This window comes from Nostoc sp., assembly GCF_036917515.1.
In the GTDB taxonomy this organism is placed as follows: Bacteria; Cyanobacteriota; Cyanobacteriia; order Cyanobacteriales; family Nostocaceae; genus Nostoc.
In genome coordinates this window covers 1-50,921 of the sequence record NZ_JBALDE010000237.1, presented here as the reverse complement: position 1 = coordinate 50,921, position 50,921 = coordinate 1, and the positions used below count along the sequence as shown (strand labels likewise).

At 42.5% G+C, this 50,921-nt stretch carries 40 protein-coding genes and 1 pseudogene; 27 read left to right on the top strand and 14 right to left on the bottom strand.

Annotated features, from left to right (window positions below; translation table 11 throughout):
* Positions 1-321: 321 nt before the first annotated feature.
* Positions 322-969, bottom strand: coding sequence for a DsbA family protein (locus tag V7K89_RS31015; protein ID WP_335194211.1), 648 nt, complete (start codon positions 967-969; stop codon positions 322-324).
* A gap of 326 nt (positions 970-1,295) precedes the next feature.
* Between V7K89_RS31015 and ffh the strand changes: the two genes are divergently transcribed.
* The 5 genes from ffh to V7K89_RS30990 all read left to right on the top strand — a co-directional run bounded on the left by ffh (position 1,296) and on the right by V7K89_RS30990 (position 5,404).
* Entirely contained in the window at positions 1,296-2,759 is a 1,464-nt protein-coding gene (gene ffh / locus V7K89_RS31010) for a signal recognition particle protein (RefSeq protein WP_335194209.1), read from the top strand.
* Positions 2,760-2,909: 150 nt separating this feature from the next.
* On the top strand, positions 2,910-3,170 hold the full coding sequence (gene rpsP, locus V7K89_RS31005; RefSeq protein ID WP_335194207.1) for a 30S ribosomal protein S16: 261 nt from the start codon (positions 2,910-2,912) through the stop codon (positions 3,168-3,170).
* Entirely contained in the window at positions 3,133-3,567 is a 435-nt protein-coding gene (locus V7K89_RS31000; protein WP_335194205.1) for a KH domain-containing protein, read from the top strand. Before rpsP ends, V7K89_RS31000 begins: the two co-directional genes overlap by 38 nt.
* Positions 3,568-3,974: 407 nt before the next feature.
* Positions 3,975-4,928, top strand: a complete 954-nt coding sequence (locus tag V7K89_RS30995) for a PhoH family protein (RefSeq protein ID WP_335194215.1) — start codon at positions 3,975-3,977, stop codon at positions 4,926-4,928.
* 77 nt (positions 4,929-5,005) lie between these two features.
* The gene (locus V7K89_RS30990) at positions 5,006-5,404 is read left to right on the top strand and encodes a ChuX/HutX family heme-like substrate-binding protein (protein WP_335194204.1); all 399 of its coding nucleotides are present in this window, start codon (positions 5,006-5,008) and stop codon (positions 5,402-5,404) included.
* 70 nt (positions 5,405-5,474) lie between these two features.
* Here V7K89_RS30990 and V7K89_RS30985 read toward each other — a convergent pair whose 3' ends face one another.
* The 4 genes from V7K89_RS30985 to V7K89_RS30970 all read right to left on the bottom strand — a co-directional run bounded on the left by V7K89_RS30985 (position 5,475) and on the right by V7K89_RS30970 (position 7,612).
* Positions 5,475-6,221, bottom strand: coding sequence for a peptidylprolyl isomerase (locus tag V7K89_RS30985; RefSeq protein ID WP_335194202.1), 747 nt, complete (start codon positions 6,219-6,221; stop codon positions 5,475-5,477).
* An 89-nt stretch (positions 6,222-6,310) separates the two neighbouring features.
* The gene (locus V7K89_RS30980) at positions 6,311-6,463 is read right to left on the bottom strand and encodes a hypothetical protein (RefSeq protein WP_335194200.1); all 153 of its coding nucleotides are present in this window, start codon (positions 6,461-6,463) and stop codon (positions 6,311-6,313) included.
* Positions 6,464-6,471: 8 nt separating this feature from the next.
* On the bottom strand, positions 6,472-6,930 hold the full coding sequence (locus V7K89_RS30975) for a hypothetical protein (protein WP_335194198.1): 459 nt from the start codon (positions 6,928-6,930) through the stop codon (positions 6,472-6,474).
* Between the two features lie 79 nt (positions 6,931-7,009).
* Positions 7,010-7,612 (bottom strand): helix-turn-helix domain-containing protein, encoded by a 603-nt coding sequence (locus tag V7K89_RS30970; protein ID WP_442941811.1) that lies wholly within the window; start codon positions 7,610-7,612, stop codon positions 7,010-7,012.
* 416 nt (positions 7,613-8,028) lie between these two features.
* Here V7K89_RS30970 and V7K89_RS30965 point away from each other — a divergent pair, with 416 nt between their 5' ends.
* The 4 genes from V7K89_RS30965 (at position 8,029) to V7K89_RS30950 (ending at position 12,978) form a co-directional block, all read left to right on the top strand.
* Positions 8,029-8,310 carry a hypothetical protein gene (locus V7K89_RS30965; protein WP_335194196.1) on the top strand — a complete coding sequence of 94 codons (282 nt, stop codon included), beginning with the start codon at positions 8,029-8,031 and terminating at the stop codon, positions 8,308-8,310.
* 245 nt (positions 8,311-8,555) lie between these two features.
* Positions 8,556-10,364, top strand: coding sequence for a S8 family serine peptidase (locus V7K89_RS30960; protein ID WP_335194194.1), 1,809 nt, complete (start codon positions 8,556-8,558; stop codon positions 10,362-10,364).
* 266 nt (positions 10,365-10,630) lie between these two features.
* Positions 10,631-12,004: a PAS domain-containing sensor histidine kinase gene (locus V7K89_RS30955; RefSeq protein ID WP_335194192.1), complete on the top strand. Its 1,374-nt coding sequence runs from the start codon at positions 10,631-10,633 to the stop codon at positions 12,002-12,004.
* Between the two features lie 182 nt (positions 12,005-12,186).
* On the top strand, positions 12,187-12,978 hold the full coding sequence (locus tag V7K89_RS30950) for a response regulator transcription factor (protein ID WP_335194191.1): 792 nt from the start codon (positions 12,187-12,189) through the stop codon (positions 12,976-12,978).
* Between the two features lie 149 nt (positions 12,979-13,127).
* On the opposite strand, the gene V7K89_RS30945 is transcribed toward V7K89_RS30950, so the two are convergent.
* Together V7K89_RS30945 and V7K89_RS30940 are read right to left on the bottom strand one after the other, a co-directional pair.
* The gene (locus V7K89_RS30945; protein ID WP_335194190.1) at positions 13,128-14,471 is read right to left on the bottom strand and encodes a S8 family peptidase; all 1,344 of its coding nucleotides are present in this window, start codon (positions 14,469-14,471) and stop codon (positions 13,128-13,130) included.
* Between the two features lie 375 nt (positions 14,472-14,846).
* Positions 14,847-15,218, bottom strand: a complete 372-nt coding sequence (locus V7K89_RS30940) for an NHLP leader peptide family RiPP precursor (protein WP_335194188.1) — start codon at positions 15,216-15,218, stop codon at positions 14,847-14,849.
* A 588-nt stretch (positions 15,219-15,806) separates the two neighbouring features.
* Between V7K89_RS30940 and V7K89_RS30935 the strand changes: the two are divergent.
* From V7K89_RS30935 to V7K89_RS30880, 13 genes and pseudogenes are all read left to right on the top strand, one after another.
* Positions 15,807-19,063, top strand: a pseudogene (locus V7K89_RS30935) (type 2 lanthipeptide synthetase LanM family protein).
* A 346-nt stretch (positions 19,064-19,409) separates the two neighbouring features.
* Entirely contained in the window at positions 19,410-19,715 is a 306-nt protein-coding gene (locus tag V7K89_RS36195; RefSeq protein WP_442941810.1) for a PLDc N-terminal domain-containing protein, read from the top strand.
* A gap of 470 nt (positions 19,716-20,185) precedes the next feature.
* On the top strand, positions 20,186-20,392 hold the full coding sequence (locus V7K89_RS30930) for a hypothetical protein (protein WP_335194186.1): 207 nt from the start codon (positions 20,186-20,188) through the stop codon (positions 20,390-20,392).
* Between the two features lie 483 nt (positions 20,393-20,875).
* Entirely contained in the window at positions 20,876-22,585 is a 1,710-nt protein-coding gene (locus V7K89_RS30925) for a Nif11-like leader peptide family RiPP precursor (protein ID WP_335194184.1), read from the top strand.
* Between the two features lie 75 nt (positions 22,586-22,660).
* On the top strand, positions 22,661-23,473 hold the full coding sequence (locus V7K89_RS30920) for a MinD/ParA family ATP-binding protein (RefSeq protein ID WP_335194182.1): 813 nt from the start codon (positions 22,661-22,663) through the stop codon (positions 23,471-23,473).
* A complete protein-coding gene (locus V7K89_RS30915) occupies positions 23,470-24,684 on the top strand; it encodes a DUF7005 family protein (protein ID WP_335194180.1) in 1,215 nt (404 codons plus the stop codon). Before V7K89_RS30920 ends, V7K89_RS30915 begins: the two co-directional genes overlap by 4 nt.
* Before the next feature lie 3 nt (positions 24,685-24,687).
* Positions 24,688-25,770: a cyclic nucleotide-binding domain-containing protein gene (locus tag V7K89_RS30910; protein WP_335194178.1), complete on the top strand. Its 1,083-nt coding sequence runs from the start codon at positions 24,688-24,690 to the stop codon at positions 25,768-25,770.
* A gap of 869 nt (positions 25,771-26,639) precedes the next feature.
* Positions 26,640-26,936 carry an NHLP leader peptide family RiPP precursor gene (locus V7K89_RS30905; RefSeq protein ID WP_335194176.1) on the top strand — a complete coding sequence of 99 codons (297 nt, stop codon included), beginning with the start codon at positions 26,640-26,642 and terminating at the stop codon, positions 26,934-26,936.
* 225 nt (positions 26,937-27,161) lie between these two features.
* A complete protein-coding gene (locus V7K89_RS30900) occupies positions 27,162-30,461 on the top strand; it encodes a type 2 lanthipeptide synthetase LanM family protein (protein ID WP_335194174.1) in 3,300 nt (1,099 codons plus the stop codon).
* Between the two features lie 61 nt (positions 30,462-30,522).
* A complete protein-coding gene (locus V7K89_RS30895) occupies positions 30,523-32,022 on the top strand; it encodes a radical SAM family RiPP maturation amino acid epimerase (RefSeq protein WP_335194172.1) in 1,500 nt (499 codons plus the stop codon).
* 294 nt (positions 32,023-32,316) lie between these two features.
* Complete coding sequence (locus V7K89_RS30890; RefSeq protein ID WP_335194170.1) at positions 32,317-33,762, top strand: NHLP bacteriocin system secretion protein; 1,446 nt, start codon at positions 32,317-32,319, stop codon at positions 33,760-33,762.
* Entirely contained in the window at positions 33,749-36,019 is a 2,271-nt protein-coding gene (locus V7K89_RS30885) for an NHLP family bacteriocin export ABC transporter peptidase/permease/ATPase subunit (RefSeq protein WP_335194168.1), read from the top strand. The genes V7K89_RS30890 and V7K89_RS30885 overlap by 14 nt, the downstream gene beginning before the upstream one ends.
* Positions 36,020-36,021: 2 nt before the next feature.
* Positions 36,022-38,937, top strand: coding sequence for an NHLP bacteriocin export ABC transporter permease/ATPase subunit (locus V7K89_RS30880; protein WP_335194166.1), 2,916 nt, complete (start codon positions 36,022-36,024; stop codon positions 38,935-38,937).
* A 261-nt stretch (positions 38,938-39,198) separates the two neighbouring features.
* Here the strand turns inward: V7K89_RS30880 and V7K89_RS30875 are convergent, their stop codons facing one another.
* Together V7K89_RS30875 and treS are read right to left on the bottom strand one after the other, a co-directional pair.
* On the bottom strand, positions 39,199-39,399 hold the full coding sequence (locus V7K89_RS30875) for a hypothetical protein (protein ID WP_335194164.1): 201 nt from the start codon (positions 39,397-39,399) through the stop codon (positions 39,199-39,201).
* A gap of 58 nt (positions 39,400-39,457) precedes the next feature.
* The gene (treS, locus tag V7K89_RS30870; RefSeq protein ID WP_335194162.1) at positions 39,458-42,844 is read right to left on the bottom strand and encodes a maltose alpha-D-glucosyltransferase; all 3,387 of its coding nucleotides are present in this window, start codon (positions 42,842-42,844) and stop codon (positions 39,458-39,460) included.
* Between the two features lie 680 nt (positions 42,845-43,524).
* Between treS and V7K89_RS30865 the strand changes: the two genes are divergently transcribed.
* A complete protein-coding gene (locus V7K89_RS30865) occupies positions 43,525-43,857 on the top strand; it encodes a PIN domain-containing protein (protein ID WP_335194160.1) in 333 nt (110 codons plus the stop codon).
* A 14-nt stretch (positions 43,858-43,871) separates the two neighbouring features.
* Here V7K89_RS30865 and aroH read toward each other — a convergent pair whose 3' ends face one another.
* The 3 genes from aroH to V7K89_RS30850 form a co-directional block, all read right to left on the bottom strand.
* Entirely contained in the window at positions 43,872-44,285 is a 414-nt protein-coding gene (aroH, locus tag V7K89_RS30860; RefSeq protein WP_335194158.1) for a chorismate mutase, read from the bottom strand.
* A 128-nt stretch (positions 44,286-44,413) separates the two neighbouring features.
* A complete protein-coding gene (gene sppA / locus V7K89_RS30855) occupies positions 44,414-45,235 on the bottom strand; it encodes a signal peptide peptidase SppA (RefSeq protein WP_335194156.1) in 822 nt (273 codons plus the stop codon).
* A gap of 550 nt (positions 45,236-45,785) precedes the next feature.
* A complete protein-coding gene (locus tag V7K89_RS30850; RefSeq protein WP_335194154.1) occupies positions 45,786-46,082 on the bottom strand; it encodes a hypothetical protein in 297 nt (98 codons plus the stop codon).
* 479 nt (positions 46,083-46,561) lie between these two features.
* Between V7K89_RS30850 and V7K89_RS30845 the strand changes: the two genes are divergently transcribed.
* The 4 genes from V7K89_RS30845 to plsY all read left to right on the top strand — a co-directional run bounded on the left by V7K89_RS30845 (position 46,562) and on the right by plsY (position 49,995).
* Positions 46,562-47,356: an MlaE family lipid ABC transporter permease subunit gene (locus V7K89_RS30845; protein ID WP_335194152.1), complete on the top strand. Its 795-nt coding sequence runs from the start codon at positions 46,562-46,564 to the stop codon at positions 47,354-47,356.
* Between the two features lie 92 nt (positions 47,357-47,448).
* Positions 47,449-47,835 carry a DUF3119 family protein gene (locus V7K89_RS30840; protein ID WP_335194148.1) on the top strand — a complete coding sequence of 129 codons (387 nt, stop codon included), beginning with the start codon at positions 47,449-47,451 and terminating at the stop codon, positions 47,833-47,835.
* Between the two features lie 127 nt (positions 47,836-47,962).
* Complete coding sequence (locus tag V7K89_RS30835) at positions 47,963-49,237, top strand: DUF3086 domain-containing protein (protein ID WP_335194146.1); 1,275 nt, start codon at positions 47,963-47,965, stop codon at positions 49,235-49,237.
* A gap of 77 nt (positions 49,238-49,314) precedes the next feature.
* The gene (gene plsY / locus V7K89_RS30830; RefSeq protein ID WP_335194144.1) at positions 49,315-49,995 is read left to right on the top strand and encodes a glycerol-3-phosphate 1-O-acyltransferase PlsY; all 681 of its coding nucleotides are present in this window, start codon (positions 49,315-49,317) and stop codon (positions 49,993-49,995) included.
* Between the two features lie 81 nt (positions 49,996-50,076).
* On the opposite strand, the gene V7K89_RS30825 is transcribed toward plsY, so the two are convergent.
* Together V7K89_RS30825 and V7K89_RS30820 are read right to left on the bottom strand one after the other, a co-directional pair.
* Positions 50,077-50,343, bottom strand: coding sequence for a hypothetical protein (locus V7K89_RS30825; protein ID WP_335194142.1), 267 nt, complete (start codon positions 50,341-50,343; stop codon positions 50,077-50,079).
* A gap of 63 nt (positions 50,344-50,406) precedes the next feature.
* Positions 50,407-50,646: a hypothetical protein gene (locus V7K89_RS30820; RefSeq protein WP_335194140.1), complete on the bottom strand. Its 240-nt coding sequence runs from the start codon at positions 50,644-50,646 to the stop codon at positions 50,407-50,409.
* Positions 50,647-50,921: the final 275 nt, after the last annotated feature.

The following is a 50,921-nucleotide window of genomic DNA, read 5'->3' as shown; positions in this document are numbered from 1 at the left end:
TAGATCATAACTGTAAGGGTTTGCCATACGAATGCAGAAATCAATCACTTCTCTATATATTCTACGTCCTAACTAAGATGGCGACTGCTATATCAGATAGTCACAGAAAAACATAACGGCAAGATATACTGCCAATCTGAACTTGGCAAAGGTACAGAGTTTGTGATTGAGTTGCCGATTTATCAGGTAACAACTAAAAAACCAGTAGCTAAAGTTAAGGGGCTAGACCAGGAATAAGCAAAGAGACCAAGTGATGATTTATATGCATTCATCTGAAAAATCATCACTTTTTTACTCAGTACTATTTTGGTTACAGCAATATTAGATAATTAATTGTTTTACCTTTTCTATTACCCAATCTACACGATCCTTTCCCCAAAATCTTTCGCCTTCCACTACCCAAGTCGGGACTCCGGGACAGCCAAACTGTTCATATTCTGCCAAAGCTGCTACTGCTGCTTGTTTGGCTGCTTCCCCGTAGATTAACTCAAGAATGCGATCGCCATTCAGCCCAACATCATCTGCAACTTTCTTAATCACAGACTCATCGTTGACATCAAGTAGATCAATGTACGTTGCTCGAAAGAAAGCGGCATCAAGCAGATGCTCCTTCCCAGTTCCACAAGCAGCGTAATATGCCCTTGCGGGAAGTTCTTCACGACCAAACTTCATTTTCTCCCAGCGCTTGACCCACATACCAAATTCTTCAAGTTCTTTGAGCCGAATTTCAATACCGTACTTTTTTGCCCACCGCAGACAATCTTCTTTGTGATAGGACGATAAAAGAGCGCTTTCACTTCGTCCTTGGAGATCAGCTACCTTTATCCCACGCTCCTTCGGTATATAAATTGGTCGTCGTTCAATGTCAACAGGCAATCCGCGCAAAGCTTTTTCTGCAAGAGCAATACCAATATATGAATTTGACGAGTGGTATATCGAGTATGAGTATACTTTGATTCGCTGCGACATCTTGGCTACCGTAGCTACCTAACTAGATAATATTACGAATTAGCAATCGCAGCAGTAGCCAATATTCAATCATCAGAGTCCCCAATTCCCACTATTGAAAAGAGGCAGAGGGGCGGGGTGCTGTTCTTGCTGAGAAAAAAAACTTACTGCAACTTCTCCTCTGCTCCCCAGCTCCCTTACTTCTTCCCCAATCCGTATCTGATTGCTACAGTCGGGGTGAAAAATACTAAGCTGGTAGATAGCACGTTTAAACTTTAGCGGAAATTCCAAATCGCATTCATCCGCGGTTTAGAATTCCCCATTGGCGAACTACCTGTAATTACATTATGTTTGATGCATTATCTGACCGTTTAGAATCCGCCTGGAAAAAACTGCGGGGACAGGACAAAATTTCTCAATCCAACATTCAAGATGCATTGCGCGAAGTGCGCCGCGCCTTGTTGGAGGCAGATGTCAATCTCCAGGTAGTCAAAGATTTTATTAGCGAAGTCGAAGCCAAGGCACAGGGAGCCGAGGTGATTACCGGCGTGCGACCTGACCAACAGTTTATCAAAATTGTTCACGATGAACTGGTGCAGGTGATGGGAGAAGAGAATGTTCCCATAGCAGAAGCCCAAGAACAGCCTACTATTGTGCTAATGGCTGGATTGCAAGGTACTGGTAAAACCACGGCTACCGCTAAGTTAGCCTTACATCTCGGTAAATTAGAGCGTAGCTGCTTGTTAGTGGCGACAGATGTATATCGCCCAGCTGCGATCGACCAGTTGGTGACGTTGGGTAAGCAAATTGACGTACCAGTATTTGAACTAGGAAGCGACGCCGATCCCGTAGAAATCGCAAGGCAAGGTGTAGAACGCGCCAGAGCAGAAGGTGTCAACACAGTAATTATTGATACTGCTGGTCGTCTGCAAATTGACGAAGATATGATGGCGGAATTAGCCCGCATCAAAGCAACTGTCCAACCTGATGAAACTCTGTTGGTGGTGGACGCAATGACTGGTCAAGAGGCAGCTAATCTTACCCGCACCTTCCACGAGCAGATCGGCATTACTGGAGCGATTCTCACCAAGATGGATGGTGATAGCCGTGGTGGTGCAGCGCTTTCGGTGCGAAAAATTTCGGGAGCGCCGATTAAATTTGTGGGTGTAGGTGAGAAAGTCGAGGCACTGCAACCGTTTTATCCAGATCGCATGGCATCGCGGATTCTGGGAATGGGCGATGTATTAACCCTGGTAGAAAAAGCCCAAGAAGAATTTGACTTAGCAGATGCTGAGAAAATGCAGGAGAAAATTCTGTCAGCAAAGTTTGACTTTACTGACTTTCTCAAGCAGTTGCGGATGCTGAAGAACATGGGTTCTCTGGGAGGCTTGATCAAGATGATTCCAGGAATGAACAAGCTCTCAGACGATCAACTCAAACAGGGAGAAACCCAGCTTAAGCGGTGTGAGGCGATGATTAACTCCATGACTCGCCAAGAACGCCACGACCCCGACTTATTAGCCAGTTCTCCCAGTCGGCGGCGGCGGATTGCTGCTGGCTCCGGCTATAGAGAGTCAGATGTCAGCAAACTGGTGGGTGATTTCCAAAAAATGCGATCGCTCATGCAGCAAATGGGTCAAGGTAGCTTCCCTGGAATGCCGGGAATGTTCGGCGGTGGCGGCATGGGCAACGCCTTTGCCGGAGCGGGAAATCGTCCCCCAGCCCCTGGATGGCGAGGTTATGATGGTGCCTCAGCCACGAAAAAGAAAAAACCCAAAGATAAAAAGAAAAAAGGCTTTGGCAATCTTTAGTCATTGGGCATGGGGCATGGGGCATGGGGCATAGGTAGTTTGCTAATGACAAATGACTAATGACTAATGACTAATAGCAGCAAATGCTAGACGAGTGCTAAAATTAGCATTTCGGCATACTTACCAATTAGGAGAATAGATTCTTCAATCATGATCAAACTGCGCCTGAAGCGATTCGGTAAAAAGCGGGAAGCAAGTTACCGCATTGTCGCCATTAACAACCTCGCTCGCCGCGATGGTCGTCCCTTAGAAGAGTTGGGATATTATAACCCCAGAACTGATGAAGTGCGACTAGACGTTCCCGCTATCGTCAAGCGACTACAACAAGGCGCTCAACCTACTGACACCGTTCGTCGCATTCTAGTAAAAGCTAATGTTTTTGAGCAGGTCAGTGCAACAGCCGCATCATAATTTGAAAACAAAACTCCCAACAGCTAGCCCCAACTATGTTGAGCTGGTTCGGTTTTTGGTGCAGCCGTTTTTGGAATCTCCAGAGACATTAAGCGTCGATTGTGAAATTTCTCAGTCCCTGAATCGGGTTTGGGTTCGCATCGCCTTTGAAAGCACAGATAAAGGGAAAGTGTTTGGTCGAGGGGGACGCAATATTCAGGCGATTCGCACAGTAATTGCCGCAGCCGCAGCCGCAGCTGGGCAATCAACATACCTGGATATCTACGGCAGCACCACGCCAGGCCGTGAGGGTATGTCTTTTGATGAAGAGACAGAAGAGCGATCGCCACCACCCACTAGGAGAGAACCGCGTGGAAATGATGGGTCTAAACCCATTGTTAAACCCCGCCTCCGCTAGGTTGAAACTAGAGAGCAAATCTGAGCGGTTGTTGCTACCTCCGCTCAGAATTTTTATAAAGATGGAAACTAGTAAAAAGATTTTTGAATCTTTTTTTGGACTCTTTACCAGTAGGAGCGTACAGCTTTGCATTGGTGTCAACTTCAGATTAAATCTTCTGAGTGCATGAGTTTTGCCTTCACCCCCAGTTCTTCTCCCATATTGGCAGAGGGGAGTAAATTCTCCAGTTCCCCTTCTCCCAATATGGGAGAAGGGGTTAGGGGATGAAGGCAAGCTGTACGCCCCTACAACCGATTAATTTATGACAAAAATTTTTCCACAATGTAAGTAATAAAAGCGTAATTTCGCCGTTAGCGAGAAAAGATTAACCTTTGTCAAACACAGATCCTCACCAATTACGAAATACTATGGCAGGTGCTTTAACAATTCAGCTGCCGAATATTCCCAGTGCGATCGCTCTTAGCGGAGATGGAGAAGAAAATCTCAAAATCTTATCTCGGCAAACAGGAGCCGCTTTAGTGCTACGCGGACAGGAATTAGTCATTTCTGGTACCGAAAAGCAAATCGATCTGGCTTCTCGATTAGTGCGATCGCTTGAAGACCTCTGGATTAAAGGCAATACCATTTCCAGTGCCGATATTTTAACAGCTCGTCAAGCCATAGATAGCGATCGGCAAGGGGAACTGCAAGATTTACAGCGAGATGTCCTCGCCAAAAGTCGCCGAGGTGAAGAAGTCCGTGCCAAAACCTTTCGCCAGCGCCAATATATCGACGCACTCCGCAGACGCGATCTTACTTTTGGGATTGGGCCTGCTGGTACCGGCAAGACTTATCTCGCTGTTGTTGTTGCTGTCCAAGCACTCCTTGCCAATCAGTTTGAAAAGCTAATTTTAACTCGCCCTGCCGTCGAAGCCGGCGAAAAACTCGGTTTTTTACCTGGAGACTTACAGCAGAAAGTTAATCCCTATCTTCGCCCACTTTACGATGCTATTTATGAATTCATCGACCCAGAAAAAGTACCCAGTTTAATGGAACGCGGTGTGATTGAAGTCGCACCACTCGCCTATATGCGGGGACGCACCCTCAATAACGCTTTTGTAATTGTCGATGAAGCTCAAAATACTACACCCGCTCAGATGAAAATGGTTTTGACTCGTTTGGGCTTCCGTTCGCGGATGGTGATTACAGGCGACATGACACAAACTGATTTGCCACTTCACCAACAATCAGGTTTAGGAGTAGCTTTACAAATTTTAAAACACGTTGAAGGCATTGCCTTTTGTGAATTTTCCCAAAGAGATGTTGTGCGTCATCCTTTAGTTCAGCGTATTGTCGCTGCTTATGAACAATATGAAAAATAGGGATTGGGAATGGGGCATAAGGCATTGAGCATTAGTTAGAAATCATCGTTTAACCAATGACAAAGGACAAATGACAAATGACCACAACATTAAAAGAATTTTTAGCAGCTTGCGAGACTTTGGGAACTTTGCGTTTAATTGTTACTAGCAGCGCTGCTGTGTTAGAAGCACGAGGCAAAGTAGAAAAGTTATTTTATGCAGAATTGCCCAAAGGTAAATATGCAAATATGCATACTGAAGGCTTTGAGTTTCACTTGAATATGGATAAAATCACTCAGGTGAAATTTGAAACAGGTGAAGCGAAGAGAGGTAACTTTACAACCTATGCCATCCGGTTTTTAGATGATAAACAGGAGCCTGCTTTAAGCCTCTTTTTACAATGGGGTAAACCGGGAGAATATGAACCAGGACAAGTGGAAGCTTGGGAAACTCTAAAAGAGAAGTATGGGGAAGTTTGGGAACCTTTACTAGCATAAATTTAATACAGCTAAACTGATAAGGGTGGAGGAATCGGATCTCCTGTTGCCATATACTGGTATTTTACTATTAATTCTCCATAAAAAGAGCGGAATAACCAGAAATTAGCTCAATTTGTTGCTTTAACCATTCATAAAACAAGTCTGAGATAATTTTTAAGCGCAACATCTCGTCCAATTGTGGCTCAATGAGTTCCTCAACCAAAATCAGATGCGCCCCAATCGATGTCAATATTGGTTTGATAACTTGCGGTGGAGTTGCCGCAAAGACAGCAGCAGAAATTTCTGGTTTCAAATTTGCACGTTTTAATATGCCTCGATATCCTCCTTTTCTACGTAGTTCTGTATCTTGAATATATTGATGAGCAATTTCATGAAAACTCATCTCACCTTCACCCAATGCGTAAAACAGTTCCATAGCTAAATCAAAATCATCTAAAACCACTTCATACATAACTACCTGGACATAATCAATCTGATGTTCTACAAAAAAAGGTTCAACTTTATCTACAAACAGATGTTGAGCTAATTTTGAGGAAATTACTGTGTAATAAACTAATTCTTCAAACTTGTCTAGAGATAAACTGTGTTTTTCTAGCCATGACCAAGTAGCATCAGCGCTAATCAATTTGTTCATCAGACGCAAGCTATCTGCCGCTTGCTGTAGTTCTTCTGGCTCAACTTTAATACCAACCTCTTGTGCCGTATGTGAAATAATCTTGCGAGTAAGAACACCTTCTATCACAGAAGGAATTTGACATGAAAGCTTGATTTGATTGATAATTTCGTCTAGAGAAACGGTTGGTGCTTCTAACATACTAAAACTCCTTAGGGATCAAATTGAAGCTGAATTTAAAAATATTAAAAATGAAATATTAAAACGTAAATTTTTGAAATTTCCTTTTTTTAGAGTTTTAAACCACCTTTTTGCAACTTTTTAAACGGATCTAGCACAAAATCAACAATACGGCGCTGCCGAACAATTACCTCAGCAGTTGCTGTTTGAACAGGCGTTAAAGCAATACGTTTGTTTCCACTTTGAATATAAGTCTGTGGCATTGCAATTTCTAATTCATCGATAACGTTGTACCTTCATGCGCTCTTGCTTGTTGCGCTGCTTCTATTACCTCTTCTAAAGTTGCTTCTGGATAACCTAAACTAATGTTTTCTCGAATCGTACCACCGAACAGAAAAGTATCTTGGTCAACAACACCAATTTGAGAACGGAGCGATCGCAAACAATCTCCCAGAATATAGCAAAATTTGAGGTTTACTGAAGCTTTAGTAGTGTAAGGCTGAAAGCCTTCTTCTGGAAACAGGGTTAGCTCACTAAATGATCGTCCCATTCCCGGTGAAGCGATTAAGTTATCTGTGCTATTGAGCAGTCTGACCTTACCCGTCAGGATGATATAAATACCAACCGTAGCATCTGATGCCTGCCAAAACAATTTACCTGCATTTGATTCTATGATTTCAATTTGTTGAAGGCAATTTGAAAGTTCCTGTTCTAACAGAGGTTGACCCAAAGTTTGGGTGAGTTGTTGACCTAGTTGTTGCTTTGGAAACGTAGATTTAATTCGGAATCATAGCTTTCCAGGTGCGGAATTAATTGTTGGTTTTCATCAAACTGAATTGCCACAATAAACTAGGTTCAGTGTTCGACGGCAAATCGCCAATCTTAATACTGGAGTCTTCTTGAGTTGAGGAATATTTGTCAGTAGTGTGTATGCGCAATCGAGTAGAAAGCCCCATTTCCTTGAGCAAACGGTTAATGTGGCAACTGCTAACCTTAATCCCCAGTTCTTTAGCCAAATGCTTGCTTAACCATTGTCCTGTCCAGCGTTGAAATGGATAGCCATACTCACGTGGACTATGGCTTGCCAGTTCTTGCAAACGAATAAGATATTGCTCATTCACAGCCTTGGGACGACCCATCGGGCGATCGCTCCAATGGTGAGCTTGACCTGTTTGGGCGATCGTCATCCAGTGCCGTGCCGTCTCCTGAGAGCATCTTAATGCTTCACAAATTTGAGTCTGAGATTGGCCTGCATCTGCCAACAATATGATTTCAATGCGACGGCGGTATTCTGGACGTAAATCTGTTTCTAGACTCTTGAGCAAAAGCTTACGCTGAAAACTTGTTAAGTATAGACCTTGCTTGTCCACAGCAATTCCTCCTGGTATAACTTGCAATGCCCAGATAGAAATTAATCTGGATAATTCCTGAGAACCTCTGTTACTTCTCTGAATCAAAACTCCGGGAATTCCACATCTCGTTACAAAGCTTTACAATATTCGGATGAACAGTCAGAAGTTAGGCTTTATAGGCTTTAATGGTGTGACAAACTAAAAACAGCACCATTTACAACAGAAAACATAGCTTCAATTTGAAATTAGATAATTAGCAGTAGTAACGCGCTACTGCACTGTAATTTTTCAGATAAAAGTACTTTTATTTATGAATATTAAATATTTTAATAATTAAAACATAACTCATGTAATTCTGCATAAAGAAGAAGTTTTTAAGTCTTGAAATTATAGATTAAATCTCTAAAGATTGAAATATGATTAGGTAATATACAGCTAATCTAATTACAAACAACTTCGTCTAAGAGGAAAAATCAATGGCTACTATCAATATTTCTGATTTGCGTCCTACTGGTTCCGACCTATTTTTTGATTCTGAAGGCTATCAGGTTGTTGAACTAGACGATAACGAGCTAGACAACATCGTTGGTGGACTTTTTGGTGCTGCTGGTGGTGCTTTTGTTGCCGGGGAAATTGCACGTAGAGATGGGAAATCTCCAAAGAGAGAATATGATGATGCGCTCATTGGAGCAATTGGTGGCTTTGTTGCTGGATTACCTGGAGGTCCGCTTGGCGCTGCTTTATCTACTCCAAATTAGAAGCCAAAAGAAGCTTGATTCCTGACAAATATTTTACATTCCTTAATGCTTCATAGGCTGATATTGAGCGTAGCAAAACCTAACAAAAACAAACTCCCTTTGCTTTTACGAATTCAACCAACCTATACAAGCAAGATTTGTTGGTCAATCAAGTAAAAATTACTCTAGTAGGATTCAAAAATTGATACTATTAGAGTAATTATGCAAACAATTAAGTCTTTATAGTTCACATTACCTTTATCATCATGGTTGGAAAAGTAACAACATTAGGCGATAGAGCGATTAAAGCGAACGTAGCTCGACAGTTTTTTGGCGTAGACGGAAGTGGAATAAAAGTAGGGATTATCTCGACTAGCTTTAATGCTTTATCTGGGTTAGATACAGATATTAAAAGCGGGGATTTACCAGGCAAAGATAATATTCTTGGGTATAATAAACCTGTCAAGATTATTGCAGACAGTAGTAATCCTTTGTATGCTGATGATGAGGGTAGGGCTTTAGGTCAAATAATTCATGATATTGCTCCAGGTGCAGAACTTTTTTTTCATACTGTTTTAGACGATGAAGATGAGGCTATTGTCACTGAGGAAAGTTTTTCTCAAGCTGTTTCTGCACTTGTAGCACAGGGTGTAGATATTATTGTTGAAGATTCTGTTCTAGCATCTCCTCTTCTTCAAGATGGCAAAGCAGCCAAATCTGTAGAATATGCAGTAAATAAAGGTGTAACTTTTATTTCTGCTGCTGGTAATAACGGAGGAATTTCGTATGAAAGAAAATTTCGTGTAGGAGCAGAATTTGAGTTAGGAGGTCTTCAGTTTCAAGCTCATGATTTTGATATCGGAGAGAATATAGATATCTTCCAAAACGTCAATGTATTAGAAGAAAACACGCTAATCAGACCGTTTTTATCGTGGAACGAACCTACTGGAAAAGTAGAATCTAAATATATTCAGTTTTTAGTAAATACACCAGAATTGCCCAGTTTAAATAATATAGTTAGAATCTCAGTTTCACCTAACGAGTCTCTTGTAGACACAGCGCTTGCAGTGCTTTCGTATGCTCCCAATAAAGGTGAAGAATTATACTTCGTTATTGCAAAACTTGCTGATACTGAAAATAGCAAAACTGATTTTTTTAAGTGGATAAGTGGTGCTAACGGGCTGGATCGTAGCACTGATTATGAATATATAGATGAAAGCGCGAATAATCGAACAGTTTATGGTTCTAGCAACGCACCCAACTCTATTACAGTCGGTGCAACAAATATAGATAATCCTACTGAAATTAGGAGTTATTCAAGTCGGGGGGGTTCTCCTATTCTGCTGGACTCGGAAGGAAATAGACTGACTAAACCTATTTTAAGAAATAAGCCAGAAGTCTATGCACCAGATGGAGTTGAAACTGCTTTTGCTCCTGACTCTCGATTTGCTGTTTTTAGAGGAACATCCGCCTCTGCACCTCACGTAGCAGGCTTAGTAGCATTAATGTTAGATCGAGCCGATGGAAATCTAACTCCTGAAGAGATTCGTACTAAAGTCCAAAATACTGCGCTTTCTATAGAAGAAGGTTCAGGGCTTGTACAAGCAGATCGGGCTGTTATAGAAGCATTTGTTTCAGAAAAGATAGGGTCTAACTGTACTGATTTTCTTTACGGGACAGATTCTGCTGACAATCTTTATGGAAACAAAGGCGCTGATATTCTAGTTGGACGGGGAGGGCAAGACTATTTAGTAGGAGGAGACGGGCAAGACATTTTATTAGGAGGTAATGGCAATGATGTCCTCGATGGCGGTAAAGACAACGATATCCTTATTGGTGGTAAAGGAGCTGATCGGTTTGTGCTGCAATCAGGAGGTGGGCAAGACAAAATAATTGATTATCGTGATGGAGAGGACTTTTTCATCTTAGGGAATCTGACATTTGAGCAGATCACAATTACACAAGGCATTTTTAGCACTTCAATTCAGGTTACAGATACACAAGAAAAACTAGCGGAACTTGTTGGAATACAAACTAGCACTATTGGGGTAGAAAACTTTATAGCGTTGGTATAGCAAGAAGGTTAGATTGATTCGCATGATCGGTTAGCTTTGGAGCTTGGACTCGGTGCGAAGAAAATGATGTGGCGATCGCAGGCGTTCAGCAAGGTAAGCTAACGACTGCTGAATTTGAATACCTGAATTGACTTTAAAAAAGATTTTGGAAGCTCGGTATTAATTTGGCTTTATCGATTCAAATTAAAAGTGCAACAGCTTACCAGCAGTTTGAGGATGGAAACTAATCTTCAAAACCTCATTCAGTAATTACCAGGAGTGGAAGTATGTTTTCTAATGACGGTATTTTAGAACAACGCAATTTTCAAGTCACACTACCGCATACTTGGGATCGTGATTTAAGCGATGTCTACGACGAGCTTCGCTTACGCCAGCAGAGTTTTTTGGACTTACAGAGAAGCAATATAGCGTTAGAGTCAAAAGTGCAAGAGCTTTTGACTGACTTAACTGCTGCTTCCGAGCAATTGTGTCGTGATCAAGCTTTGTATCAGCAGACAGAGACAGAACTACAAAAGTCCCTTTCTTTGCTTCAAGCAACTTTAGATTCTACTGCTGACGGTATTATTGCAATCAGCTGTAAGGGAGATATCCTTTGTGCAAATCAGAAATTTTTCCAAATGTGGCAGATTCCAGATTCGCTCATTATTTCACAGAAGCATAACCAATTTTTAACTTTTTATAAAGACCAACTTAAAAATCCAGAAATTTTTTGCAGACGCATTCAAGAACTGGATAATCAATTAGATTTTGAAGATTACGGTATTTTAGAATTCAACGATGGCAGGGTCTTCGAGCCATACAGCCAACCTCTGCGGTTAGGTGAACAAATTATTGGCACTGTATGGAGCTTTCGGGAGATCACTGCACACAAGCAAACAGAAAGAGAAATTCGCTTTGCTCTAGAACAAGAAAAACTTTTCAATGAACACAGAGCGCACTTTTTATCTATGGTTTCTCATGAATTTCGCACTCCCTTGAACGTCATCTCACTCTCTACTAGTTTACTGAAACGTCATCTTCACCGATGGACTGAAGAGAAAAAACTACAGTATTTACAGCGCCTACAAACAGCAGTTGAACAAATTAGCCAATTGACGGATGAAATTTTCATCAATGGTAAAGCGGAAGTAGGAAAGCTAAAGTTTGAGCCAAAACCACTTAACCCGATCCAATTTTGCCGTGACATATTGGCAGAAATGAATTTGAACGAAAGCAACGCCACTTGCTCCAATTTTGGGAAAGTTTGCAACGCAATGGCTCCCCAGCACACAGTCACCTTAGTTAGCCAAGGTGATTGTACAGTCTGCCTGGATAAAAAATTGCTACAGCCTATTCTCAGGAATTTGCTCTCAAATGCGGTCAAGTATTCACCAAGTGATAGCACGATTGATTTAGTAGTTTCTTGCCAGGATGGAGAAGTAATTTTCCAGATTAAGGATCAAGGAATTGGCATTTCGATAGCAGATCAACAACGACTGTTTAAGCCATTTCATCGGGGTGCGAATGTCGCGAAGATCCCAGGTAATGGATTGGGGTTGGCTCTTGTCAAAAAGCTTATAGACCTACATGGTGGTCAAATCACCGTTACCACTGAAGTTGGGGTGGGTACTACGTTCACAATTACGCTGCCCCTGCTATGACAATCTCTGCACAGCACAGCTGGAAAGATGATGAAAATTCATACAGAGGTGTTTCATGCTATTGAAACTCAATCAGGTTATAGTGGCATAATGTCTTGCGCCCCTACAACATGATTTACCCAATTATAAATCGCTGTAATTCGTTATTCACCTGATAAATAACTAAATATCAAGGCGAAACCATGACAAAGATTTTAGTCATTGAAGATGAGCCAGAAAGTCGAGATATATTTTTAGACAGTTTAGAAGCAGAAGGGTTTGAAGCTATCGCTGCTCAAAACGGTCTTGTCGGCATTCAGCAAGCACAAGAACACTTGCCTGATTTAGTGCTTTGCGACATAATGATGCCAGAACTTGATGGTTACGGTGTCCTCACAACCTTACGCCAAAACCCTTTAACAGCAATGATTCCCTTCATTTTTCTTAGTGCGAAAACTACTAAAACTGAGATTCGTCACGGAATGAATTTGGGAGCTGACGATTATCTTACCAAGCCCTCGACAGTAGAGGAATTATTAGGAGCGATCGCAACTCGACTGAAAAAACAAGCAACTATGCAGCAGTGCTATATTGTTCAGTCCCAGCGAGTTCCAGAGCCACAAAGTACTGACACAGCCAAATCCGTAGATCCGCAGTCGCTTTTGCCTACTTGCCCTCAACTGAAAGAGGTTTTTGACTTCATCGAAGCCAATTATTATCAATCGATTACCCTGTCCAACGTAGCCCAAGCAGTTGGTTACTCCGCAGCTTACTTAACCGACCTAGTGCGACGCCAGACGGGAAAACCAGTGAATCATTGGATTGTCGAGCGCCGAATGGCAGCAGTGCGTGCCTTACTTTTAGAAACTAACCAGTCCGCAAATCAGATTGCTGAGGCTGTGGGCTATCAGAATGAGGGTCATTTCTTCCGTCAGTTTCGCCAGTATCACGGGACTACGCCCCAAGTTTGGCGCAAGGCGCAGCATATCCAGTAGTTAAAAACTGAACTAGCGCCTCAGTAATCAAAAAACCCGTTTGCTTCTCAAAGTACACAAACATGGGACTGGGATTAGCTTCTAGAAATACATATTCCCCAGTTAGCTGATGACGCCAATCGATTGCTGTCCACTCCAGCATGAATGCCTTAGCGATCGCTAAACACTACTGTTGAATTGTTTGTGGAGTTAAGTGCGATTGCAGTCCCACCCAAAAACGGCTGCCGTTTGATTGGTCGCTCCTTCAGGCATCGTGCAATGACTCCTCTGGTAATTACATAAGTCCTAATTGAACTTAGGGCAAGACTCTCACTGGGCTTAACTATAGCCTTAGACCTCTGTTGAGTACGTTTTAGACACAGACCAACAATTAGAATACCGACACATAGCAACCCTAGAGTTGCAGAAGGTTCAGGGACTGGTTTGGGTTCCACACCCAATGCTATAACAGCTTCTTCTGCCTGGATCAGACCAAAGCCAAGTCGAGAGTCAAAACCCGACAAAGGGCTGTCAGCCGTATCTCTTAAAGCATCATAGATCCCACTGGGTGTTGCGCTTGAGGCGGCCTCTAGTAAAAGTGCTGCCACTGCGGCTGTGAAAGGAGTCGATGCCGAGGTACCGAAGAAACTGTAGAAGTCGGAGTCGGCATCAACTGGGGAACCTCCACTCAAGTTGAAGGAAATTGCTAGGCCGTCCGGAGCCACAACATCCGGCTTGAGCAAATCTGGGATGCCTTCCGAAGAGAAGGGTTCTAGTTGCCCCTGCTCTACAACAATATCAAACGCATTGTTTGAGTAGGATTTCGCGTTCCCGTAGTACACTGCTCCAGCAGTCAGTGCATTTGGATTATTCCCGTGTCCGTATATTGGTATATCAGGCACTTTGCTATCGGCGGGATTATTACCATCGGGGGGAGAATCTCCATTACCAGCGCTAGTAAAGTAAGAAATCCCCTGGTTGACTACTGTAGTAATTGCTTGGTTGATAGGCCCGTTCGGAGGCTCTATATCTGAAAAGTTTAAAGGTAAATTAGAAGATTGAAGCGGGGGGTATCCATATCTAACATCATCCACGATGATGTCAGCCCCAGCAGTAGCTAGAGCCTGAATGCCTTGACCAAAGGCTCCTGCACCACCCGTGCTTGTGTGGAACACTAATTTAGCCCCCGGAGCCACGGCATGGATGATCTGCAATATGGCGCGACCCTCATCTTTAGCATCAGTCCCAGCATAGTCCTTTAAGACTTTAATGCCAGATGGTAAATAGTTATCAGCGACGTTGCTGGCATAAGTATCCAGGTTACCAGAGGTATTAACGGTCTTTGCTGTAGCAAAGCTATCGGATAACACACCGATGGTAATTCCGGTGCCATCTAGACCGTAGCGATCGCGCAAATTATCAACCCCTGTAGCTTTGGCTGCTGATTCGATTGGCAAAGTGAACGTAGCCGCCTGTACCTTGGCAACGAAGCTTCCGAATGCGGTAGTTGTCACAATTGCCCCTGAAGTGACGATTTTTTGAAGGAGTTTCAAGTCTCTCATAGTATAGTGTTTAAGAATATTCTCAAGATTCACTGGTTTAAAGATAGATTTACTGCTGTTTACTGACAGGCTAAGATTACACTAATCAGAACTGGGGTCTATAGCCTGAGCGATAAATTCTTTCAGAGCTTTATGCAGTGTGGTGTCTCCTAATGAGGATTAACCGAAACCAGACCATCAATTTGAATTCTTTAGGAAAAGATTCAAAAAAATAATATTAATTATGCAAGAAAACCCAATGAGCGCAGCAGAATTCCCTGCTCAAACTCATTGGGTTAATTCTACTTGTGCCGATCATTAATTTGCTAGATCTAACTAGATCTAGATTTATACTAAATCCTGGGCACCTGTAGTATCGCTGTTGTTGATACATTGGTCAATGCTGGTTATGACAAGGCAAACACTAATGCCACCTGCAACTTTTTCTAAATCTTCTTCAGATAACTCTACCCCAGATCCAACTTGAGCAGGGTTTTCCGGAAGAACCAGGTAAACCTTTTTGCTAGTCTCCTGAAGGACTTCAATTTCCACATCTTCTGGAAGTTGTTGTCTTAACTCTCTATTAATAACAGCCTTGGGATTGTTGATTAATTCCTGTTTGAAGGTTTCACTTTCCCAGGCTTGCTCAATGAGCTTTTGTTCTAACTCGGCTCGTGCATTTAAGGACTGAGAAATAAATTTTTTGAGTTCTGCGTGCATTTTCAAATATCCTAAATAGGGTTGACAAAAACTAGAATAGCGATACGAATAATTAACGTCAATCTATTTTTTTTAGGAAGAAGACCGAAAAAAATAGTAGTAACAAACAGTAAAGCTGAAAAATCTAAATTATTTAGATAAATCGAAACAAGTACACAAGCAAGAACAAGATAAGATAACAGATTTGAGGGAATTATCCAAAAATTATCTTTGAATATTAAACACGATCTAAAAAATTGTTAGTCTGATCGAAAGATTTTAGATTGTGATTCTGGGTTTACATCCGCTAAGCTACAAGTATCTAGGTATCACTAAAATAAACATTCTGGGTTCAACTAAAACGGAATGTAAATAACGAGGAAAAAGTAAAGCACTTACATCAATTAAATATGGTGTAGAGGCAAAGCTTAGGGAAAAATATATTCGGTGAAACCCAAGCTTTTGTTTTGGCTAGCAGTTCTGAGCGGGTATACTTTACCCTTCTAGGGAATTATAGACAAACCTTCATAGAATTAATGCAGTTCATCACTTTGGCAAATACCATGAAGGTTTGTTTGTGCAATTTACAGCATTAGGATAGCTATTTAAATGAAAGTTTCACAGCAAGATTTAATCAAAATAGTCGAGCGAGCTAGTACACTCTCTGAAAGACTCAGCGATCGCTTCATCCCTGATAAACAAAATGTCAACGATAAGCAGGTACACTCCCGCTTGGAAGCTTGGTGTCAGGTTGTCGCAAAAGGCAACACAGAAAAATTTGCCAAACGCCTTGCTTGGGATGGTCTAAATACCAATACTGTTGTTGATATTCTCGGCGATGTTCGTCTTGCTGATACAAAACAACTTCCTTCTTGGACAGAGACTTTGTGGGAAGCTCTAGAGGTAGACTTGAACACAGATAATTCAGATGTGGAACGCTGTCTAGATCCCGAAGATCCCATTCCCTTTGAAGAAGTTTATTTACCCTTTGTGCAAGTAGCACGGCAAAAACTTATTGCTCAGGTTGGCGAGAGTTGGCATCTACTAACTGAAGCAGTTCACATTAGCCTTGAGCGCCAGCTGTTAAAAAAGCTAGGGATTTTGTTTGCCAAATCTCTACACATTGAGTTTTCATTATTCAAAGCTCTGAAACAATCCCCATTCACTCTCTTACTCGGACGTCTGCAAAGCAGTAACTCTCGTGAGCAGTATCAAACCTTTATTAACGATCTTAAAGCAGGCAAACTGCTATCCTTCTTCCAGAAGTACAGCGTCTTGGCTCGACTGGTAGCAACACTAATGGATCTTTGGGTTGAGGAAAAAGCCGAATTCTTCCAGCGACTGGCATTAGACTGGCCAACTATTCAGCAGACGTTCCAAGACGACATAGATCAGGTCATTGCCATCCAATTAAACCTTTCAGACCCTCACAATCGACGACGCTCTGTAATGATTCTAACCTTTGCCTCTGGCTTAAAACTGGTATACAAACCTAGAGGCTTAAGCTTGGAGGCAGCGTATTTTCAGTTGCTCAACTGGTGTAATCAGCAGGGAAGTCTACTACCATTCAAGCTACTCAAAGTTATTGACTGCAAAACTCACGGTTGGATGGAGTACGTAGAGCATCTGCCCTGTAAAGATGAAGCAGCAGCACAGCGATACTACCAGCTGGGATGCTTGTATGTCTAATCTACGTGCTGCAAGGAATTGACTTCCATCAGGAAAACTTGGTCGCTAGTGAGGAACACCCAGTACTGGTGGATCTGGAAGCCCTTTTACATCACGATGCTCGTGATATTGACCCTGCTCTAGAAGAAGAAAATGCACAATCCCTCGTGAATCAACAATTTTTTAACTCAGTACTGCGAACCGGACTTTTGCCAAACTGGGCATTTGACCCAAATAGAGAAAAGGCTGAGGACACGACTGGATTAGGAGGAGTTGGTCAGGAAATTTCTGTCAAAACCCAAAAGTGGAAAAACGTCAACAGTGACAACATGGCATTAGGGTACGAGTTTGAGATCATGCCACCCAAAGCAAATGCACTTTCTCTCAATGGCACTACCCTGTTACCCAGTGATTATGTTGATGAACTTGTCGGTGGGTTCGAGCAGATGCATCAGTTCCTGTCAGAACGACGAGAAGTACTTCTAACACAGAATAGTCCCATAGCGGCTCTGGCTCATCAGAAAGTACGGTTTTTGTTTCGTCTTAGCATTGTCTATGCTCAGCTTTTATACAAGGCCATGCAACCAAAATTCCTGCGGCATGGTATGGATCGCAGTATAGAGCTGGATGTGTTAAGCCGAGCATTTTTGAAGGCTGATACGAAACCTGCCATCTGGCCAATGCTGTCGGCAGAACTACAAGCCTCAGAACAAATGGATATTCCTTACTTTGCTACCGACTCAAGCAGTGATGCTCTGATAGTCAACCCTAACCAGATAATTGAGGAATATATTAAAGAACCTAGCTATGACCAAGTAATTTCTCGTATACAGCAGTTAAATCATGCAGATTTAGTCCAACAGATTGCCATTATTAGAGGTTCTTTATACTCGCGGGTCGCTCGTGGAATGACCAGTGTCGCACCCACTGAATATCCTATTACTAGTCTGGATACTGCACCTGACTTGATACCAGCACAGTTGGTGCAGGAAGCAGTAGAGATTGCCAAAGAACTCCAACAACGAGCAATTCAAGCCGCTGACGGTAGTGTTAGCTGGATTGGCTTGGGATACATTCCAGAGGCTCAACGGTTCCAACTTCAGCCGTTGGGCGATGGGTTGTATGACGGTGTTTGCGGAGTCGCTTTATTTTTAGCGGCGTTGGCAAAAATTACTGGTGACACGCGATTTCGAGATTTAGCACTGAGCGCCTTACAATCCCTAAGAAAAACCTTGCAGCAGACAGACCCAAGTTTTCAGCGTCAAATTACCAAACAAAAGGGTATCGGTGGAGGCATTGGATTAGGGTCTATTGTTTATGCTTTGGTACAGATCAGCAAATTTCTGGATGAACCGGAGCTTTTGGATATTGCTAATCTGGCAGCCTCATTAATAACTCAGGAAAGCATCACAAGCGATCGCAAATTTGACATCATAGCTGGGGCAGCAGGGGCAATTCTAGGGTTACTGAGTTTATACCAAGTAAAAGCAGAGCCAGCTATTCTAGATCAAGCTGTTGCCTGTGGTTATCACTTACTGATTAACCGTCTCAAGAGCGATTCTGGATTGAGAGCTTGGCCAACTCTAGAAGGCAAATTAGTGACCGGATTTTCTCATGGTGCAGCGGGCATTGCCTACGCCTTATTACGATTGTACAAAGTTACCCAAGAAACAATTTTTCTAGAAGCAGCAGAGGAAGCGATCGCCTACGAACGGAGTGTCTTTTGCTCCAGTACTGGAAATTGGCCAGACATGAGGTCTTTTAGCCTTGATCAAAAGAAGCTTTTCTTTATGACTAATTGGTGTCATGGTGCTCCTGGTGTTGGTTTAGCCCGTTTAGGGAGTCTTTCAATTCTCGATACACCAGAAATCCGCCAAGAGATTGCAGTGGCATTAAATACGACTCAACGGTTTGGTTTGCAGAACATTGACCATCTCTGCTGTGGCAATTTTGGCAGGATAGAGTTTTTATTGGTAGGAGCTTCCAAGTTGTCACGTCCGGAACTTAGGGATACTGTCGAAAAACAGGCAGCATGGCTTGTCGCCAGAGCGAAGCAAGTTGGTGGTTTTTATATATTTTCCGAACTTCCCAAAGATGTTTACAGCCCTGGTTTCTTTCAAGGTATCACCGGAATCGGGTATGAACTTCTGAGGCTGGCATATCCAGACTTACTTCCTTGCGTGTTGCTGTGGGAGTAACAAGAGGCGACTGGACTCTAAAAAACATGGTTGTAATTACTGAATCAGCAAGTGAAAATAGAAGCGGATAAAAAGAATAAATTGATTCAACTGGTAGTTATCGTAGCGATTTTAGGTGATCGCTGCTTAGTCATTAAACAGCCATAGCTCTGATTAATCTAGCTTTACCTTTTATATCCGCTTGCTTCAGAAACAGCGATCGCAGCAGTCACACAAAAGAGCCACCGAAGGAAAAGCAACTGAACCCAATACCGCTAATAGTAAGCTTACAATCGCTAAGATACTGGGAAAACAACTGTTACCTATTGGTTAAGTTAAGACAAAAACTGATTTTTGATAATTAAAAATGATGAATAAACTGCAAAAAAATACACTTGTTTACGGAGTTTTGGCAATTATTAGCTTTGTTTTTTTCAGCTTTATACTGAGTAACATTTTAAAACTTTCGGCGTTCTACATTATATTATTTACATTTTTGATTGTGGGATTACTATTTTGGTTATGGGTACTCATCGACTGTATTACTAAAGAACCTAAAGATGGAAATAACAGACTTGTTTGGATCCTTGTGATTCTTTTAACAAACAGTATTGGAGCTATAATTTATTTCTTTGTGAGACGACCACAACGGATAAAAGAAGTAGAAAGATAATTCCTGGCTGAAATTTTCCCAGAGGGAATTTGGCTAAAATACCCATATTAGAGGATTTGAGCTTGATGCAAGATATAAGATGAAGTAACTAGCGCTTTGGATAGGTAAAACGAGGAATATCTGTATCAGCAGTTGTATTTAACCTGATCGGGTAACAAAAATAGTTAAGATCCTGACAGAATAAACCTCATAGCCCTCAATCCTCGTAGATAATACTTTTGCTTATACAAAACAAAAAAACAGTTAGTTCCAGACAAAGATTCTGTAACAAAAAAATAGTTAGTCCCACAAAAATATTCTGCATTGTTTCCAGCTATTGTATTTATTAAGCTATTAAATATAAATCTCCACTTCCAGTTTTGTTCAAGGGAAGGTTGATGAATTTAATCAGAGCAAAAGTGATTAATAAGCTTTAGCCATCTCTAGTATTTTGATGAAGTAAACCCAAAAAGCCAAAAGAGAAACATATCATGACAAACAATCCAATTGAACCCCAAAAGAAAATCGATTCCCAACAGCAATCTACTGAGTTATCAGATGAACAGCTTACTTCGGTTTCCGGTGGTATAGAACTAGGCAAAGTAGTAGACGCTGCTAAGGACTTTGTTACCGACGTTTACAAAGAGGGCAAAGATTTAGTTTCTGATATAGGAGAAAAACTTGATAAACATTTATAAACTTATCTAATTAAATGTCTTAAAACTCGATGTCTGAATCTTCATAAACCTGATTGTGAAATAAGGCAGAATAACTTTCAGACATCTTGATTTTGAGGAAAGTTTTTACCAAACTCAAGTTGAGTTAATGGTAATTGGTAACTCAAGCTTCTCTTCTATTGAATGTAGCGATCGTATCCAGTGGTCAGATAGCTGACAGGATGAACCTAAATCTGCTTACGCCCTAGCAAGAGGTGTAATATGAGCCAAACAATTAATTCCCCTACTTTAGAGAAAGAATTGCTTCCCAACAAAGGAACCGACAATTTTGAGTCTTTGAACAGTGTTTTGGATGCTTAGTCTCCTATCTTACCACGTTCTGGTTGGCAAAATCAGCGAGCCTTTTTAAAGGTTCTTGTTAAGGCGAAGCAGTCCCTGGACATGGCAGAGATTACTGCTACTCTCTGGGATTGAGGCAACTCATTTAATAGCCTCTTAAAATGTATGTCTGTTGAAAGCGCACGAGCCTTTTACAAGCGGATAGCCACGGATGAAGTGTTGCAAAAGCAACTGCAAAATGCTGTCAGTGATCAGCAACGCTTAGAAATCGTACTAACTGCTGGCTATAGTTTTACACTGCCAGAATGGAAAACTGCTTTAGCTAAAATCTCAAAGTCAGGTGATAGTATCAGTGATGCAGAGCTAGATGCGATCGCAGGCGGGCTAAAGGTTGTTCCTTACCAGCCTCCCACCACAGTCTGGTCAGGTTTAAAGCAAATCGGCTTTGGTAAACTCTTGCGTCGGTTATTTAACCCCTCTACCTGGTCTATCAGAACGAAACTCTCGGTAGCGCTGCTTGCAGTTGCCCTCATACCGATGAGCTTTACCACCTATCACAACCTCCAAGAGAGCCTCAAAAGTGCAGAGGAGAGCGAATACCGCAAACTGGAACTCTTAGCCACCAGTAACGCTAGTCGCCTTGACCAGCTAATTATCGACATCCAGCGTGTTGCTGTCCAAGTCAGTACTGACAAGGATGTAATGGGTTTTCTGGCTGCTACTAATCCTCAGAAGCAAGCAGCCTTCCGCACCTCGATGCAACGAACGCTAGATAACGTCTTTCGCTCCAACCCCGACTATGATGTTGTCTACATCATAGATACAAAGGGGCGCTGCCTTGCTGCCACCGACCCCACATTCATTGCTCAAAATTACGCTTTTCGTGAATACTTCCGCTTTGGCATTCAAGGTCGTCCTTACGTCTCTGGCATTATACTGGGTACAACAAGTGGACGACCAGGTATCTACTTCTCCAACCCTGTACGGTCTGAGGGCGGCAAGATTGTAGGTGTAGCGGTCTTAAAAATCAAGGGAGAAGACATCTGGGCGATTGTAAATGCGTTGCAGGCTGGTTCTCAAAGCTATGCTTTCTTAGTTGACGAGCATGGGGTGATCATTAGCCACCCTGATAAATCGCTACTTTATCATAGCCTAGTCCGCTTGCCACCTAATAAACAACAGCAGAGCCAAACTGACAGGCTTGATGGTGTCGATCAAATCAAAAGCTTGAACATTCCAGAGTTAGCAGCAGCGATCGTCGGAGCTAAACAGACAAGTCACACCACCTATTATTCCCCACTTGAGCAAACGCAGCAAATGATCGGCTTTGCCCCTTTAAAAGAGCAACCTTGGGTGTTAGGGGTGAACAAAGCTAATGCACAATTTGATGCTCCCTTAAATGAACTCATTTGGCAGAACAGCCGCAGCTTACTAGCAGTAGGAGCGATCGCAGCAATCATTGCCTTGATTTTGGCGCAAAGTATCGCTCAACCGATTCGTGCTCTGACAAAAGCAGCACAATCCCTAGTAGAACAGGATGATTTTGATAATCATCAGTTAGCTAAGGTTTCTTATGCAAATGATGATATTGGTCAACTGGTGCGTGTTTTCCTGCAAATGGCTCAAAAAGTGAAAGCACGAGAGCAAAAGCTCAAACAGCAAGTGATGGAATTAAACGTTGAAATTGACGAAGCGAAAAAGGCACGTCAGGTAGCTGATATCACACAGACAGATTACTTCCAGCAACTGCAACAAAAAGCGCAAAAAATTAAAGCACGAACGGTCAAAGATGATAATACAGAAACTGATTACTTCCAGCAATTACACCAAAAAGCACAAAATCTTAAAGGTCGCGTTGTAAAAGTAGCTGATTGAAGAAAAGCACAATGGTTGAATAAATCCGTAAATAGCAACTATATCAAAGTTCTGACGTAGCTGGGGTATGACATTATGTCCAAAATTGTATCTATTCACTCGTTTCGTGGTGGTACGGGCAAATCAAATTTAACTGCAAACTTAGCCGCTACTATTGCACGTCAAGGAAAACGTGTAGGTATTATTGACACCGATATTCAGTCACCAGGGATTCATATTATTTTCGGTCTAGACGAGGAAAAAATGAACCGCTCCCTCAATGACTACTTGTGGGGACGCTGTATGATTAAAGATGCTGCCTACGATGTCAGTCATACTTTAAATGCTGATGACGAGACATCTGTAACTAATGGCAGGCTCTACCTGATTCCTTCCAGTATTAAGGCAGGGGAAATTTCCCGCATCTTGCGCGAGGGTTATGACGTAGGCAAACTCAACGACGGCTTTGAAGATTTAATCCGCTATCTGAACCTAGACTATTTGTTGATTGATACTCACCCTGGACTAAATGAAGAAACCTTACTGGCGATCGCGATCTCTGATATCTTAGTCGTTATCCTGCGTCCAGACCGCCAAGACTTCCAGGGTACAGCGGTAACGGTGGAGGTGGCGAAAAAATTAAAAGTGGACAAAATGCTGCTGGTAATTAATAAGGTGCTACCCGCAATGAATTTCAACACTCTGCGAGAACAAATGGAGACAATCTACAACACTCCAGTGGCTGGTATTGTACCTCTTTCTGAAGAGATAATTCAGCTAGCCAGCAGTGGTTTGTTTTGCCTGCGTTACGCTGACTATCCGTTTAGCCAGACGGTGCAAGAAATTGCTCAGCAGATTGTGGATCAGGTTGAGTTAAAGAAGGTATTAGTAGGAGGCGATCGCTTTTGAGCAATCAACACCAACTTCGTGCTAGTGTACTTGCTTCCTATGGTGCTACTGCCTTGGAGACAGAGGAATTACTTGCCTACAATCAAAACATCTTTGATCACAGCTTTTTAACACTCAGCGCCAAGTTTCCGCTTGCACCTGAAGCTCATCTACCCGCCTGGGAAGAATACGCTGCTACAGCCAAAGAGGTAGGAGTCTTTCAAACTTTATCAAGCAAGTTGGTACAGTTACAGTTCCCCATACTCGAAGGCATCAGCCAAACAGAGGCATACCGCTTTGCTACTCGTAAGGGTGTTTCAGTGGATGGTATGGTCGAGGCGACTGGTTTGATTTTGCAGCAACCCCAACAACTTCAGTTGATCCTACATCAAAGCTTGGCTGGAGTCATCCCAGTTTTGCTCACCAAAAACCGAGAAGATTTTGTTTCTTTGGTACAGGCAATAACAATGCGGAATGAACCCAAAGCAGTACCTGCTTCTATGGGAGCTTGCATGGTTACTGGTTTCAACAACTGGGATCGAATTCGCCAGTATCGCCAACAATGGTCAGCTAAAAATTTTGGTAACTGCTCCGAAAGTAGTTGGTTAGAGGAATTTGGGCGACTAATCCCGCAAAAGCAGCTCTATCAAGATCGGTTGATTATTTTGAGTGACGGTTTCTATAGCAATGTTTCAGCCAGCGACATCGGACTTTCGGAAGTAGAATGGCGGCGTATCTCCCTGACCATTCGGCTGGAACATGAATGTACTCACTACTTCACACAGCGCTTATTTGGTTCTATGCGAAATAATCTGCTCGACGAACTGATTGCCGACTACAGAGGCATTGTGGCGGCTATAGGACACTATCGGGCTGATTGGTTTTTACGCTTTCTGGGGCTGGAGTCGTTTCCAGATTACCGAGAAGGAGGCAGATTGCAAAATTACCGAGGTCAACCGCCGCTTTCAGAGGACGCATTTAAGATATTGCAAGCATTGGTGAAGTCTGCTGCTGAGAATTTGGAGGACTTTGACGCTGAACATGGAGGCGAGTTAAGAACTCTCAATAGTCAACCGATTATGTTAATAGCTTTGACTTATTTGACATTAGAGGAATTGGCTGACTCTGAGGCGCATTCATATATCCAAAAAATTCTAGACCAATTGCCGACAACTCTCAAGGAGGCAAAGGGGCAAGCGGAGCATCCAAAAACTGAACCAAAATTGATATGAGTTATGACAGAAGTTCTACTTAAAGAGTTGAGTAATAGCGACATCAACTGGATGATTGCTACAGGTCATCAAAAGGAGATACCCGCTGGCACTATCCTTGTGCAGCAAGGAAAAGCTCTCGATACGCTACATATCATACTAGATGGAACATTCACAATTGCTGTTTTGCAAGGTGTAAACAATCCTCTCGATCAAGCTTTTGCAGCTATGGAGAATAGTGAAACATTAGGACGAGAGATTGCTAGCTTATCAAGCGGTGAGATAGTAGGAGAAATCCCCTTTATTAATGTCCGCCCAGCTCCTACCAGTGTTAAAGCAGCTGAAAAGTCGGTGGTAATATCGATTTCTCGGCAGCAATTGACCGCAAAATTGCAGCAGGATGTCGGTTTTGCTTGCCGTTTTTATCGAGCGATCGCTATTTTACTTGCAAATAGAATCACTCAACTTGGTGATAGCAAACTTGTTAAGAGCAAGACGCTCAGAGATATGCTGTTTGTTTTAGGACAATTGCATGATAGTGACATCGATTGGATGATTGCTACAGGTATTAGCCAAAAAATTACCGCTAACACAGTACTTATCCGGGAGGGAGGGCCTGTAGATGCGCTGTATATCCTACTGGATGGAACAATGACAGTTTCTGTTTCTGAGGATGAACGCAATCCTTTAACTCGCGCCTTTGCAGTTTTAGAGGGTGACGAAACTATAAGCCGAGAGATAGCGAGATTATCAAAGGGCGAAATCATGGGAGAAACAGCTTTCATTGATACCCGTTTGCCTTTTGCAACTGTCAGGGCTACTGGAGACTCGCTTGTGTTGTCAATTCCTCGACAACAATTAGCAGCAAAATTACAGCAGGATATAGGTTTTGCGTCTCGATTTTATCGGGTGATTGCTACCCTGCTTGCAAATCGCCTAGAGGAAATGTTCAATCGGCTTGGTTATAGCAGACGCATTTATAGCAAAGGTCAGCCACTGAATGAAAATGTTGAATATGAGGATGAATTGGATTCTCATGTTTTAGATAATATGTCACTGGCTGGAACAAGATTTGATTGGATGTTGAGCCGTTTGAAAGAAAGTTGAATACAACCTGCCCACCATCTTTAAGCTGTTTTGCTTGTTTGAGCAGAAGAATAGGAAATCAGATTGTGACTGCTTCACCTTCCATATTCACTTGCAACATTTATGTTGTGATATCTAAAATTGTAACCATATTTTGGTTACATAAGTTCTAGAATTGTGAAAAAAGTTTAATGACTGTAGTAGTGGGCGAAAATGGCAGTTATTCATGCCGCCAGTTTCACCAAAGTTGAACAAATCCTTAAGCCTGAAAAATCGAATTCAGTTCGACACAAAGCAAAACGAAAAAAATCATAGTCTTAGCGAAAAATTGTGGATTGTTTTCAAAAGTCACTTGGCGGTTTAATTGTAGCAGGATGTTGATTTGCTTCGCTATTTTATCAAGCGATCGCCATTCTGCTTTCAAACAGAATCACTCAACTTCGTCATCGCAAACTTTTTAAGAGCAAGATGCTCAAAGACATGCTGTTTGTTTTGGTAAAATTGAATAATAGTGACATCGATTGGCAAAACGGTATTAGCTTGAAGTTCAGGCAATTAAGCTACAGAAAACAATTTTAGCACTAATCATCATTTTAAAAATTTGTAATTTACCACATAATTCTGCATTGTTTACTAAATTACATGCTGTTAAATTAGTAAGTTTAACAGTGTTTGCAACTTCAGAGCGTTGTTAGATACTACGCTCAATTTTATTTTTGTTAAGCAATTTGGTGTAACTCAACCCCATTAATATTTATCTAAAAAATTGTGAGTTGATCCCAAAAAATATACATTGTTATCAAATAATTCAAACTATAAATTAATAAATGTAGACGCTAATTGCGGCTATATAAAATTCAGAAAATAGCAGATTTTTAGGAGATATAATCATGTCAGATCGCAAACAAACTGAAGCCAAAATCGCTACTAAATCTCTAGAAAATCCAGAGTATCGTAAACAGCTAATCGCCAATCCCAAAGCTGTGCTGTCTCAAGAGTTAGGACAGCAGATTCCAAACAACATCACCGTTGAAGTATTGGAGGAAACTGACAAAAAAATCTACCTGGTACTCCCTCCAGCAGTAGTAGACGAAGAATTGTCCGAAAAGCAATTGGAGGCTGTAGCTGGTGGCTGCTGGGTTTTAGTTAGTCAAAGTGACGATTGTTGGGTTGGGGTTACTGGATAATAATAGTGACAATGCGGTTACAGGGGAAACTTTGTTAGGCTTGAAATCCTAAGAAGACAGCCTTCCTAACAGCCGCGAGGAGGAAGCTTTGTACCGATGAATAATTCATACTCGGAGTAAGCTTCCTCTTGAGCAAAAGATTTCCAAGTACCTACTATAAACCCAGACACAGTTCTCACCATTGTCTGCGGTAGATTGTTTACGTAAGAGGAACCGACAAGCAAGATGCAATTTTCTCAAAAAGATTTAATTAAAATAGTTGAAAAAGCTAGTACAATTAACGAGCGTCTTGACTCTAGTTTTATTTTTAATGAAGTAGCAGAAAACAAAAAAATAGTAAACGCCAGACTCGAAAGGTGGTGTCAGGTTGCCACTGAAGGTGACTGGGAAAAATTTAAGCAGCGTCTTGCCCTAGATAATTTAGATTTAAACATAGCACGCCGCGCTGTTGGCTCTGTCAGCTTTAGCGACGAGCAAAATCTCCCCGCTTGGATAGAAACTTTAAAGGAAGGTATAAAAGCCACGACACTGGTTTCTAAAGAAAGCATAAAAAAAGGTCTCATAGCAGAAGAAAACCGATTTTTAAACCCTCTAGAACCTTTTCCTTTTGAAGAAATCTGGCTGCCATTTATCTATATAGCGAGAAATAAATTAACCGCTCAAACAGATACTAACTACTTAATGCTTGCGGCAGAAGCTCACGCTACCTTAGAGCGTACTCTTTTAGAGTCGCTGACAACCTTGAGTGTGCAAGCCTTGGCAACAAGGTTCAAGGTGTTTCAATACCAGAAACAACCCGCTTTTATTCGCACTCTAGGGAAAATTACTACCACTCGTTCCAATGAGCAGTACAAACTGTTTATCGAGGAGATGCTGAACGGAGGACTGCTGTCCTTTTTTCAGGACTACCCTGTGTTGGCGCGTTTGGTGGCAACGATCACCGATTTTTGGGTTGATGCTACAGGTGAATTTCTTGGACGATTAGCATCAGACTGGTTAGAAATTCAGCAAATCTTTTCAGCAGAGGCCGAACTAGGTCAGATAGTTGCGGTTAAAACTAGTCTCTCTGATCAGCATCGACAGGGACGTTCTGCGATCGCCCTCCAGTTTGCCTCTGGTTTGAAACTGGTTTACAAACCCAAGGATTTAGGTATAGAACAAGCCTATAATCAGTTACTAGCCTGGTTAAATGACCGTGGCGCACCTCTTTCCTTCAAGTTACTCACAGCAATCAATCACTCAACTTATGGTTGGGTTGAGTATGTGGAACACTTGCCTTGTAAAGATCAAGCAGAGGCGAGTCGCTACTATCAGCGAAGTGGGATGTTTCTGTGCCTAGCTTATGTTCTTAAAGGAACTGACTTTATTGACGACAATATAATTGCTTGCAGAGAACACCCCGTCCCAATAGATATGGAGATGCTGTTGAATCATCGCATCTGTGGAAAAATTGGTGATGAGGATGCTTATTCTTTGGCATATGAGCAGTTACATAGCTCTGTGTTGGATACTGCTTTTCTGCCAAGATGGCTGTTAGTTTCGACAGGACAGTGTATCGATACCTCTGGTTTGGGGGGAGGTAGGCAACAGCAGACACCGTTGAAAGTGCTGAAATGGCAGAATATTAACACAGACAATATGGCGCTGCGTTATGAATATGACCGAAGGCGAGCGCGTGCGAACGTGCCATTTCTGGATGGTGTCAATCTCTCGCCAAACGACTATCTCGAAGAGGTGGTTGATGGATTTCGGCAAATGTATCAGTTCCTTATGGAACATCAAAGTACCGTCCTCGGGGCAGATGGTCCTTTAGCTACTCTAGCTCATCAGCAGGTTCGCTTTCCCTTTCGGGAAACTAAAATTTATTCCTTACTTCTTGAAGCATCCCTGAAGCTCGAAATGCTACGAGATGGTGCTGATAGAAGTATTCAGCTTGATTTTTTGAGCCGAGAACAATTTTGGAACGACAACCTCAAAGGACTCTACTCAAATTCCAAGCAGGACTTGTGGCAACTTATAAAGGCAGAACAGGAGGCGTTGGAGCAACTAGATATTCCGCTATTTACCACTAGTGCCAACAGTGATACTGTAACAATCGCTCCCAACCAAACGATTGAGAAATGCTTTGCCAAACCCAGTATTCACCTGGTAATTGCTCATTTCCAACAACTTAGTAAGGAGGATTTAGAGCAACAGATTAATTTCATTCGGGGTTCACTGTATGCTCATAGCGCTACTCAGTTTGACGGTTCATTGCTAGCTGAAAATTTGGCTCTCAGTATCGAAGATGTGCCTCCCCTAACCCAAAAAGAGCTAGTGCTGCAGGCGGTGGCGATCGCCACCAATCTGCAAAAACTGGCGATCCGCTCGCCCAATGGCAGCGCCACCTGGATTGCTTTGGGTTACATCATAGAGGTTGAACGGTTCCAACTTCAGCCACTGGGTTATAACCTGTATGACGGCAGTTGTGGCATCGCTTTGTTCTTGGCAGCGTTAGCTAAGGTACAAGGCGACCCTGAATATCGGGATCTGGCTTTGGCGGCTTTGCAATCCCTGCGTCAGTATTTACAGAGTCGTGAATCAAGTCAAGCAATTGCTAAACAGATTGGCATTGGTGGCGCTGTGGGGTGTGGCTCTCTCGTCTATGCCTTGGCACGAATCAGTCAATTTCTAGATGAACCTGCTCTAATGAATGATGCCGCGAAAGCTGCTGCCCTCCTGACATCTGAGCGGCTTACCACCGATCGCAACTATGACGTAATTTCAGGTGCTGCTGGTGCGATCTTGGGATTGCTGGCCTTGTATCGAATGACTGGGGAGCCTGAAGTCTTGGAGCAGGCAATACTAGGTGGGCATCATTTACTGGATTGCCGTGTGGCAAGTGATTCCGGCTTCAAAGCCTGGAAAACCTTGAGTGGAAAGCTACTGACAGGTTTTTCCCACGGTGCAGCTGGCATTGCCTACGCCTTACTACGGTTGTATGAATCTAGCGGGGATGCTTGTTTTCTGGAAGCTGCCACCGAAGCGATCGCCTATGAACGCAGCGTTTTTTCCCCAGAAGCAGGCAACTGGCCAGACTTGAGAAACTCAGTCAGCCGTGGGGGCAAACCCAACTTCACAAGTAGTTGGTGTCATGGTGCCCTAGGCATTGGCATTGCCCGCTTAGGGAGTTTAGGAATTCTAGATACCCCTGAAGTCCGGCAGGACATAGAAACTGCCTTAAAGACCACGCAACAGGTTAGTTGGCAAGGGGTAGACCACTGTTGCTGCGGCAATTCCGGCAGAATAGACCTGCTTTTAACGGCAGGAAACTACTTATCGCGACCTGAGTTAATCGCAGATGCTCAAAAACAGGCGGCTTGGATGGTGACTAGAGCCATACAAACAGGTTTTTTCAGATTCAATGACAAAGTTCAGGGAGATACATACAGCCCTGGTTTTTATATCGGGACAACTGGCATTGGCTACGAACTACTACGTTTAGCTCATCCCAACTTACTGCCGTCAGTGCTGCTGTGGGAGTGAAGCCTAGCACCAAAGTATTTATTGAGTATTAGTTCAGCAAAATTTTAATTGAGGTTGTAACATGACTAAACAAATTTTAGAGTTAGCTTTAAAAAAGACCCGACCAGATAAAAGTCTTGAGCAAGAAATCTTCAGTAAGTGGATGGTACTCAGTGAAGAAGAGTTGAAAAGTCTCAGTCAAATCAAGCGATTTAAAGAAAGATATGAAGCCGACCCAGATTTTAGAAAAAATATCACTATCGAACCGGAAAAAACTCTTGCTCGGTACAACCTGAAAATAGATCCGGAAGCAATCAGATGGCTGTTGGACAAAGAATTCGTTGAGAGTCAACAAGTTGAAGGCAAGCCATTTCCTTTGTCTATCCAACATTACTTAGATTACAACAATGCCGTCACTAAGTGGATGCGTCGGTGGCGCGATACAACTCCTGATATAACTTTTGAAAGCGATCCGAGATTTCGTGTCTGGCGAGAACGACAGATGGCTCGTAATGACAGTGAAATTTCCAAGTCAGGTAACGCTAAAATTGTCCATGCTCCCGTTTGTTTTGAACTTAGCAAAGGATGTTCTGTAGGATGCTGGTTCTGCGGGATATCGGCACCACGTTTGGGCGATATCTTCTATTACAGTGCCGAAAATGCCAAGCTATGGCAAGAAGTGCTGGAGTTGATGAAAGAGATTGTTGGTGCAGCAGCAGGGTCGGGATTTTGTTACTGGGCTACTGATCCATTTGACAATCCAGACTATGAAAAATTTGTCAGCGACTTTCACGAAATTTTGGGAGTTTTTCCGCAAACGACAACTGCTCAATCGATGAAAAATCCGGCACGCACGCGTTCGCTGCTGAAACTTTCAGCAACAAAAGGTTTCACCCATCACCGATTCTCGATTCTCTCCCTCAAAATTTTAGATAGCCTGTACGAAGAATTTACTCCTGAAGAGCTAGTTCATGTGGGACTAGTCATGCAAAATAAAGAGTCTCTCATGAATAAAGCCTTGGCAGGGCGAGCCTTGGAGAAGAAACAAAGAAAGGCACATGAGACAAATCAAGAAGCGGATGATGAGTTAGCACAACCAACTATTGCTTGTGTAACAGGATTTTTCTTCAACATGGTTGAGCGCAGCGTTAAATTGATTAGCCCTTGTAAGGCTTCAAAGCGATGGCCTAATGGTTATAAAGTTTACGATGAAGGAACTTTTGCAGATATCAATGACCTCAAGGTTCTACTGGAAAGGATGATTACCAATCATATGCCTTTGTCAGTCAGAGAAAGCGATCGCATCCGTTTTCGACGCGATCTGATACACGAGAACCTCATTGATGGTTTTAAACTTTCTACTCGGTTCTTAACGCTTAAGTTCCGTCACCGTCCCTTGATAAAGGAGCTAGGAGAGGTCATCCTCAAGAGTAATAAAACTGCACAAGAGATTGCTATTTTGTTTGAGAGTTTAGGTGTCTCTACGGCTGATACTTTCTACTCTTTAAATTTGATGTTTCAACGAGGAGTTTTAGATGACGACCCGCCACAACTAAGCCAATTTCAAAGCGAAAAGCCATGATTGATGTGGGTATGTTAATACCGATGCTTTCCGTTGCAACAAGCGTGAGCGACGCACCATTCTAGAAACATCGGGGTTTTCTACGGTTTCTACAAAGTAGTTATACAGCATATTTCATCTGAAGTAGGTACATAAGGGCGGGCAGGATGCCCACCCCACAAAATTTATCATTTTAAGATATGTACTTCATTTACTTGCAAAGTGCTGTAAATTCCTGTTTAAAGAACTTGCTATGTCTAACAGCTACAGAAAAAGGGAGATTTTTCAGTACAAGTGATTGTCGAGGCATCCTAAATGGTCGAGCAGAAGCAAAATTTATTCCGAAAAGAGTCATTAGAGCGTTTATCTTCACCTGAAAGACTAGACCAATTAATGCAGGTGGTTAGCCCTAAAAGCTGGCTACCTTTAACCACCATGGGTTCCTTGGTAATAGTTGCCTTGGTCTGGAGTATCTATGGACGTATTCCGATTACCGTGGAGGGTCAAGGGGTACTGATTTATCCACGTAACGTTATGCCACTGCAATCGAAAAGTGCAGGACAGTTACTTGCTTTGAATTTTAATGTTGGGGATGTGGTCAAGAAGGGAGACGTACTGGCAACGGTTGACCAAGTTGACCTGCGTAAGCAATTACAACTAGCAGGCGCTAAACTAGTCCAACTAGAGGGACAGGATCGTAACGCCAGCTTGTTACAAGGGCAGCGTCAGCAGCTTGACACAAAGGCAATCCAAGAGCAACGCTTATCTCTTCAGCAAAGACTAAAAATTGTGCAGGATTTGACACCTGTGTTGAGGGAGAAAGGGCTTGTGTCAATAGAGCGCGATCGCCTAAATTTACAGCGACGCTTACAAACACTCCAAGGGCTACTTCCTACTCATAAAAAGAGACTAGAAAACCGCCAGAAGCTATTAAAAGAGGGGGCAATTCCTGATGATGTGGTGTTAGAAGCGCGGCAACAATACGACAATGCGCGTGCAAGCATTGATGAAGCTGAATCTCAGCTGAAGCAACTAGACCTTAAAGAAGCAGATGCACAACAACAATATCTCTCAAACCTGAATGAAATCAAAAACATCCAAGCCCAGTTGCAAGAACAAAATAGTAAAGCAGCCACTTTAGCTCAAGAAGACCTGCAAACTGTAACTACCCGCAAAAACGAGATTCAAGAAGTCAAGCGAGAGATTGCCAAACTCGAACAACAACTAGGCAATAACAGCCAGATTATCTCTCAACACTCAGGACGTATTCTAGAAATCACTGTTAGTCCTGGACAAGTTATTGATGCTGGAACCCGTTTAGGGAGTATAGATGCGGAAACTTCATCTAACAAAATGGTTGGCATCACCTATTTTCCGGTTGGAGAGGGCAAGAAAATTCAACCAGGTATGACGCTGCAAATTACACCGCAAACCGTGAAACGGGAACGCTTTGGGGGTATTGTCGGTAAGATTACCACTGTTTCACCATTTCCCATTACCAGAGAAGCAGCCGCTAGTGTAGTGGGCAATCCCGAAGTGGTGACAGGTCTGATAGGTGAGAAGCAAGAGGCTGTTATTCAAGTATTTGCTGACTTGCAGCCAGATTCTACCACTTTTAGCGGCTACAAGTGGTCTTCTTCTGATGGCCCGCAGCTGAAAATCTCTTCTGGAACAACTACATCTGTGCGAGTCAAGGTGGAAGAGCGATCGCCGATTACATTTGTTTTACCTATTCTGAGGTCTGTCAGTGGTATCTACTAATCCTTCATTAGTGGCACCGATTAATCCTTTACAGTATCTGCAAAACCTGCTGAAAAATCCAGGCAAGCGGGTAAAGACACCCACGCTTTTGCAAATGGAGGCAGTGGAATGTGGTGCCGCTGCTCTGGGAATTATTTTGGGTTACTATGGTCGGATTGTGCCTCTACCAGAACTGCGTCAAGAGTGCGGAGTTTCCCGCGATGGTAGCAAAGCTTCTAATGTCCTCAAAGCTGCTAGAAGCTATGGACTCCAAGCAAAAGGCTTTAAAAAGGAACTGGATCAACTTTCAGACTTAAGCCCTCCCTATATTGTGTTCTGGAACTTCAACCACTTCCTGGTAGCAGAGGGATTTAGTTCTAGTTGGGTCTATCTTAATGACCCAGCCAGTGGGCCACGAAAGATATCCCGACAGGAATTTGACGAGGGGTATACCGGAGTGGTGCTGGTCATGGAACCAGGGCCGGAGTTCACCAAAGGGGGTCGTAAACCCAGCCTAATTCTATCACTGTGGTCACGGTTACAGGGCGCTATTGGTGTATTAATTTACTGTTTGGTTGCAGGATTTTTGTTAACACTAGTCGGGCTGGCAGTACCAGTATTTAGTCAAGTGTTTGTAGACGAAATCCTAGTGCAAGGACAGCAGCACTGGTTGCGTCCGTTGTTGCTAGCAATGGCGATCGCAGTAGTCCTCCAAGGAGTATTGACCCTGCTGCGGTTGCGATATCTGCGCCGCTTGAAAGTCAAGCTGTCTGTGGGAATGTCCAGCCGTTTTCTGTGGCACATCCTGCGCTTACCTGTTAGCTTCTACGCCCAACGGTTTGCAGGTGAAATTAGTAATCGCACCAGTCTCAACGACCAAGTTGCTGATGTGCTTTCGGGGCGATTGGCGACTACAGTCATTGATGTGGTGATGGTAATTTTTTACGCCTTAGTCATGCTCCAATATGACTGGGTATTGACTTTATTAGTAGCTAGTTTTGCTGCTGTAAATGTCTTAACTTTGCAGTGGATCTCCCGTCAGCGCGTCGATGCTAATCAGCGATTAATCCAAGAGTATGGTAAAGCTGCGGGTGCGTCGATAGCCGCTCTCCAAAGTATAGAAACTCTCAAAGCATCAGGGTTGGAATCAGATTTCTTTTCGCGGTGGTCAGGGTACTACACCAAGGCGATCAATTCCCAGCAAGAACTGGGGATAACAAACCAAACTTTCTCAATATTACCTACACTTTTGTCTTCACTCTCATCAATGGCTTTATTAGTTGTAGGTGGTTTACGAGTAATAGATGGACACCTCAGCATCGGAATGCTCATCGCCTTTCAAGGACTAATGCAGAGTTTTCTGCTGCCTGTTAGCAATCTTGTCAACTTCGGCAGTACTCTCCAAGAAATGGAGGGCAATTTGATTCGCCTAGACGATGTGTTGGACAACCCTATTGATGAGGTAGGGGAACAGGAGAGTGGGGGAGCGCTTGTGCAGGGGAGCGCTTGTGCAGAGGAAGTAAATCCTCCCTCATCTTTTCTGTCCAGATTACAAGGATACGTCGAGCTGGAGAATGTAACATTTGGCTATAGCCGCTTAGATCCGCCTTTGATTGAAAACTTTAACCTTTCGGTCAAGCCTGGACAGCGAGTAGCTTTAGTAGGCGGGAGTGGCTCTGGCAAATCTACCATAGCCAAACTAGTAAGCGGACTCTATGAACCTTGCGAGGGAGAAATTCGCTTTGATGGAATACCTAGAAAGCAGATTCCGCAATCAGTACTAACTAACTCCATCGCTTTGGTGGAGCAGGATATTTTAATGTTTGGCGGAACTGTTAGGGAAAATTTGACTTTATGGGATACCACAGTACCAGACAAAAATCTAGTACGGGCTAGTAAAGATGCTGCCATTGATGATGTAATTTTCTCTATGTCTGGCGGATTTGATGCAGAACTGATTGAAGGAGCCGCCAATTTAAGTGGAGGTCAACGACAGCGACTAGAAATAGCCCGCGCTTTGGTAAACAATCCCTCAATCCTGATTATGGATGAAGCTACCAGCGCCCTGGATTCTGAGACGGAAAAAGTTATTGACCAGAATCTGCGGCGACGTGGCTGTACTTGCCTGATTGTTGCACACCGATTAAGCACGATCCGTGACTGTGATCAAATCATCGTCCTTGAATGTGGAAAGGTAGTGCAACGAGGTACTCATGAGGAATTGTGGCAAGTAGAGGGGGTGTACTCACGGTTGATCAGCAGTGAAGGGGAAGCTTAATTATGGTCATCAACCAAATCAGGGGCAAAGACTTACAGGGGAAATTATACAGCTTTAAGGGAAATGAACCAATACTGTTAGACGACCCGCAGACAATTTGGGTTGTGCAGTCTGGCTCTGTAGCGTTGTTTGCTGTCACAGTTAAAAATGGTATCACCGAAGGAACTCGCCGTTATTTGTTCACTGGCAATCCCGAAGAGGCACTTTTTGGAACGGCTTTTGACTGTATTCATCAGCACCGCCGACTCTTAGCAGTGCCGATGGGAGAAACAGAATTACTGAAGGTAGACTGGGAATATTTTGAGGAGTTAGTTGTTGATGGGGATACCAGAATAGTTGCTTTGGTGGAGGGTTGGCTCCAACAAATAGATGCTACACTTTCCCATATTGCCACCCCAGCAATTCAAATCCGGGCTGTGGGAGAAGCGCGATTTTCTCTAATTGATGGTCAAATTCTCCAGCCTGAACCTGATGCGATCGCCTGGGTGAAAATTCAGCAAGGAAATGTTCACTTTCTGGGATTTGAGGAACTGACTCTAGATGCGTCAGCAGAAATTTTTCCCCTCAGCCAGGGGATGTGGTTAGAAGCCGTGGGGGAGGTTCAGCTTGCCACTCAAACCACAAACGCCATCTGCAACCCAGATACCCTGCTTGGGGGGCTGTCCCAGCTTCATACTCAACTACTGCAATGGATCAACTTCCTAGAACAGCAAGAAGCTCATGAAGAAGTGCAACGGTTGACTGAGCGGGTACGTCTCAATCGTCAGGTGACAGCAGAGGCTCTAGGCGAACTAGCATCTTCCTTGGGAACTCAAGAAGCAACCTTTTTCTTGGAAGGCACGCCGTTGTTAGTTGTTGCCGGTGCTGTGGGCAGGTCTTTGGGTGTGAAAATTCGTTCCCCTGCTAAGTCAGAGAACCTCAAGCGGGTGAAGGAGCCATTGGAGGCAATTGTTAGAGCTTCGCGGTTAAGGATGCGACGGATTTTATTGCGGGACAACTGGTGGGAAAAGGACTGTGGCCCTTTGGTTGCTTATACCCAAGAGGACAACCGACCGATGGCACTCCTACCGGTTAGTGCTACTTGCTACGAAATCTTTGACCCAAGCGATCGCACTCGTCTGACTGTAGATGCCCTTATTGCCTCGACACTAGCGCCCGTTGCTTATATGTTTTATCGGTCTTTGCCCGATAAAGTTCTCAATGCTAGTGATTTATTTCGGTTCGCACTTAAGAATCGTGGTAGGGATATACTAATCATTTTTTTGACTGGTATTGCCGCTACACTGCTGGGTATGCTCACACCCCACGCCACTGCCATTTTAATTGACAACGCCATTCCAGATAGCGATCGGGGGCTGTTGCTACAAGTTGGTTTGGGGTTGCTGGTTGCAGCTTTTGGGATGGCACTGTTTCGGCTGGCTCAAGGATTCGCACTTTTGCGGGTGGAAACAATTTCAGATGCCTCTACTCAAGCTGCTGTGTGGGATCGGCTACTAAACCTACCAGTATCCTTTTTCCGGCAGTACACCACAGGGGATCTTCAGTCCCGTGTGACATCGATTAGTACAATCCGTCGCCTACTAAGTGGCACAACTTTAATCACTCTGATCACTGGTCTGTTCTCATTATTGAACTTGTTGCTCTTGTTTTACTACAGTTGGAAATTAGCTTTAGTTGCTGTGGCTGTAGCAGTAGTTGTTATAAGTGTAACGGCTCTGTCGGGGATGCTCCTCGTCCGTAAAATTCGTCCACTGTTGGAAATAAAAGGAAATATCTTTGGGCAGACGGTGCAGCTAATCAATGGCATTTCTAAACTACGTGTCGCTGGGGCCCAGGAGCGCGGTTTCGCTTCTTGGAGTAAAAATTACAGTCGGCAAATAAAACTAGAACTCAGTACCCAGAACGTTGAAGACGGTGTGGCACTTTTCAATACAGTCATGCCCACGCTAACTTCTGGTATCCTCTTTTGGTTTACTATCCAACAGCTTGAATCAGCCCAGACTACAGGTGCGATCGGACTGACGATTGGGACTTTCCTGGCTTTTAACAGTGCGTTTGGTACTTTTATTAAAGGTGCCACAGACGTAAGCAATACAGTTATCGGCGCTTTGCAAGTCATTCCCCAGTGGAAACGCGCCCAACCAATTTTAGAAACCATCCCGGAAGTGGATTTGTGCAAAGCTGATCCTGGTAAGCTCATGGGTAGAATTGCTGTGGATTATGTCACGTTTCGCTACCGCCAAGATGGGCCTCTGACCCTGGAAGATATCAGTCTCCATGCGGAGCCTGGGGAGTTTATTGCGCTTGTAGGCGGTTCTGGAAGCGGTAAATCTACTATATTCAGATTGCTACTAGGGTTTGAGGCTCCTGAAGATGGCACTATCTATTATGATGGTCAAGATTTGTCTGGATTGGATGTTGAGGCAGTACGGCGACAGTTAGGTGTCGTTGTGCAAAATGGCCAGATTATGTCAGCTTCTATTTTCGACAATATTGCTAGCGGCGCTCAGATTACACTCGATGAAGCCTGGGAGGCAGCACGTATGTCTGGATTTGCTGACGATGTAGCAGCCATGCCCATGTCTATGCATACTGTAATTAGTGAAGGAGGTGGCAATCTGTCTGGAGGACAACGACAGCGGCTGTTGATTGCTCGTGCTTTGGCTTTAAAACCCCGCATTTTATTATTTGATGAGGCTACCAGTGCACTCGATAATAGAACCCAGGCGATTGTTAGTGAAAGTTTAGATAAGTTACAAGTTACCAGAATTGTGATCGCTCATCGGCTTAGTACTATCCGTAACGCTAACTGTATTTATGTACTCCAAGCAGGTAGAGTTGTCCAACAAGGAACTTTTCAGGAGCTAGCTGTTGCTGAAGGTCTATTTGCCCAATTAATGGCTAGGCAAATGGCCTAGTTCCAGATTTCTTACTTGTGAGAAATCCGGGATCAGTTATCAGTCATCAGACAACAAGTTTGTTTTGGTACAAGCCCCTTAATTTATAAAGGTTAGAACAAAATGTTTTCATTATTAAATCCTCTCAATTCATTGATGGGGATTAACTGATAACTGTTTAACTGTTCACTGATAACTGTTAATATCCCACCACCTGAATTTTTACCCAAAAACTGTTGAGAGTATTACAAAACTGTACAAACATAACCATTTAAGGTGAAACTATTTATTTTCCACAATGATAGTTATATCATCTATTTCAGGAGTATAAATAATTCTCTTCACTAGCCATGTTTTGTTTTTTAATTGTACTTCTTCACCTACTCTTGGAATAAATTGTAAGTTATAATACTTACCTAGAAATTCTTCTGCATTCCCTTTCCAAAAAATTGTTTTTGTCAGTTCACCAGTTTTGTTACTCATTTTTCTTCCCCCCTAAAATTATTTTTTTCTTGCGTTTGTTCTTACTAGGAAAAACTGTTTAAGCAGTTTCACTCAGTAATCGCAGAATAAATTGGAGTGGAATTTCTACCCGAGCGGAGCGATTATTTAGTTCATTGCCTAGTGCATCAATCGCTTGCTCTAGAAGATAGGCAAAAAGCAGTACATCTAGTTCTTGTGTTGTCTTTGGCAGGAAAGATTCTTGACTAGCAGTTTCTAAATAAGAATTGAGAAAGCTAGTACTAACCCAGGTATACCAAAACTGTCCCCATTGTTCTATAAGGGGTAAATTTTCAGGTAGGATCATCCCAGATTCTTTTTGATAGCCCAGAGCTTCGTTAACTGCATAGTTGAAAGATAGCAACATTCCTGCTACATCTTGTAGAGGCGATCGCTTTATACGTCGTTCGCTTAAACTGCGATCTGCTTCGCCTTCAAAATCAGGAATAATAAAGTCTTTTCCTGTGTAAAATACTTGCGATAAATGGTAGTTTCCATGATGACGGGTACGCAATGCAGTAATTTTTTGCCCGACAACTAACTGAAAGCGTTCTAAGATTTTCTGTTGGTTATTAAGAACTTCTAATGCTAATGGTTGAGTATCGGTTGGCAAGTATTTTACTCGTTCTTTTAATAACCGAAATACTTGTCCAGTTAAGTTACGTGCATTTTGATATATCGAACGCTGATAAAGTGATGAAAAAGATTCTGGAGCAAAGTCTGAGCTATCTATATTTGTAGCCAACGCTATATGGAATTCAGCTGTGGATTTACCCAACAACTCAACACTTTGCAGGTAAGAAGTGATAGTTGCAATTGCCAATTCTGGAATCTCAATTCTTTGTAAATCCAACAAGTAACCTGATGGCAGAGGCACTTCGATAATAGTGGCGTGTTCTGTGGTCACTAAATCAAAGTACTTTTGCAAACTATCAAGGGTGTAGTCCCAGCCACTGCGGATATCTGAAATAAACTCTTGTAATATGCCTATAGTCGTGGCTTGGGCTGTTTTACTGCCTGCTTTATTTGCACGGCGGTACTCTAAAGCACCAGCTAGGAAAACTGAGTGTTGCAAGCGTTTTTTCTGGTATAGAAAACGCCGGATTTCTAAATCTGGGTGCAAACCCTCCTCAACTTTGCGGAAGAGTTTTAACAACAAGCGATCGCCATAAACTATATAAGTATTGGTTTCTTCTTCTTTATTTAGGACAGTCGGCTCATGATTGGTTAACCCTTGATGCAATTCGGAGAATGAATCAGTAGTAGTGCCAAATAATTCTCCGCTTATCCCTTTATAAGAGTGATGATTAGCGATCGCATCATCTAGCAGTGAGGTGAGAAAGTTCTTGTCTGCTAAAGCATCAAATAAAATTCCAACTTCTTGAGTATTGGGTGGAGCAGTGTCTATTTTGCCTTGCACCCCAAGCCGTGCAATTATAGCTTGCGGTATTTCTGCTAAAAGATGTGTTGCTTGCTCACCTTCTGCATAGGCGAGAAATAACAGATAAGTTTCCTGGTTTCCCTGGCTATAATCTACCTGCAACCAAACAATTTGAGCTATCTGCTGATTATAGGGTAAAGAAATCGCTTCAATGATTTGTACTGATTGTACAGTCTGAGTTTTACCGCCAAACCAGCTACAGGTATAGAGATAATCCCGCAGTGTTGATTCTAGAATGCTTTTTGACTCTCGTTGCCGAATCACATTCTGCCATGAACCATTTACCAGCAGAGTTACTAAATCTGCTTGGGGTTTAGGCTCTTGAGTTGAGCTAAGTTTACGTTGTAAGGTGAACCAGTAAAACCCGTAAGGACTTAAGCTGAGGAAATAGGGCGATTCTGCGATCGCTGGGAATTCAGTGGAACCAAAAATTTCTACTGGTATTAGCCCATTGAAGGTTGATAAATCTAATGCCACCGTTTGCACGTAACGAGATAAATTTGCTACTACCAAGACATCTTCTTCAGAGGTAATCCGGCTGAAGGCAAAAACTTTACGATTATTAGACTGTACCAATTCAAAACGCCCTTCACCCAATGCCGCAAACCGTTTGCGAGTAGCGAGTAAACGTTTCATCCAATACCAAAGAGAATTGCTATTGGTTCGTTGTGCCTCGACGTTGAGTGCTTCGTAGTGATATTCTGAGTCAACGATGACGGGTAGATACAAGCGTTGCGGGTTGGCGCGACTAAAACCAGCGTTGCGGTCAGAACTCCACTGCATAGGTGTGCGAACACCATTGCGATCGCCTAGATAAACGTTATCTCCCATACCAATTTCATCACCGTAGTAAAGTACGGGGGTTCCTGGCAAAGATAACAGTAAACTATTGAGTAACTCAATTTGGCGGCGGTCATTGCCCAAAAGCGGCGCTAATCTGCGGCGGATGCCTAAATTTACCCGCATCATCGGGTCTTGTGCATAGGCCCCATACATAAAATCTCGGTCTTCATCTGTCACCATTTCTAAAGTCAGTTCGTCATGGTTGCGGAGGAACAATGCCCACTGACAGTTATCAGGAATCGATGGTGTTTGCTGGAGAATATCTACAATCGGGAAATTATCTTCCATCCGCACTGCCATAAACAAACGCGGCATTAGGGGAAAATGAAAGTTCATGTGACACTCATCCCCAGCACCGTAATATTGCGCTGCATCTTCAGGCCATTGGTTGGCCTCAGCTAGTAACATTCGGTTAGGAAATTTCGCGTCAATGTGCGATCGCAACTCCTTCAAATACGCATGGGTTTCGGGTAAGTTTTCACAGTTCGTACCTTGCCGTTCGTAGAGATAAGGCACAGCATCCATGCGTAGTCCATCTACACCCATCTCCAACCAAAAATCTAGAACATCAAATACTGCCTCGCGCACCAAGGGATTGTCATAATTCAAATCTGGCTGATGAGAATAGAAACGATGCCAGCAATAAGCTTGGGCAACTGAATCCCAAGTCCAGTTAGATGTCTCAAAATCTTGGAAGATAATTCGCGCTTCTCGGTATTTTTCAGGAGTATCACTCCAAACATAAAAATCTCGCTCCTGACTTCCTTTCGGAGCGCGACGTGCTCTTTGAAACCAAGGATGTTGGTCAGAGGTATGATTAATAATTAACTCAATAATTACACGAATACCGCGCTGATGAGCAGCGCTCAAAAACGCTTTAAAGTCTTCCAACGTGCCATAGATAGGATTGATACTAGTGTAATCGGCAATATCGTAACCATCATCTCTGAGTGGTGAAGGAAAAAAAGGTAACAACCAAATAGCAGTAATACCTAAATCTTGTAAATAGTCTAGTTTTTCTGTCAGCCCTGGAAAATCACCAATACCATCACTATTACTGTCAGCAAATGTCCGAACACCTAGTTCGTAGATAATTGCATTTTTGAACCATAATGAGTCATCTTTCAAGCTGGAGTTTGGCATTCTTTTAAAAAGATATGCGATCGCATATCCAATAGAACTATATTTTTACTTGATACAATTGCTGAGATTATCAGCTTATTTATCTTACACGAGTAATGTTTCCACTTTCTTACTTAAGTAATGAAACTACCAAACGAGCTATATTTAGTCAGAAATAATTATACCAACTGCGTATATACATATAGCAGTTTTCATTTGCATGAAGTATAAAGTTACGGTTTTTGAGGCAGGAGGCAGAAGCTTTTTATATCTGATACTCCCGTCCTGTATTTTGAAATTCACTTCAAAAGCAATCTGTTGTATAATTTTTATTTTAGAGTGGAAAAATGTAACAAAACTTATTGTAGACTATAGCAATCCTAAATGAGATTGTAAAAATTTTTGTTATAGTCGTCTTTTTTAATTACAAATGACAAAGGACAAATGACTAATGACAGCCAACTCAATAATATTTCACAAACATTTAGGACTGCTATATTTCTAACAATGACATTAGTCTATAGGACTCATATTTGATTGCGTGATAAAAACTCAGTACACCTTTATTCCTTCTTAAGAGTCCCCAGTCCCTAGTCTCTATGAGTAATTCAGGAATCAAATCGGATTGCTATATGACTTATTTACTTAATACTGATACTTGCATTTATTAAATTAAAGATATTAATTCAGTCAGAACTAAAGTGAGAGAAATAGGCTGGGAGCAAATTTATATTTGCAGCATTACGGTTACTGATTTATATTTTGGTGCTTATAATTATCAACGAGTAGTCGAAAATTTAACTCGTACAGAAGAATTTATTCAAAACTTACCCGTTATACTTTTAACCGATCCTGCTCTGAGAAAGTATGGTGAATTAAAAACAGAACTCCGTAGAATAGGACAAACTATTGCTGAATTTGATTTACTAATTGCTAGTGTTCCAGTTGCAGACAATTACACTTTAGTAACAAACAATACTCGTCACTACAGCCACATTTCTAATTTACAATTGGAAAACTGGATTTCATCTTAAAAATATTAAGTATTTTACACTTTTGACTTAACTGCTTGCTGTGATGCTTGTAAAGTCTGAGGCAAACTCCAGTCGGGACGCAAGCTAGCAGCGTTGCGTAAATAAATATGATGAATTGAGGCGGAGGTTGGCAGATAAGCGTGAATTAAGAGACGAATACAGCGCTGTAAGCTGCCTTCAACGTGCATTTGCTGCACATCCAACATAGCCACATTATCCCAACCAGGACGCACTCTAGCGATCGCAGCTGGAAAAACTGCATCCAAATCGCGTGTTACTGAAAAAGTCACACTAATGATGTCCCTGAGCTGGAATTGATTCCGGTTTTCTAGTTCATTTAGTAGTTCTGTCACCACTTCTCGGATTGTCTCAACAGTATTTTCTGAAGCGGTTGTTGCTCCGCGAATAGCCCGCATTTGCCAGTCCACGCCAAAATCCTCCTTAAAACACAAAAGTGAGGAGTTAGGAGTTGAGAATGAAAAGTTAAGATTTTTAACTCATAACTTTTCATTCATAACTAAAGGCGGAGCTTCTCCAGCTCCGCTCCTAACTCATATTAGGGTCGATATAACCACAGAGGTAAACCACTAGTAGACATTTCAAATTCTAGCCAATCAATACCAGCCCCGATTCTTGATGAAAACTGACGACTCCCTGGTATAAAACGACTCAATAAAGGTTTACGCTCTTCTAGGGTATAGCAGAGAGTTTTTTCTGGATCAAGACCAACCAGTTCTGCTGTCCAGCGACGAGCATCTTCTTCGGTGCCCAGGCGGTCTACAACACCCAAGGCTAGGGCTTGCTGTCCAGTAAAAATCCGGCCATCGGCGAAACTTTTCACAGCTTCTACTGTTAAAGAACGACCCTCAGCTACCGTTTGGACAAACTGCTGATAACTTGTATCAATCAACTCTTGCAGGATATTTTCTTCTGGTTGAGTCAGTTCCCGGTCAAAAGCCAAAATGTCTTTATAAGGGCCAGACTTAATTACCTGGAAGGAAACACCAATTTTTTCTAACAAGCGTTCCAAGTTATTTCCACGCAGAATCACACCAATGCTACCCGTAATCGTACCTGGGTTAGCGACGATGTGTTCGGCTCCCATGCCGATATAAACTCCTCCAGAAGCCGAAATATTGCCAAAGCTAGCGACAACTTTGATTTTTTCGCGTAAACGCTTTAGGGCACTGTAGATTTCTTGAGAATCTCCAACTGTACCGCCAGGGCTATCAATACGTAGCAATAATGCCGGAAACTTTTTTTCTTCTACAGTTTTCAGCGCTTCTAGGACGCGTTTGCGAGTACCACTGGCGATCGCACCAGTAATTTCGATCCGCGCAATTTGTTTTTTAAACTTGGGCTTAAACGGCCAAACCATGAGCTGTCAACATACCTCGTAATAAATTCAATATAAGATGCCCAACGGTCAGACGACCTGCTTTCCTCTGTTAAGAAACATGAGCAGGCATTGTACTCATCAGGATTTTAAGGAAATTTTTATATTTTTCAGTGAGTTTTATTTGATATTCTCAATTAATGCATTAATGCTAATCAAATCCTTAAAAATTGCAATTAACACAAAATGCCAAACTCTAGTTTAGCGTTAACGTGATGATTTAGAAAGGCTATTTTAGTTATTTTGCCAAATTCAGAGTTCTCAATGCCTTGTATTTCTGGCTTTTTGAATGCTTAAGGACTGGTTTACTACGGTCGCGCACGTTTACTAGTTGTCAGTAATTAATAACTAATAACTAATGAATATATAAATATTTAATCAATCACTTCGACAGTTAATTTAATTAATAAAAATCCATTTAGCAACACTAATCTCTAGTTAAGTTAAGATCAGTAGTACTTTCACTCTTGGAAATATCACTTTTCCTGTCTTCTATAGCCCAATAATCTCCTGATGAAGCTATTTTTACTACTTAAGAATTTATACGTAAAATTTGATACTTATAGTAGACAAACATATCAAACAGTGCCCCAACAAAACTACAGGTCAAGCTAATTACAAATAATCCGCGTAGGGGAGTTCCACTGCCGAAGGTGGCGAGAAAATGCATAATCTCAGTTGTGATCGCCTCAGTTAACTCTTGTAAGCCAGGGAAGTGACCAATGAGGGATAGAAAGAGGAATCCGCCGCCAACAAAAAACATGGGAACGACAAAACTAAAAATGATTGTAAGTACTAAGGAGCGGAGAAAGTTAGTAAAAATAGTCATTTAAGACAAACTCCGTGAGTAGAGATGACAAAAGCAAGATAGTGGTTTGTCATTTTCTAGAATACGGGCGATCGCTCCAAAGCAGCCAATCTGTCAAAAATCTTAAGTTTTCATTAAAATAAACCGCTAGTAGTTACAGCTCATGCTGAGGATATAAAAAGCAACTGAAATCTACAAAAACCCTGTAAAATGGAGGTTATAGCCAAGCTTACTACTTGTTTATTGCTTTGCAACATGTTTAATAACAGCTTCATTTTCTGAGAGCATTTTTAATCTAAGTTAATACTCAGCCTTCTTGGAGGAGCAGGGGAACAAAGGAGTAGAGGAGAAGTTGCAGTAAGTTTTTCCCCTCTGCCTCTTTGCCTCTTGTGCCCAATGCTCCATCCCCCATTACCCCTTATCCCCAGAGGGAACCCCACCTTCCCCATTCCCCATGACTTCCGCTATTCTTAAGGCAGTTACGAGTTAGCTACAGAACATTGAACCAGACTACATCCAAATCCAGTTTAGAGGAATGGAGTCAGCGGCTGCTGGCAGCGATTTTTCTGGGTGGACAAGTACTAGTTCACCTATTGAAAGGCAAAATCCATCGGCGCAACACTTTAGAACAAATGGCAGCAGTTGGGCCGGATTCCCTATTTATTGCTCTATTTACCGCTATTTTCGTTGGCGCGGTGTTTACCATTCAGGTGGCGCGGGAATTTATCAACTTTGGCGCCGGAAACGTTATCGGCGGAGTGCTTTCTGTAGCTTTGACACGAGAACTTTCTCCCGTGTTGACAGCAGTGGTTTTGGCAGGACGAGTTGGTTCTGCCTTTGCAGCAGAAATCGGTACTATGCGAGTCTCAGAACAAATTGATGCCATGTTGATGTTGAGAACAGATCCAATCGATTACCTAGTTATCCCCCGCGTCCTTGCTTGCTGTTTAATGTTACCAATTTTAACCGTTCTGTCTTTGGTGACAGGGATGTTCGGAGGATTCATCATTGCGACAAATATCTACAACCTGTCTGATACGGTATTTTTAGACTCAGCCCGTAACTTTCTTGGTCTCTGGGATATTTTTAGCGCCATGATTAAAGCCTGTTGTTTTGGCATTTTAATTGCTGTAATTGGTTGCAGTTGGGGGTTAACGACAACAGGAGGTGCCAAAGGTGTAGGACAGTCAACTACAACTGCTGTTGTGACTGCCTTGCTGATTATATTTGTTAGCAACTTCTTTCTTTCTTGGTTAATGTTTCAGGGGACTGGCAGTGCATTCACAGGGCTATAAAACTGATGAGTTAGGAGTGAGGAATTTTAACTCCTAACTCCTGACTCCTAAAATAGGAAAGATGCCTACTAAACAAAGCAGGATTTAAGACTGTGACCAGTTCATTTATTTCTAACTCCACATCAACTGTGGAACTCAAGCCTAGTTACAATATACCCATAGTGTTGGTGATTGCCGCGATTCCACTACTATTGGTACAACCTTGGGTAGGCTCCGTTTTCATGCTGTTTGGTTTGTTTCTGATGTTTCAGGCGTTAACGCTGCGTTTGCAATTTACCGCTACCGACTTAGATATTTACAGAGGCGAAAAATTGATTCGGCGCTTTCCCTACCAAGAATGGCAAAACTGGCGGATATTTTGGAATAGAGTCCCTATCTTGTTTTACTTTAAAGAAATTAAAAGTATTCACTTTTTGCCGATTTTATTTGACCCCAACACCTTGAAAACTTGCTTAGAACAACGTTGTCCGCGTATTTAGTGCTGAGTTTTGAGTCATTTTCATATAGACTCAGAACTCAGCACTCATGCTCAGGACTTTTATGGCAGGTCAATTGTAATATTTCTAAAAGCTATTTATTCGCGTCATAGGAACTACACTATTATTTATGAACTCAGAGGCATCTCAAACCCCAGAACCAATTGATGAGCGGTTGGCAGAAAAACCAGAAGAGAACAATGTAGTTGAACATCCAGTCAATCCATCAGTTGAGTCAGTAGTAGATACAAAAGCCATTAGCTCATCAGAGGACTACACAACTTTTGAGCCACTCATTTCCAATGCAGAAGTGGTAGATTCTACAGTAGAGCTAACAGAAAATTCAAATGGCGAGTTTGTCGTGCAGTTAGAAGCGGAAAATGTTGCCCTGGGGTCTGAAATAGGATCGGGAAATCATTCATTATATGCAGAAGCAGAGCAGCGAGTGGCAGAGTTGCAGAGTGCTGAAGTAGCTCTCAAGTCAGAAATAGCCAAGCTGCAAGCTTCTTACGAAAAGCTTCAAACACAGGTAAGTGAAACTCAAACCTCACTGGGGCGACTTGTGCAAGAGTCGCTAGTACAGTTAGAACAACGCAAACAAACCCTGCAAATTTCTGTAGAACAATTAGAACGCCGTCAAGAACGTATCCGCAATGAGATGCGAACGACTTTTGCTGGTACATCCCAAGACTTGGCAATTCGGGTACAGGGTTTTAAAGACTATCTCACAGGTAGTTTACAAGATTTGGCTTCTGCCGCCGAGCAGTTGCAACTAACGCCAAGTGTGGTGGAACGAGAAAAACCAGCTGTAAAAGAGGCTAAACCAGCTGAACCCCAACCTGGAATACCCCAATTTGCCCAACAGCAGTTTCAAGATACTACAAAGCAAATTCGCCGCCTAATTGACCAATATCGTAATAAACCAGATTACTACGGCCCACCGTGGCAACTACGCCGTACTTTTGAACCAATCCACGCTGAACGAATCTCCAACTGGTTCTTTACCCAAGGAGGAAGGGGTGGTTTGCGGACAATGGGTAGCCGCTTACAAAATATTCTGATTGCCTCAGCTGCAATTTCGATATTACACAAGCTCTATGGCGATCGCGTCCGTACTTTAGTCTTAGCTAATACACCAGAGCGATTAGGTGAATGGCGGCGCGGCTTGCAAGATTGTCTGGGAATCGGTCGCCCAGATTTCGGCCCAGACCGGGGTGTAGTATTATTTGAGGCATCTGACGCTCTTGCTCAAAAAGCAGACCGATTGACGAAAGCCAATCAACTGCCCTTGATTATTATTGATGATTCCGAAGAACAAATCAGTCTGTCACTGCTGCAATTTCCTCTGTGGTTAGCCTTTGCGCCTGACCCCAAAATAGTGAGAAACTATGATGATGACTTTTAAATGAGTCATTAGTCATTGATCATTGGTCAAGGGTAATACCTCTTGACTTTTTTGAATTTTGAATTTTGAATTTTATTATGGCTATTTGGTTAACTCTGTGCGGAGCAATTGTGGTCATAGCTTACCTGCTGGGTTCTTTTCCCACTGGCTACATTGCTGTCAAGCAGTTAAAAGGTATTGATATTCGAGAAGTTGGTTCAGGTTCTACTGGCGCAACTAATGTATTAAGAACCTTAGGCAAAGGACCAGGAGCATTGGTTTTAGTACTTGATTCCTTAAAGGGAGTATTAGCGATCGCTCTAGTTTATTGGTTGTTCAACTTTGAACCAATTCAAAATTATATCCCTCTAACGGTAGATGTACAACTGTGGCAGCCGTGGCTAGTAATAATATCTGGATTAGCTGCCATCCTGGGACATAGTAAATCAATTTTTTTGGGCTTTACCGGTGGTAAATCTGTTGCTATCAGCTTAGGGATTTTGTTGGCAATGAGTTGGCAGGTAGGTTTAGCAACAGCGGGTGTGTTTGCTGTCGTTGTGGCGATATCGCGGATTGTCTCTTTAAGTTCAATTGCAGGTGCGATCGCAGTTTCCATTTTTATGGTACTTTTTCATCAACCTTTACCCTATATTCTGTTTGGGATTGCCGGTGGGTTGTATGTGATTTTGCGCCATCGCACTAATATTGAACGACTGTTTGCGGGAACGGAGCCAAAAATTGGGCAACCTGTAGCGACAGAACCCGAACAAACTGCATGATAGGGAAGTGGGAGCCTAACTCAAAACTCTTCTTGAGGAAGCAAAGAGGATTGGAGGAGAGCTTCTAAAGAACTACTGTATTCATGTTTTAGGCTCACGAACGCTGCCTTTAATTAAACGGTGGAAAAGGCGGCAAGGCCACAAAAAAGCTCCACAAACACTGACTGAGGCAATGGCGGCCACAACTCGCAAACTTGAACTAGACCCGGTGTCAGATTTTGAAGGATGAGCTTGTGTGTTTTTAGCTAATTCTGGCATTGAATGAGATAGCTGACTAGCTGTACTCACCCCTTCAATCGCTGCTCCAATTAGATAAGCTACTAGGGCAACTACTAGCCAGTTATTCATAATATTCCACTGTTTGAACTTTGAGCGTATGCTTGGCAGCGAGCAATTATTTGATTTTTCGGACTAATGATTGCCGCCTTGTTCTAAAGATAATCGACCCTCAGCCGTATCACGAATCAGAGGCAGTTTAGATTTTATATAAGTATCGAGAGTGCTATCTGTCTGGGCATCAAGACCTTGCTTCGCTTGTAACTGCTGGAGAAGCAATTGTACTAAAGCAGCATCGTCAAACTGGAGCAGGGTGCTGACCTGAGTAGACTCAATTACAGCCCAAAGCTGTTGCATCATTTTGGCAGTGACCATGAGTCTGTACACCTCTTAAGCTTTTCTTTATGTTTACACAGATTTAGAGTTTGTGGTCAGTTTTTATTTGAAGATTTATAAAGACATAGGCTAAAAATGCCTGAGTTGGTTAAATCAGTTAAGTTATAGCGATACACTTTATCTTAACCGTGCCATCTAAAGAAATGAAACTGCCCAAAGGCGAATGGCACTAAGAAAAGCTCTAAGCCATGCAGGATAAGTGGTACAGATTTTAAAGCTATTGAACAGTGAAGGTCTTGGTATGGGACAGGCGA

Excerpts from the sequence above, each read along its gene's own strand:
- V7K89_RS30950 (WP_335194191.1), top strand. The coding sequence starts at position 12,187 with ATGACAAAGATTTTAGTCATTGAAGATGAGCCAGAAAGTCGAGATATA.
- plsY (WP_335194144.1), top strand. The coding sequence starts at position 49,315 with ATGGCTATTTGGTTAACTCTGTGCGGAGCAATTGTGGTCATAGCTTAC.
- V7K89_RS30895 (WP_335194172.1), top strand. The coding sequence starts at position 30,523 with ATGACTAAACAAATTTTAGAGTTAGCTTTAAAAAAGACCCGACCAGAT.
- V7K89_RS36195 (WP_442941810.1), top strand. The coding sequence starts at position 19,410 with ATGATGAATAAACTGCAAAAAAATACACTTGTTTACGGAGTTTTGGCA.
- V7K89_RS30875 (WP_335194164.1), bottom strand. The coding sequence starts at position 39,399 with ATGAGTAACAAAACTGGTGAACTGACAAAAACAATTTTTTGGAAAGGG.
- V7K89_RS30980 (WP_335194200.1), bottom strand. The coding sequence starts at position 6,463 with ATGCCACAGACTTATATTCAAAGTGGAAACAAACGTATTGCTTTAACG.
- V7K89_RS30890 (WP_335194170.1), top strand. The coding sequence starts at position 32,317 with ATGGTCGAGCAGAAGCAAAATTTATTCCGAAAAGAGTCATTAGAGCGT.
- V7K89_RS30905 (WP_335194176.1), top strand. The coding sequence starts at position 26,640 with ATGTCAGATCGCAAACAAACTGAAGCCAAAATCGCTACTAAATCTCTA.
- V7K89_RS30910 (WP_335194178.1), top strand. The coding sequence starts at position 24,688 with ATGACAGAAGTTCTACTTAAAGAGTTGAGTAATAGCGACATCAACTGG.
- V7K89_RS30900 (WP_335194174.1), top strand. The coding sequence starts at position 27,162 with ATGCAATTTTCTCAAAAAGATTTAATTAAAATAGTTGAAAAAGCTAGT.
- sppA (WP_335194156.1), bottom strand. The coding sequence starts at position 45,235 with ATGGTTTGGCCGTTTAAGCCCAAGTTTAAAAAACAAATTGCGCGGATC.
- V7K89_RS30850 (WP_335194154.1), bottom strand. The coding sequence starts at position 46,082 with ATGACTATTTTTACTAACTTTCTCCGCTCCTTAGTACTTACAATCATT.
- V7K89_RS30835 (WP_335194146.1), top strand. The coding sequence starts at position 47,963 with ATGAACTCAGAGGCATCTCAAACCCCAGAACCAATTGATGAGCGGTTG.
- rpsP (WP_335194207.1), top strand. The coding sequence starts at position 2,910 with ATGATCAAACTGCGCCTGAAGCGATTCGGTAAAAAGCGGGAAGCAAGT.
- V7K89_RS30965 (WP_335194196.1), top strand. The coding sequence starts at position 8,029 with ATGGCTACTATCAATATTTCTGATTTGCGTCCTACTGGTTCCGACCTA.
- V7K89_RS30920 (WP_335194182.1), top strand. The coding sequence starts at position 22,661 with ATGTCCAAAATTGTATCTATTCACTCGTTTCGTGGTGGTACGGGCAAA.
- V7K89_RS30985 (WP_335194202.1), bottom strand. The coding sequence starts at position 6,221 with ATGTTAGAAGCACCAACCGTTTCTCTAGACGAAATTATCAATCAAATC.
- V7K89_RS31015 (WP_335194211.1), bottom strand. The coding sequence starts at position 969 with ATGTCGCAGCGAATCAAAGTATACTCATACTCGATATACCACTCGTCA.
- V7K89_RS30925 (WP_335194184.1), top strand. The coding sequence starts at position 20,876 with ATGTCTGTTGAAAGCGCACGAGCCTTTTACAAGCGGATAGCCACGGAT.
- V7K89_RS30955 (WP_335194192.1), top strand. The coding sequence starts at position 10,631 with ATGTTTTCTAATGACGGTATTTTAGAACAACGCAATTTTCAAGTCACA.
- treS (WP_335194162.1), bottom strand. The coding sequence starts at position 42,844 with ATGCCAAACTCCAGCTTGAAAGATGACTCATTATGGTTCAAAAATGCA.
- V7K89_RS30990 (WP_335194204.1), top strand. The coding sequence starts at position 5,006 with ATGACCACAACATTAAAAGAATTTTTAGCAGCTTGCGAGACTTTGGGA.
- V7K89_RS31000 (WP_335194205.1), top strand. The coding sequence starts at position 3,133 with ATGTTTTTGAGCAGGTCAGTGCAACAGCCGCATCATAATTTGAAAACA.
- V7K89_RS30995 (WP_335194215.1), top strand. The coding sequence starts at position 3,975 with ATGGCAGGTGCTTTAACAATTCAGCTGCCGAATATTCCCAGTGCGATC.
- V7K89_RS30930 (WP_335194186.1), top strand. The coding sequence starts at position 20,186 with ATGACAAACAATCCAATTGAACCCCAAAAGAAAATCGATTCCCAACAG.
- V7K89_RS30820 (WP_335194140.1), bottom strand. The coding sequence starts at position 50,646 with ATGGTCACTGCCAAAATGATGCAACAGCTTTGGGCTGTAATTGAGTCT.
- ffh (WP_335194209.1), top strand. The coding sequence starts at position 1,296 with ATGTTTGATGCATTATCTGACCGTTTAGAATCCGCCTGGAAAAAACTG.
- V7K89_RS30940 (WP_335194188.1), bottom strand. The coding sequence starts at position 15,218 with ATGCACGCAGAACTCAAAAAATTTATTTCTCAGTCCTTAAATGCACGA.
- V7K89_RS30825 (WP_335194142.1), bottom strand. The coding sequence starts at position 50,343 with ATGAATAACTGGCTAGTAGTTGCCCTAGTAGCTTATCTAATTGGAGCA.
- V7K89_RS30880 (WP_335194166.1), top strand. The coding sequence starts at position 36,022 with ATGGTCATCAACCAAATCAGGGGCAAAGACTTACAGGGGAAATTATAC.
- V7K89_RS30960 (WP_335194194.1), top strand. The coding sequence starts at position 8,556 with ATGGTTGGAAAAGTAACAACATTAGGCGATAGAGCGATTAAAGCGAAC.